Consider the following 56,662-nt stretch of genomic DNA (forward strand, 5'->3'; position numbering starts at 1 on the left):
GGAAACAACCCAGACCGTCAGCTAAGGTCCCAAAGTCATGGTTAAGTGGGAAACGATGTGGGAAGGCTTAGACAGCTAGGAGGTTGGCTTAGAAGCAGCCATCCTTTAAAGAAAGCGTAATAGCTCACTAGTCGAGTCGGCCTGCGCGGAAGATGTAACGGGGCTCAAACCATGCACCGAAGCTACGGGTGTCACGCAAGTGACGCGGTAGAGGAGCGTTCTGTAAGCCTGTGAAGGTGAGTTGAGAAGCTTGCTGGAGGTATCAGAAGTGCGAATGCTGACATGAGTAACGACAATGGGTGTGAAAAACACCCACGCCGAAAGACCAAGGTTTCCTGCGCAACGTTAATCGACGCAGGGTTAGTCGGTCCCTAAGGCGAGGCTGAAAAGCGTAGTCGATGGAAAACAGGTTAATATTCCTGTACTTCTGGTTATTGCGATGGAGGGACGGAGAAGGCTAGGCCAGCTTGGCGTTGGTTGTCCAAGTTTAAGGTGGTAGGCTGAGATCTTAGGTAAATCCGGGATCTTAAGGCCGAGAGCTGATGACGAGTGTCCTTTAGGACGCGAAGTGGTTGATGCCATGCTTCCAAGAAAAGCTTCTAAGCTTCAGATAACCAGGAACCGTACCCCAAACCGACACAGGTGGTTAGGTAGAGAATACCAAGGCGCTTGAGAGAACTCGGGTGAAGGAACTAGGCAAAATGGCACCGTAACTTCGGGAGAAGGTGCGCCGGTGAGGGTGAAGGACTTGCTCCGTAAGCCCATGCCGGTCGAAGATACCAGGCCGCTGCGACTGTTTATTAAAAACACAGCACTCTGCAAACACGAAAGTGGACGTATAGGGTGTGACGCCTGCCCGGTGCCGGAAGGTTAATTGATGGGGTTAGCGAAAGCGAAGCTCTTGATCGAAGCCCCGGTAAACGGCGGCCGTAACTATAACGGTCCTAAGGTAGCGAAATTCCTTGTCGGGTAAGTTCCGACCTGCACGAATGGCGTAACGATGGCGGCGCTGTCTCCACCCGAGACTCAGTGAAATTGAAATCGCTGTGAAGATGCAGTGTATCCGCGGCTAGACGGAAAGACCCCGTGAACCTTTACTATAGCTTTGCACTGGACTTTGAATTTGCTTGTGTAGGATAGGTGGGAGGCTTTGAAGCGTGAACGCCAGTTTGCGTGGAGCCATTCTTGAAATACCACCCTGGCAACTTTGAGGTTCTAACTCAGGTCCGTTATCCGGATCGAGGACAGTGTATGGTGGGTAGTTTGACTGGGGCGGTCTCCTCCTAAAGAGTAACGGAGGAGTACGAAGGTGCGCTCAGACCGGTCGGAAATCGGTCGCAGAGTATAAAGGCAAAAGCGCGCTTGACTGCGAGACAGACACGTCGAGCAGGTACGAAAGTAGGTCTTAGTGATCCGGTGGTTCTGTATGGAAGGGCCATCGCTCAACGGATAAAAGGTACTCCGGGGATAACAGGCTGATACCGCCCAAGAGTTCATATCGACGGCGGTGTTTGGCACCTCGATGTCGGCTCATCACATCCTGGGGCTGAAGCCGGTCCCAAGGGTATGGCTGTTCGCCATTTAAAGTGGTACGCGAGCTGGGTTTAGAACGTCGTGAGACAGTTCGGTCCCTATCTGCCGTGGACGTTTGAGATTTGAGAGGGGCTGCTCCTAGTACGAGAGGACCGGAGTGGACGAACCTCTGGTGTTCCGGTTGTCACGCCAGTGGCATTGCCGGGTAGCTATGTTCGGAAAAGATAACCGCTGAAAGCATCTAAGCGGGAAACTTGCCTCAAGATGAGATCTCACTGGAACCTTGAGTTCCCTGAAGGGCCGTCGAAGACTACGACGTTGATAGGTGGGGTGTGTAAGCGCTGTGAGGCGTTGAGCTAACCCATACTAATTGCCCGTGAGGCTTGACCATATAACACCCAAGCAATTTGCGTCGAATGAGCAGATTGCGGTGTATGAAGACGAAGTGAACCGAAAGTTTGCCACGCACAAAGCACCAAAGACTGTCACGTACCCGATTCGCTGGAGCGTTGCCCAGGCAACGAGCTGGCTACCGAATTTCTTGACGACCATAGAGCATTGGAACCACCTGATCCCATCCCGAACTCAGAAGTGAAACGATGCATCGCCGATGGTAGTGTGGGGTTTCCCCATGTGAGAGTAGGTCATCGTCAAGATTAAATTCCGAAACCCCTATCTGCGCAGGCAGGTAGGGGTTTTGTCTTTTCTGCGCCCTGAATCGCTTCGCCAGCCTGTCCCTATTTTCCTCTTTCTCTTGTTGTCGTATCTGTCCTGATGCCCATGTTTTCTATGCAATGAACCAGCTCATGGCTATCATGCGTGCCTCATTGTGAGGCGAGATCTGCATGCTGACCTTGTTAAAACTCCTGAAAGACGGCCGGTTTCATTCCGGGGAGGCACTTGGGGCCGCGTTGGGCGTCAGTCGCAGCGCCGTCTGGAAGCAGCTTCAGCAACTGGAGGCCGAGCTCGGGCTGTCGATCCACAAGGTTCGTGGCCGCGGCTACCAGTTGGCTTCTCCCCTGATCCTGCTTGATGAGCAGGTGATCGTCGCCGCCGGATCTTCTTCCCTCTGGCCTGTACGCCTCTACGATTCCATTGATTCGACCAATGCCGAGGCGCTACGGCTGGTCGAGCAGGGTGTTCCTGCGCCGTTCATCGTTGTCGCCGAGCGGCAGACCTCCGGTCGTGGTCGCCGCGGGCGCCAATGGGTCAGTCCATTCGCGGAGAACATCTATTACAGCCTGCTGCTCCGGATCGATGGCGGCATGCGCCAGCTGGAAGGCCTGAGTCTTGTGGTGGGGCTGGCAGTCCTGCACGCCCTGCGTGAGCACGGGCTTGCGGAAGTAGGGCTGAAGTGGCCAAACGACGTCCTGGTTGGGCGCAAGAAGATTGCCGGTATCCTGTTGGAGTTGGTCGGTGATCCGGCGGATGTCTGCCACGTGGTGCTGGGTATCGGTATCAACGTCAATATGCAGGTCGCCGAGTCGATCGATCAGCCATGGACGTCCGTGCGTGCTGAGATGGGGCGCACGTTGGATCGCAATCAACTGGTGTCTTCCCTGAGTAAAAAGCTCCAGGAATACCTGGAGCTGCATCGTGAGGCGGGTTTTGCCGCCATACAGGCGGAGTGGGAGCGCAATCACCTCTGGCAGGGGCGGGAGGTCTCCCTGGTCGCCGGCGTCAACAGCATCAATGGCATCGTGCTGGGGATTGACCAGCAGGGTGCGCTACGCCTGAGGGTTGACGGGGTCGAGAAGGTCTTCAGTGGTGGCGAGCTCAGCCTGAGGTTGCGTGATGATTCTTGAGCTCGATTGCGGTAACAGCTTCATCAAGTGGCGCATTATCCGGACGAGTTGCCGGGACGTAGTGGCCGGCGGTGTTGTCGACTCCGACCTGGCGTTGCTGCAGCGCCTGCGCGAAGAGCCCGGGTTGACCCTGGCCTGGTGTCGCCTGGTCAGCGTGCGTACCGAAGAGGAGACCTGGCGCCTGGTTGCGGCGCTTGCCGATGCCTTCGATGTCGAAGTGGCGTGTGCACGACCTGCCGAAGAGATGGCGGGGGTGCGCAATGGTTACAGAGAGCACGAGCGGCTGGGTCTCGATCGCTGGCTGGCGATGCTGGGTGCCTTCCGGCTGGCCGGCGGGCCGTGCCTGGTGCTGGATCTCGGTACTGCGGTCACGGCCGATTTCATTGCCGCGGATGGTTCGCATCTCGGAGGCTTCATTTGTCCCGGAATGCAGTTGATGCGCAACCAGCTGCGTACTCATACTCGACGGATTCGCTACGACGATGTGGCGGCCGAACGTGCGCTGACCAGTCTGGTTCCCGGGCGGGAGACCGTCGAGGCGGTCGAGCGTGGCTGTCTGCTGATGTTGCGCGGATTTATCCTGACTCAGTTGCAGCAGGCTCGGGAGTATTGGGGGGAGGAATTCAAGGTGTTCCTCACGGGCGGTGACGCGGCCCTGATTCGCGAGATGGTGCCTGGCGCCCGTTGGGTTCCGGACCTGGTATTTGTCGGCCTGGCGATAGCCTGCCCGTTGAGTTGAGGTCTCTATGCGTTGGTTGTTTCTGCTGTTGTTGGTGCTCAATGGTGTCTATTACGTCTGGCACCAGCAGGAGGCTCCCCTGAAGGCGAAAGAGGTAGCCCCTCTGTCGCTCTACCGCAGTGCTCACCAGGATATCCAGCTGCTGAGCGAGTCGGATAACGCGGGCGCTCGTAAAACAGCGGCAAGGGATCAGGAAAACGAGTCCGAATGTCTGTACCTGGGTGGCGTGCAGCGCCAGGAGGTCGCCCAGTCGATTCTGCAGCGTCTGCAAGGCATGGATATCAAGGCACGGGTGCAGCGCGTGAATGTTCCCGATTCCTCTGGATACTGGGTCCGTGTCGCGCCCGAGAGCCGGCGTTTGCTGGATGATGCGCAGCTGCAGAATCTTGCTAAGGAATTCAATGAGTTAAAACATAAAATAATGTTGTGCGAGGGTATTGCAGGTGTCGAATAGTTTGCATAGAATGGCGCCCGCTCCGCAGCGAAGACCTCTTGAGGAATTAGCCACGAAGCAGCGTCAATGCAACTAACCTCATAATTTTAAATGAGAAATTGCTTGACAGAGGTTCAGCATGATGTAGAATGCGCCTCACATTGGAGGGGTTCCCGAGCGGCCAAAGGGATCAGACTGTAAATCTGACGTCTCAGACTTCGAAGGTTCGAATCCTTCTCCCTCCACCATAATTTCAGCGGAAGCAGCAGGCTCCGCGGGTATAGTTTAGTGGTAGAACCTCAGCCTTCCAAGCTGATGATGCGGGTTCGATTCCCGCTACCCGCTCCAAGTTTTGCTGGTTGTGCAAAGTGTTTCGCTCTTGTAGCTCAGTTGGTAGAGCACACCCTTGGTAAGGGTGAGGTCAGCGGTTCAAATCCGCTCAAGAGCTCCATACAGACAAGGCGGATATGCAAATATCCGCCTTTGTTTTAAGTGGTTGTAGTTGTTGCAATGTCTCTGTCTGGTCGGCATAATGGTCGGCCTGATTCAAGTTTTAGGTCAGTAGCTCAATTGGCAGAGCGACGGTCTCCAAAACCGTAGGTTGGGGGTTCGATTCCCTCCTGACCTGCCAGATTCACTCGATGTGTCTGGCTTTCTTTTCACAGGATCCTGTAGATGACCTCCAACACTGAAGCCCAAGGCTCTCGCTTAGATCTTCTCAAGTGGCTCGTCGTAGTCGCTCTGGTGGTGGTTGGGGTTGTCGGCAATCAGTACTATGCTGGTTCGCCGGTCCTGTACCGTGTACTCGCTCTGCTTGTCATTGCTGCTGTTGCTGCCTATGTGGGCCTGCAGACCGCCAAGGGCAAGTCGTTCTTCGTACTGGTCAAGGAAGCCCGCACCGAGATCCGTAAAGTCGTATGGCCGACTCGCCAGGAAACCACTCAGACCACTCTGATTGTAGTGGCTGTTGTTCTGGTTATGGCGCTGTTGCTGTGGGGTCTCGACTCCCTGCTCGGCTGGATTGTTTCCTTGATTGTTGGCTAAGGGTGTCCCGTGGCTAAGCGTTGGTACGTTGTGCATGCTTACTCCGGTTACGAGAAGCATGTCATGCGCTCGTTGATCGAGCGAGTAAAGCTGGCAGGCATGGAAGATGGCTTCGGCGAAATTCTGGTCCCTACTGAAGAAGTAGTGGAAATGCGTAATGGCCAGAAGCGCAAGAGCGAGCGCAAGTTCTTCCCTGGCTACGTCCTGGTACAGATGGACATGAACGAGGGTACTTGGCACTTGGTCAAGGATACTCCTCGGGTAATGGGTTTCATCGGCGGTACTGCCGACAAGCCTGCGCCGATCACCGACAAAGAGGCCGAGGCCATTCTGCGTCGTGTCGCTGACGGCAGCGACAAGCCGAAACCGAAGACTCTGTTCGAGCCGGGCGAAGTGGTACGTGTTACCGACGGTCCGTTCGCAGATTTCAACGGTACGGTCGAAGAGGTCAACTACGAAAAGAGCCGGATCCAGGTCGCAGTGCTCATTTTCGGTCGCTCTACTCCGGTGGAGCTGGAGTTCAGCCAGGTCGAGAAGGTCTAGCTGGGCAAGCATCCCAACCCCACAGTCTTAGGCTGTGGGGTTTTGTCGTCACTGGGATAAAACGCAAGTCATCCGGGGAGCCAACTGGCGTTCGTACCCGATTTTGGAGTAGCTCATGGCTAAGAAGATTCAGGCTTACATCAAGCTGCAAGTTAAGGCCGGCCAGGCCAACCCAAGCCCACCCGTTGGTCCAGCACTGGGTCAACACGGTGTGAACATCATGGAATTCTGCAAGGCTTTCAACGCCCGTACCCAGGGTCAGGAAGCGGGTCTGCCGACTCCAGTGATCATCACTGTCTACAGTGACCGCAGCTTCACTTTCGAAACCAAGTCCACCCCGGCTTCGGTTCTGCTGAAAAAGGCCGCCGGCCTGACCAGCGGTTCCGCTCGTCCGAACACCGTTAAGGTTGGAACCGTTACCCGTGCTCAGCTGGAAGAGATCGCGAAAACCAAAAACGCTGATCTGACTGCAGCTGACCTGGATGCAGCCGTGCGTACCATCGCCGGTTCTGCTCGTAGCATGGGCCTTAACGTGGAGGGTGTGTAATGGCTAAGCTGACCAAGCGCCAAAAGGCTATTGCCGGCAAAATCGAAGCAGGCAAGGCCTACAGCTTTGTAGACGCCGCTGCTCTGCTGACCGAGCTGTCGACTGTCAAGTTCAGCGAGTCCTTTGACGTTGCTGTAAACCTGGGCGTTGACCCACGTAAATCCGACCAGGTCGTACGTAGCGCTACCGTGCTACCACACGGCACTGGCAAAACCGTTCGCGTTGCCGTGTTCACCCAGGGCCCAGCTGCTGAAGCTGCTCTGGCTGCCGGCGCCGACCGCGTTGGTATGGACGACCTGGCTGCCGAAATGAAAGGCGGCGACCTGAACTACGACGTAGTCATTGCTTCCCCGGATGCAATGCGCGTTGTAGGTCAACTGGGTCAGGTTCTGGGTCCACGTGGCCTGATGCCTAACCCGAAAGTCGGTACCGTAACTCCTGACGTCGCTTCCGCCGTCAAGAACGCCAAGGCCGGTCAGGTTCGCTACCGCACCGACAAGAACGGTATCATTCACACTTCCGTTGGCAAGATCGGCTTCGACGCCGTCAAGCTGAAGGAAAACGTTGAAGCCCTGATCGCTGACCTGAAGCGTATCAAGCCGGCTTCCGCGAAAGGTATCTACGTCAAGCGCGTTACCCTGAGCACCACCATGGGCCCAGGTCTGGTCATCGACCAGAGCTCGCTGGACGCGTAAGACACGCGTGGGTGCAAGCGATTGCACCCATTGAAAAATTGGGGTCCCTGCCTGGCGGGGGCTATCCAAGACCGTAGGCGGCGCAAGCCTTAAACCTCAAGCCTACGCAGATGGTGCTCCCGGTTCCTTACCGAATCAGACACCAAAACGACATCAGGCTCTGGCCTGGTGAAACGGTAACAAGCAGGAGTTAAACCCGTGGCAATTAATCTCGAAGACAAGAAGGCCATCGTCGCTGAAGTCAACGAGGCTGCCAAAGTCGCTCTGTCCGCTGTCGTGGCTGATGCCCGTGGCGTAACAGTAGGCGCAATGACCGGACTCCGTAAAGAGGCTCGTGAAGCTGGCGTATACGTACGTGTCGTACGTAACACCCTGCTCAAGCGCGCCGTTGCCGACACTCAATACAGTGTCCTCAACGACGTGTTCACCGGCCCGACCCTGATCGCGTTCTCCAACGAACATCCGGGCGCTGCTGCCCGTATCTTCAAAGAGTTCGCCAAGGGTCAGGACAAGTTCGAGATCAAGGCAGCTGCGTTCGAGGGCAAGTTCCTCGCAGCCAATCAGATCGACGTACTGGCAACTCTGCCGACCCGCGACGAAGCAATCGCACAGCTGATGAGCGTGATCCAAGGCGCTACCAGCAAGCTGGCTCGTACTCTGGCGGCAATTCGCGACCAGAAGGAAGCTGCTGCAGCCTGAGGCTGAGCGTTTCATCTCTCGCGTATTTTTGTTTATTTCGATGGCCTTGCAGGCTGTCCCCCAATTCAGGAATTGAGTCATGTCTCTGACTAACGAACAAATCATCGAAGCGATCGGCCAGAAATCCGTAGTGGAAATCGTTGAGCTGATCAAAGCGATGGAAGAAACCTTCGGCGTTACCGCTGCTGCCGCTGTTGCCGCTGGCCCAGCTGTTGCTGCCGCTGCTGCTGAAGAGCAAACCGAGTTCAACGTTGTCCTGGTTGAAGCTGGCGACAAGAAAGTCAACGTCATCAAGGCTGTTCGTGAACTGACCGGTCTGGGCCTGAAAGAAGCCAAAGAGAAAGTTGACGGCGCTCCTCAGGTCGTTGCTGAAGGCGTTTCGAAAGAAGCTGCTGAAGACGCCAAGAAGAAGCTGGAAGAAGCAGGCGCCAAAGTCGAGCTCAAGTAAGCTCAGACCTTGCGTCTCCGGCCCAAGCGTTAAGCGAAAGGCTGATGGCTGGTGGCTTTTGCCACCGGCCTTTTTCCGTTATTGGCGGCCGGCTCGGCCGGCGCCTCTAACGTGCTTCACCCACCCGAGGCGGTGGCGCAGACCAAGGGGTCTGCAAGATTTTCTGGCTGCTCCCGTCGGGAGAGGCCAAACAAGCAGGTGACCAAGCTGGGGAACGCTGATGGCTTACTCATATACTGAGAAAAAACGTATCCGCAAGGACTTTAGCAAGTTGCCGGACGTCATGGACGTACCGTACCTCCTGGCTATCCAGCTGGATTCGTATCGCGAATTCTTGCAGGCGGGCGCGACCAAGGACCAGTTCCGTGACGTCGGTCTGCATGCGGCCTTCAAATCCGTTTTCCCGATCATCAGCTACTCCGGCAACGCTGCTCTGGAGTACGTTGGCTATCGTTTGGGCGAACCGGCCTTTGACGTCAAGGAATGCGTATTGCGCGGTGTGACCTACGCGGTTCCGCTGCGGGTGAAAGTGCGCCTGATCATTTTCGACAAAGAATCGTCGAACAAAGCGATCAAGGACATCAAAGAGCAAGAAGTCTACATGGGTGAAATCCCCCTGATGACTGAGAACGGTACCTTCGTTATCAACGGTACCGAGCGCGTAATCGTTTCCCAGCTGCACCGTTCCCCGGGCGTGTTCTTCGACCACGACCGCGGCAAGACGCACAGCTCCGGCAAACTGCTGTACTCGGCTCGTATCATTCCTTACCGCGGTTCGTGGCTGGACTTCGAGTTCGACCCGAAAGACTGCGTGTTCGTCCGTATCGACCGTCGTCGCAAGCTGCCAGCTTCCGTGCTGCTGCGCGCGCTGGGCTACAGCACCGAAGAAGTCCTCGACGCCTTCTACACCACCAACGTATTCCACGTTAAGGGCGAGAGCCTGAGCCTGGAACTGGTGCCTCAGCGCCTGCGTGGTGAGATCGCTGTCCTCGACATCCAGGATGGCAACGGCAAGGTTATTGTCGAGCAGGGCCGTCGTATCACCGCTCGTCACATCAACCAGCTGGAAAAAGCCGGTGTCAAAGAGCTGGAAGTACCGCTGGACTACGTCATCGGCCGTACTACCGCCAAGGCTATCGTGCACCCGGCCACCGGTGAAATCCTGGCTGAATGCAACACCGAGCTGAGCACCGAGCTGCTGGCCAAGATGGCCAAGGCCCAGGTCGTTCGCATCGAAACGTTGTACACCAACGATATCGACTGCGGCCCGTTCATCTCCGATACCCTGAAGATCGACTCCACCAGCAACCAACTGGAAGCGCTGGTCGAGATCTATCGCATGATGCGTCCTGGCGAGCCGCCAACCAAGGATGCCGCCGAGACCCTGTTCAACAACCTGTTCTTCAGCGCCGAGCGTTACGACCTGTCCGCCGTCGGCCGCATGAAGTTCAACCGTCGTATCGGTCGTACCGAGATCGAAGGTTCGGGCGTGCTGTGCAAGGAAGATATCGTCGAGGTTCTCAAGACCCTGGTCGACATCCGTAACGGCAAGGGCATCGTCGACGACATCGACCACCTGGGTAACCGTCGCGTCCGCTGCGTCGGCGAGATGGCCGAGAACCAGTTCCGCGTTGGCCTGGTGCGTGTAGAGCGCGCGGTCAAGGAACGCCTGTCGATGGCCGAAAGCGAAGGCCTGATGCCGCAGGACCTGATCAACGCCAAGCCAGTGGCTGCGGCGGTGAAGGAGTTCTTCGGTTCCAGCCAGCTGTCGCAGTTCATGGACCAGAACAACCCGCTCTCCGAGATCACCCACAAGCGCCGTGTTTCCGCACTCGGCCCAGGTGGTCTGACCCGTGAGCGCGCGGGCTTCGAAGTTCGTGACGTACACCCGACCCACTACGGTCGCGTATGCCCGATCGAAACCCCTGAAGGTCCGAACATCGGTCTGATCAACTCCCTGGCGGCCTATGCCCGCACCAACCAGTACGGCTTCCTGGAGAGCCCGTACCGCGTGGTGAAAGAGGGTGTGGTCACCGACGACATCGTGTTCCTGTCCGCCATCGAGGAAGCCGATCACGTGATCGCGCAGGCTTCGGCGACCATGAACGAGCAGAAAGTGCTGGTCGATGAGCTGGTAGCCGTTCGTCACCTGAACGAATTCACCGTCAAGGCGCCGGAAGACGTCACCCTGATGGACGTTTCGCCGAAGCAGGTCGTTTCGGTCGCTGCGTCGCTGATTCCGTTCCTCGAGCACGACGACGCCAACCGTGCGTTGATGGGTTCGAACATGCAGCGTCAGGCCGTACCTACCCTGCGTGCCGACAAGCCGCTGGTCGGTACCGGCATGGAGCGCAACGTGGCCCGTGACTCCGGCGTGTGCGTCGTGGCTCGTCGTGGCGGCGTGATCGACTCCGTCGATGCCAGCCGTATCGTGGTTCGTGTTGCCGATGACGAAGTTGAACCAGGCGAAGCCGGTGTCGACATCTACAACCTGACCAAATACACCCGCTCGAACCAGAACACCTGCATCAACCAGCGTCCGCTGGTGAGCAAGGGTGATCGCGTTCAGCGCAGCGACATCATGGCCGACGGTCCGTCCACCGACATGGGTGAACTGGCCCTGGGCCAGAACATGCGCATCGCCTTCATGGCGTGGAACGGCTTCAACTTCGAAGACTCCATCTGCCTGTCGGAACGCGTTGTTCAGGAAGACCGCTTCACCACGATCCACATCCAGGAACTGACCTGTGTGGCCCGTGACACCAAGCTCGGCCCAGAAGAAATCACCGCGGACATCCCGAACGTGGGTGAGGCTGCGCTGAACAAGCTGGACGAAGCCGGTATCGTCTACGTCGGCGCCGAAGTCGGCCCGGGCGACATCCTGGTGGGCAAGGTCACTCCGAAAGGCGAGACCCAGCTGACTCCGGAAGAAAAACTGCTGCGCGCGATCTTCGGTGAGAAGGCCAGCGACGTTAAGGACACCTCCCTGCGCGTGCCGACCGGCACCAAGGGTACCGTCATCGACGTACAGGTCTTCACCCGTGATGGCGTCGAGCGTGACAGCCGTGCCCTGTCCATCGAGAAGAGCCAGCTCGACGAGATCCGCAAAGACCTCAACGAGGAGTTCCGTATCGTTGAAGGCGCGACCTTCGAACGTCTGCGTTCCGCTCTGGTCGGTCACACCGTCGAAGGCGGCGCTGGCCTGAAGAAAGGCCAGGAGATCACCAACGAGGTTCTCGACGGTCTCGAGCACGGCCAGTGGTTCAAGCTGCGCATGACCGAAGACGCTCTGAACGAGCAGCTCGAAAAGGCTCAGGCCTACATCGTCGATCGCCGCCGTCTGCTGGACGACAAGTTCGAAGACAAGAAGCGCAAGCTGCAGCAGGGCGATGACCTGGCTCCGGGTGTACTGAAGATCGTCAAGGTCTACCTGGCAATCCGTCGTCGCATCCAGCCGGGCGACAAGATGGCCGGTCGTCACGGTAACAAGGGTGTGGTCTCCGTGATCATGCCGGTCGAAGACATGCCGCACGACGCCAACGGTACTCCGGTCGACGTGGTTCTCAACCCGCTGGGCGTACCTTCGCGTATGAACGTCGGTCAGATCCTCGAAACCCACCTGGGCCTCGCGGCCAAGGGCCTGGGCGAGAAGATCAACCGCATGCTCGAGGAGCAGCGCAAGGTCGCTGACCTGCGCAAGTTCCTGCACGAGATCTACAACGAGATCGGCGGTCGCAACGAAGAGCTGGACAGCTTCTCCGACCAGGAAATCCTGGACCTGGCGAAGAACCTCAAGGGCGGCGTACCTATGGCCACCCCAGTGTTCGACGGTGCCAAGGAAGTTGAAATCAAGGCCATGCTGAAACTGGCTGACCTGCCAGAGAGCGGCCAGATGCAGCTGTTCGACGGCCGTACCGGCAACAAGTTCGAGCGTCCGGTCACCGTTGGCTACATGTACATGCTCAAACTGAACCACTTGGTAGACGACAAGATGCACGCTCGTTCTACCGGTTCGTACAGCCTGGTTACCCAGCAGCCGCTGGGTGGTAAGGCGCAGTTCGGTGGTCAGCGTTTCGGGGAGATGGAGGTCTGGGCACTGGAAGCATACGGTGCTGCCTACACTCTGCAGGAAATGCTCACAGTGAAGTCGGACGATGTGAACGGTCGGACCAAGATGTACAAGAACATCGTGGACGGCGATCACCGTATGGAGCCGGGCATGCCCGAGTCCTTCAACGTGTTGATCAAGGAAATTCGTTCCCTCGGCATCGATATCGATCTGGAAACCGAATAACACGTGACGCGATCGAGAGCGGGGCTGTATCAGCCCGCTCTCTGCTCCGCCAGGAGGAAAGGCCTTGAAAGACCTACTGAATTTGCTGAAAAACCAGGGTCAAGTCGAAGAGTTCGACGCCATCCGTATCGGATTGGCCTCGCCTGAGATGATCCGTTCGTGGTCGTTCGGTGAAGTTAAAAAGCCGGAAACCATCAACTACCGTACGTTCAAACCTGAGCGTGACGGCCTGTTCTGCGCCAAGATCTTTGGCCCGGTCAAGGATTACGAGTGCCTGTGCGGTAAGTACAAGCGCTTGAAACATCGTGGCGTGATCTGCGAGAAGTGCGGCGTGGAAGTCGCCCTGGCCAAGGTTCGTCGTGAGCGCATGGCGCACATCGAACTGGCTTCGCCGGTTGCCCACATCTGGTTCCTGAAGTCCCTGCCGTCCCGTATCGGCCTGCTGATGGATATGACCCTGCGTGATATCGAGCGCGTTCTCTACTTCGAGAGCTATGTCGTTATCGACCCGGGCATGACCACCCTGGAAAAAGGCCAACTGCTGAACGACGAGCAGTACTTCGAAGCCCTCGAAGAGTTCGGTGACGACTTCGACGCCCGCATGGGTGCCGAGGCTGTCCGCGAGCTGCTGCACGCGATCGACCTGGAGCACGAGATTGGCCGTCTGCGCGAAGAGATTCCGCAAACCAACTCGGAAACCAAGATCAAGAAGCTGTCCAAGCGTCTGAAGTTGATGGAGGCCTTCCAGGGCTCCGGCAACCTGCCAGAGTGGATGGTGTTGACCGTTCTGCCGGTTCTGCCGCCAGACCTGCGTCCACTGGTGCCACTGGATGGCGGTCGCTTCGCGACTTCCGACCTCAACGATCTGTATCGTCGGGTGATCAACCGTAACAACCGTCTCAAGCGCCTGCTGGATCTGTCCGCGCCTGACATCATCGTGCGCAACGAAAAGCGCATGCTGCAGGAAGCCGTTGACGCCCTGCTGGACAACGGTCGTCGCGGTCGCGCCATCACCGGTTCGAACAAGCGTCCTCTGAAATCCCTGGCCGACATGATCAAGGGTAAACAGGGTCGTTTCCGTCAGAACCTGCTCGGCAAGCGCGTTGACTACTCCGGCCGTTCGGTAATTACCGTAGGTCCGACCCTGCGTCTGCATCAGTGCGGTCTGCCGAAGAAGATGGCCCTCGAACTGTTCAAGCCGTTCATTTTCGGCAAGCTGGAAATGCGTGGTCTGGCGACCACCATCAAGGCTGCCAAGAAGATGGTCGAGCGCGAACTGCCAGAGGTCTGGGACGTTCTCGCCGAAGTGATTCGCGAACACCCCGTACTGCTCAACCGTGCACCGACCCTTCACCGTCTGGGTATCCAGGCCTTTGAACCGGTACTGATCGAAGGTAAGGCTATCCAGCTGCACCCTCTGGTCTGTGCTGCGTACAACGCCGACTTCGACGGTGACCAGATGGCCGTGCACGTGCCGCTGACGCTGGAAGCCCAGCTGGAAGCGCGCGCGCTGATGATGTCGACCAACAACATTCTGTCGCCAGCCAACGGTGAGCCGATCATCGTTCCGTCGCAGGACGTGGTACTGGGTCTGTACTACATGACCCGTGAAGCGATCAACGCCAAGGGCGAAGGTCGCGTGTTCGCCGACCTGCAGGAAGTCGACCGCGTATTCCGCGCCGGCGAAGCCGCGCTGCACGCCAAGATCAAGGTCCGTATCACCGAAACCGTGAACGACCGTGACGGCAACAGCGTCCAGAACACCCGTATCGTCGACACCACTGTCGGCCGTGCGCTGCTGTTCCAGGTGGTTCCGAAAGGCCTGTCGTTCGACGTCGTCAACCTGCCGATGAAGAAAAAGGCGATCTCCAAGCTGATCAACCAGTGCTATCGCGTGGTGGGTCTGAAAGAGACGGTGATCTTCGCTGACCAGCTGATGTACACCGGTTTTGCCTACTCGACCATCTCTGGTGTTTCCATCGGTGTTAACGACTTCGTTATCCCGGATGAGAAAGCCCGCATCATCGGTGCTGCCACCGACGAAGTGAAGGAGATCGAGAGCCAGTACGCCTCCGGCCTGGTAACCCAGGGCGAGAAGTACAACAAGGTCATCGACTTGTGGTCCAAGGCGAACGACGAAGTTTCCAAGGCGATGATGGCCAACCTCTCGAAAGAAAAGGTTGTCGACCGTCACGGTGAAACCGTTGACCAGGAATCCTTCAACTCGATGTACATGATGGCTGACTCGGGTGCGCGGGGTTCCGCAGCACAGATCCGTCAGCTGGCCGGTATGCGTGGCCTGATGGCCAAGCCGGACGGTTCCATCATCGAAACGCCGATCACGGCGAACTTCCGTGAAGGTCTGAGCGTACTCCAGTACTTCATCTCGACTCACGGTGCTCGTAAGGGTCTGGCGGATACCGCGTTGAAAACCGCGAACTCCGGTTACCTGACTCGTCGTCTGGTTGACGTGGCACAGGACCTGGTCGTGACCGAGGTTGACTGTGGCACCGAGCAGGGCCTGGTCATGACGCCGCACATTGAAGGCGGTGACGTGGTCGAGCCGTTGGGTGAACGCGTTCTGGGTCGAGTGATCGCCCGTGACGTATTCAAGCCGGGCACCGAGGACGTCATCGTCCCAGCTGGCACCCTGGTTGACGAGAAGTGGGTCGAGTTCATCGAGCTGAACAGCATCGACGAAGTGGTTGTGCGGTCGCCGATCAGCTGCGAAACCCGCTACGGCATCTGCGCCAAGTGCTACGGTCGCGACCTGGCTCGTGGGCACCTGGTGAACATCGGTGAAGCGGTCGGCGTTATCGCTGCCCAGTCCATCGGTGAGCCGGGTACCCAGCTGACCATGCGTACGTTCCACATCGGTGGTGCGGCGAGCCGGACCTCGGCTGCCGACAGCGTCCAGGTGAAGAACGGCGGTACCGTTCGTCTGCACAACCTGAAGCACGTGGAGCGTGTCGACGGTCACCTGGTGGCGGTATCCCGTTCCGGTGAGCTGGCGATTGCCGACGACTTCGGTCGTGAGCGCGAGCGCTACAAGCTGCCGTACGGTGCGGTGATTTCGGTGAAGGAAGGCGACAAGGTCGACGCTGGTGCCATCGTGGCCAAGTGGGACCCGCACACTCACCCGATCGTTACCGAAATGAAAGGTACCGTGACCTACGTGGGCATGGAAGAAGGCATCACGATCAAGCGTCAGACCGACGAATTGACCGGTATGACCAACATTGAAGTACTCGACGTCAAGGATCGTCCTGCAGCCGGTAAGGACATGCGTCCTGCGGTGAAGATGGTCGACGACAACGGCAAGGACCTGTTGCTGCCAGGCACTGACGTTATCGCTCAGTACTTCCTGCCAGCCAACGCCCTGGTCGGTGTGGCGGACGGTGCGCGGATCGCGATCGGTGACGTTATCGCTCGTATTCCGCAGGAAACTTCGAAGACCCGTGACATCACCGGTGGTCTGCCGCGTGTTGCCGACCTGTTCGAAGCCCGTCGTCCGAAAGAGGCGTCGATCCTGGCTGAAGTCAGCGGCACCATCGCGTTCGGTAAAGAGACCAAGGGCAAGCGTCGTCTGGTCATCACTCCGAACGACGGTAGCGATCCGTACGAAGAGCTGATTCCGAAGTGGCGTCACCTGAACGTCTTCGAAGGTGAACAGGTCAACCGCGGCGAAGTTATCTCCGACGGTCCGAGCGATCCGCACGACATCCTGCGTCTGCTGGGTGTGAGCGCGCTGGCCAAGTACATCGTCAACGAGATCCAGGACGTTTACCGCCTGCAAGGCGTGAAGATCAACGACAAACACATCGAGACGATTCTGCGTCAGATGCTGCGCAAGGTTGAGATCACCGAATCGGGCGACTCCAGCTTCATCAAGGGCGACCAGATGGAACTGACCCAGGTACTCGTGGAAAACGAGCGCCTGGCCACGGAAGACAAGTTCATTTCCAAGTTCACCCGTGTGTTGCTGGGTATCACCAAGGCGTCGTTGTCGACCGAGTCGTTCATCTCCGCGGCCTCCTTCCAGGAGACTACCCGCGTACTGACCGAAGCGGCCGTTACCGGCAAGCGCGACTACCTGCGCGGCCTGAAGGAAAACGTGGTCGTGGGTCGTCTGATCCCGGCCGGTACCGGTCTGGCCTACCACAGCGAGCGCAAGCGTCGCCGTGATCTGGACAAACCGCTGCGCGTAAGCGCCAGTGAAGTGGAAGCTGCACTGACCGAAGCGCTGAACTCGAGCGGTAACTGAGTTCTGCGGTAGTAACAGAGTGAGGCCCTGGTAGCCTCTTCCCGCCTGGCGTGACGTTTTTCGTCACGATGAGCGGGGAGGGGAGGCCGGGGCCTCGTCTTGACTGGGGACAAGATCCTCTTTAGACTCTTGTACCCCTAAATTTGGCGGGGATCCGTTCCTGTCATTTTGCTTTCTTGTCGACAATAGCGTCGCAAGACAACAGTGGAGCTAGTAGATGGCAACTATCAACCAGCTGGTACGTCAGCCGCGTAAGCGTATCGTCGAGAAATCCGACGTTCCTGCGCTGCAGAACTGCCCGCAACGTCGTGGCGTGTGCACCCGTGTGTACACCACTACGCCGAAAAAACCTAACTCGGCACTGCGTAAAGTATGCCGTGTGCGTCTGACCAACGGTTTCGAGGTTTCCTCGTACATCGGTGGTGAAGGCCACAACCTGCAAGAGCACAGCGTGGTTCTGATCCGTGGCGGTCGTGTAAAAGACTTGCCAGGTGTTCGTTACCACACCGTTCGCGGCTCTCTGGATACCTCCGGCGTTAAAGGCCGTAACCAGGGTCGTTCGAAGTACGGTACCAAGCGTCCGAAGTAATTGGTCGTTTGCAGTTTCTAATTTTATTGAGTCGATAAGAGTAAGGTCGGGCATGAGCACCTTTGGGTGTGTTGTCCCGAGCTAACCTGAAGACCGTTTGAGGGCTTATCATGCCAAGACGTCGCGTAGCAGCCAAACGTGAGATTCTCGACGATCCTAAGTACGGATCGCAGATTCTCGCCAAGTTCATGAACCACGTAATGGAAAGCGGCAAGAAGGCCGTTGCCGAGCGTATCGTTTACGGTGCTCTGGATACCGTGAAGGCACGCAAGGCCGGTACCGATCCCCTGGAACTCTTCGAAAAAGCACTCGACGCCATCGCTCCGCTGGTCGAAGTGAAGTCGCGCCGCGTTGGTGGTGCTACTTACCAGGTTCCGGTAGAAGTTCGTCCTTCGCGCCGTAATGCTCTGGCAATGCGTTGGTTGGTAGACTTCGCCCGCAAGCGCGGCGAGAAGTCCATGGCTCTGCGTTTGGCTGGCGAACTGCTGGATGCTGCCGAAGGTAAAGGTGCTGCAGTTAAGAAGCGTGAAGACGTGCACCGTATGGCTGAAGCCAACAAGGCTTTCTCGCACTACCGCTTCTAATTTTAGCGTCACTAATTTTGCGAGGGCTTTATGGCTCGTACTACTGCAATCAACCGCTACCGTAACATTGGTATCTGTGCCCACGTTGACGCGGGCAAGACCACCACTACCGAGCGGATCCTGTTCTACACAGGCCTCAGCCACAAGATGGGTGAGGTTCATGACGGCGCTGCGACCACCGACTGGATGGTGCAGGAGCAGGAGCGGGGTATTACCATTACCTCCGCTGCCGTAACCACTTTCTGGAAAGGCTCGCGCGGTCAGTACGATAACTATCGTGTGAACGTGATCGACACCCCCGGCCACGTAGACTTCACCATCGAAGTAGAGCGTTCGCTGCGCGTACTCGACGGCGCTGTCGTTGTGTTCTGCGGTACTTCCGGTGTTGAGCCTCAGTCCGAAACCGTATGGCGTCAGGCCAACAAGTACGGTGTTCCACGTGTTGTCTACGTGAACAAGATGGACCGTGCCGGTGCCAACTTCCTGCGCGTTGTCGGCCAGATCAAGAACCGCCTGGGTCACACCCCGGTTCCTGTTCAGCTGGCGATCGGTTCTGAAGAGAACTTCCAGGGTCAGGTCGACCTGATCAAGATGAAAGCCATCTACTGGAACGACGATGACAAGGGCACCACCTATCGCGAGGAAGAGATTCCTGCCGATATGGTCGAGCTGGCCAACGAGTGGCGCAACAACATGGTCGAGGCAGCTGCCGAGGCCAACGAAGAGCTGATGAACAAGTACCTTGAAGAAGGTGACTTGACCGTCGAAGAGATCAAGGCTGGTCTGCGCGCCCGTACCCTGGCGAGCGAGATCGTTCCTGCGGTCTGCGGTTCCTCGTTCAAGAACAAGGGCGTTCCGCTGGTTCTCGACGCCGTTATCGACTACCTGCCGGCTCCGACCGAGATCCCTGCGATCAAGGGCGTTCATCCGGACAGCACTGACGACAACGAAATCGTCGACGAGCGTCATGCGGACGACAACGAGCCGTTCTCGGCTCTGGCGTTCAAGATCGCTACCGACCCATTCGTGGGTACTCTGACCTTCGTTCGCGTCTACTCCGGCTTCCTGAGCTCCGGTGACTCCGTCATCAACTCGGTAAAAGGCAAGAAAGAACGCGTTGGTCGTATGGTGCAGATGCACGCCAACCAGCGTGACGAAATCAAGGAAGTACGTGCGGGCGACATCGCTGCTCTGATCGGTATGAAGGACGTCACCACCGGTGACACCCTGTGCGATATCGACAAGCCGATCATCCTCGAGCGTATGGACTTCCCTGAGCCGGTAATTTCGGTTGCTGTAGAGCCGAAAACCAAGGCTGACCAGGAGAAGATGGGTATCGCACTGGGCAAGCTGGCCCAGGAAGACCCGTCGTTCCGCGTCAAGACCGACGAAGAAACCGGCCAGACCATTATCTCCGGTATGGGTGAGCTGCACCTGGACATCCTCGTTGACCGCATGAAGCGCGAGTTCAACGTCGAGGCCAACATCGGCAAGCCGCAGGTTTCGTACCGCGAGAAGATCACCGTTGGCTGCGAGATCGAAGGCAAGTTCGTTCGTCAGTCCGGTGGCCGTGGCCAGTTCGGCCATTGCTGGATTCGCTTCGCTCCGGCTGAAGTGGATGAAAAAGGCAATATCACTGAAGGTCTGGTGTTTGCCAACGAGGTCGTCGGTGGTGTGGTTCCTAAGGAATACATCCCGGCTATCCAGAAGGGTATCGAAGAGCAGATGAAGAACGGCGTTGTTGCCGGCTATCCGCTGATCGGCCTGAAGGCTACCGTGTTCGATGGTTCCTACCATGACGTCGACTCTAACGAGATGGCGTTCAAGGTGGCTGCCTCCATGGCGACCAAGCAGCTGCGTGAGAAGGGCAAGGGCGTCGTGCTTGAGCCGATCATGAAGGTTGAAGTAGTAACCCCTGAGGACTACATGGGTGACGTGATGGGTGACCTGAACCGTCGTCGTGGTCTGATCCAGGGTATGGAAGACTCGGTCTCCGGCAAGGTCATCCGCGCTGAAGTGCCGCTGGGTGAAATGTTCGGTTATGCGACCGATGTTCGCTCCATGTCCCAGGGTCGCGCGAGCTACTCCATGGAGTTTTCCAAGTACGCCGAAGCTCCGTCGAACATCGTCGAAGCTCTCGTTAAAAAACAAGGCTAATCCAGCCCTTTAGGCAAGGAGTTAATTGTCGTGGCTAAAGAAAAATTTGATCGTTCCCTACCTCACGTCAACGTTGGCACCATCGGTCACGTTGACCACGGTAAAACCACTCTGACCGCTGCTCTGACTCGCGTTTGCTCCGAAGTTTTCGGTTCCGCAGTCGTTGAATTCGACAAGATCGACAGCGCTCCAGAAGAGAAAGCTCGCGGTATCACCATCAACACCGCGCACGTTGAGTACAACTCGAACATTCGTCACTACGCTCACGTTGACTGCCCAGGTCACGCTGACTACGTGAAGAACATGATCACCGGTGCTGCCCAAATGGACGGCGCGATCCTGGTTTGCTCGGCTGCCGATGGTCCGATGCCGCAAACTCGTGAGCACATCCTGCTGTCCCGTCAGGTAGGCGTTCCGTACATCGTGGTCTTCCTGAACAAGGCTGACCTGGTTGACGACGCTGAGCTGCTGGAACTGGTCGAGATGGAAGTTCGCGACCTGCTGAGCACCTACGACTTCCCAGGTGATGACACTCCGATCATCATCGGTTCGGCTCGTATGGCGCTGGAAGGCAAAGACGACAACGAAATGGGTACTACCGCTGTCAAGAAGCTGGTAGAAACTCTGGATGCCTACATCCCTGAGCCAGTTCGTGCTATCGACCAGCCATTCCTGATGCCAATCGAAGACGTGTTCTCGATCTCCGGTCGCGGTACCGTAGTTACCGGTCGTATCGAGCGTGGTATCGTCAAGGTCCAGGACCCACTGGAAATCGTTGGTCTGCGTGACACCACCACCACCACCTGCACCGGTGTTGAAATGTTCCGCAAACTGCTCGACGAAGGTCGTGCTGGCGAGAACTGCGGCGTTCTGCTGCGTGGTACCAAGCGTGACGACGTTGAGCGTGGCCAGGTTCTGGTCAAGCCAGGTTCGGTCAAGCCGCACACCAAGTTCACCGCAGAAGTTTACGTTCTGAGCAAGGAAGAAGGCGGTCGTCACACTCCGTTCTTCAAAGGCTACCGTCCACAGTTCTACTTCCGTACTACTGACGTGACCGGTAACTGCGAACTGCCAGAAGGCGTTGAAATGGTAATGCCAGGTGACAACATCCAGATGACTGTCACTCTGATCAAAACCATCGCAATGGAAGACGGTCTGCGTTTCGCAATCCGCGAAGGCGGCCGTACCGTTGGTGCTGGCGTTGTAGCCAAAATCATCGAGTAAGCTTCTCTTTTGAGATAGCTTCGATGCTTTGAAAAAGCCCCCGCTCAGCGGGGGCTTTTTTATTGGGTTGACACCTTATGGGGGCGTCTATAGAATTGCGCCTCCTTTTAACGGGCGTATTGCGCCCGGTGGGAATAGCAGCCGGAGTCTGAAATCCAATGCAAAATCAGCAAATCCGTATCAGGTTGAAGGCTTTTGACCATCGCCTGATCGACCAATCCACCCAGGAAATCGTGGAAACCGCGAAACGTACTGGTGCTCAAGTGCGTGGTCCAATTCCACTGCCTACTCGTAAAGAGCGGTTCACCGTTCTGGTCTCCCCGCACGTCAACAAAGACGCGCGTGACCAGTACGAGATCCGTACTCACAAGCGCGTCCTGGACATCGTCCAGCCAACGGATAAAACCGTTGACGCTCTTATGAAGCTCGATCTTGCGGCAGGCGTGGAAGTGCAGATCAGCCTCGGCTAAGACTCAGGTCTTGGTCGTGTAACGCTCTGAAATGGGCGGCCATAGCGGGTGAAAGCCCCGTACACTCATGAGGTTTACAACATGACTATTGGTGTAGTCGGTCGTAAATGCGGTATGACCCGTATTTTCACCGAAGAAGGTGTCTCCATTCCGGTCACGGTCATCGAGATCGAGCCGAATCGCGTCACCCAGTTCAAAACTGAAGAAACCGATGGCTACCGTGCAGTGCAAGTCACTGTCGGCGAGCGTCGCGCTTCGCGTGTTACAGCAGCTCAAGCGGGTCACTTCGCCAAGGCGAACGTTGCCGCTGGTCGCACCGTCCTGGAATTCCGTCTTGAAGAAGGCGAATACAAGGCTGGCGATCTGATCAATGCTGAAATCTTCGCCGCTGGCCAACTGGTTGATGTAACCGGTCAGTCCAAGGGTAAAGGCTTCGCCGGTACGATCAAGCGTTGGAATTTCCGCGGGCAAGATAACACCCACGGTAACTCCGTATCCCACCGCGTTCCAGGCTCTATCGGCCAGTGCCAGACTCCTGGTCGTGTATTCAAGGGCAAGAAAATGTCCGGTCACATGGGCGCTGAGCGCGTGACCGTGCAGTCCCTGGAAGTAGTGCGCGTGGACGCTGAACGCAATCTGTTGTTGGTCAAGGGCGCTGTTCCTGGCGCTACTGGCGGCAACGTGGTTGTACGTCCAGCAGCCAAGGCTCGCGGTTAAGGGGAAGCTGACATGCAATTAAATGTAAATGGCGCTCAAGCGATCGAAGTTTCCGAACTGACATTTGGCGGCGAATTCAACGAGACGCTGGTTCACCAAGCAGTCGTGGCCTACATGGCTGGCGGCCGTCAAGGTAGCAAGCAGCAGAAGACCCGTTCCGACGTTTCCGGTGGCGGCAAGCGCCCATGGCGTCAGAAAGGTACTGGCCGTGCTCGTGCCGGTACTATCCGTAGCCCAATCTGGCGTGGCGGTGGTACCACTTTCGCAGCTCGTCCTCAGGATCACTCCCAGAAGCTGAACAAGAAGATGTACCGCGCAGCCCTGCGCTCCATCCTTGCTGAGCTGGTGCGTACTGATCGTCTGGTCGTTGTTCAGGATTTCGCTGTTGAAACCCCGAAAACCAAAGACCTGTTGAGCAAACTGACTGGCCTGAGCCTGACCGACGTTCTGATCGTGTCTGACGCTGTTGACCAGAACCTGTACCTGGCTGCTCGCAACCTGCCACACGTCGACGTTCGTGACGTGCAGGGTTCCGATCCGGTCAGTCTGATCGCATACGACAAGGTGTTGATCACCGTGTCGGCCGTGAAGAAATTCGAGGAGCTGCTGGGATGAACCAGGAACGCGTATTTAAAGTTCTGCTTGGCCCGCACGTTTCCGAGAAGGCTACGGTTCTGGCAGACAAAAAAGGCCAGTTCGTTTTCAAGGTTGCGACCGACGCAACCAAGCTGGAAATCAAGAAGGCCGTCGAAAGCCTGTTCAGCGTGAAAGTAGAGCGCGTGACTACCCTGAACGTTCTGGGTAAGAGCAAGCGTACCGCTCGCGGTCTGGGCAAGCGTAATGACTGGAAGAAGGCAGTTATCTCCCTTCAGCCAGGCCAAGATCTCGATTTCAGCAGCAGTGCTGAGTAAGGAAGGGGTGCATCATGGCAATCGTTAAATGCAAACCGACTTCCCCTGGCCGCCGTTTTGTGGTCAAGGTGGTCAACCAGGAGCTGCACAAAGGCGCTCCTCACGCACCGCTGCTCGAGAAAAAATCGAAGTCTGGTGGTCGTAACAACAATGGCCGCATCACTACTCGTCACGTAGGTGGTGGTCATAAGCAGCATTACCGTCTGGTCGACTTCCGTCGCAACGACAAAGATGGCATCGCTGCCACTGTCGAGCGTATCGAATACGATCCAAACCGTACTGCTCACATCGCTCTGCTGCTGTACGCAGACGGCGAGCGTCGCTACATCATCGCCCCTAAAGGCGTGAGTGCTGGCGACCAGCTGATCGCAGGCGCTCTGGCTCCAATCAAGCCAGGCAACACCCTGCAGCTGCGCAACATCCCAGTGGGTTCGACCGTACACGGTATCGAACTGAAACCAGGCAAGGGTGCACAGATCGCTCGTTCCGCTGGTGCTTCGGCTCAGCTGATCGCTCGTGAAGGCGTGTACGTTACCCTGCGTCTGCGTTCCGGCGAAATGCGTAAAGTGCTGTCGGAATGCCGTGCAACGCTGGGCGAAGTCTCGAACTCCGAGCACAGCCTGCGTTCCCTGGGTAAAGCCGGTGCCAAACGCTGGCGTGGCGTTCGCCCAACCGTTCGTGGTGTTGCCATGAACCCGGTTGACCACCCACATGGTGGTGGTGAAGGTCGTACCTCCGGTGGTCGTCATCCGGTATCGCCATGGGGCTTCCCGACTAAGGGCGCGAAGACTCGTGGTAATAAGCGTACCGACAACATGATCGTCCGTCGTCGCAAGTAAATAGAGGGATACGACAGTGCCACGTTCTCTGAAAAAAGGTCCTTTTATCGATCTTCACCTACTGAAGAAGATCGAAGTGGCGGCGGAGAAGAACGATCGCAAACCAGTTAAGACCTGGTCGCGCCGTTCCATGATCCTGCCACAAATGGTCGGTCTGACCATCGCTGTGCATAACGGTCGTCAGCATGTCCCAGTTCTGGTGAACGAAGACATGGTCGGTCACAAACTGGGCGAATTTGCCGGCACCCGTACCTATCGTGGTCACGTGGCCGACAAGAAAGCCAAGCGTTAAGGGGTTAGGAAATGGAAGTAGCCGCTAAGTTGTCGGGCGCTCGAATCTCCGCCCAGAAAGCCCGCTTGGTCGCCGACCAGATCCGCGGGAAGAAGGTGGGCGATGCGCTCAACCTGCTGGCTTTCAGCAGTAAGAAAGCCGCCGAGATCATGAAAAAAGTGCTGGAGTCGGCCGTAGCCAACGCCGAGCATAACGAAGGCGCTGACGTTGATGACCTGAAGGTCAGCACCGTTTTCGTCAACGAAGGGCGTTCGCTGAAGCGCATCATGCCACGTGCCAAGGGCCGTGCTGATCGCATCGTCAAGCGGTCTTGCCATATCACTGTCAAGGTTGCTGACAAGTAACGGAGTCGAAGAGATGGGTCAGAAAGTACATCCCATTGGCATTCGCCTGGGAATCGTCAAGGAGCACACCTCCGTCTGGTACGCAGACGGTCGCACTTACGCGGACTATCTGCTTGCAGATCTGAACGTGCGTGAGTACCTCCAGGACAAACTAAAAAGCGCGTCCGTAAGCCGTATCGATATCCATCGTCCGGCCCAAACCGCACGCATCACCATCCACACCGCTCGTCCAGGTATCGTTATCGGGAAGAAAGGTGAAGATGTTGAAAAACTGCGTCAGGACCTGACCAAGCAAATGGGTGTGCCTGTGCACATCAATATCGAAGAGATCCGCAAGCCGGAGCTCGACGGTATGCTGGTTGCGCAGAGCGTAGCTCAGCAGCTGGAGCGTCGCGTCATGTTCCGTCGCGCCATGAAGCGCGCCGTACAGAACGCCATGCGCATTGGTGCCAAGGGCATCAAGATCCAGGTGAGCGGTCGTCTCGGCGGTGCTGAGATCGCACGTACTGAATGGTATCGCGAAGGTCGTGTGCCACTGCACACCCTGCGTGCCGATATCGACTATGCCACCTACGAAGCTCACACCACCTACGGTGTGATCGGTGTCAAGGTTTGGATCTTCAAGGGCGAAGTAATTGGTGGTCGCCAGGAAGAGCTGAAGCCGCAAGCACCAGCGCCTCGTAAAAAAGCTGCCAAGTAAGGGGTACGCCAAATGTTGCAACCAAAGCGTACGAAGTTCCGCAAGCAGATGACCGGCCACAACCGTGGTCTGGCACTGCGCGGTAGCAAAGTCAGCTTCGGCGAGTTCGCGCTGAAGTCTGTTGCTCGCGGTCGTCTCACCGCCCGTCAGATCGAGTCGGCACGTCGTGCCCTGACCCGTCACGTAAAACGTGGCGGCAAGATCTGGATCCGTGTATTCCCGGACAAGCCTATCTCCAAGAAGCCCCTCGAAGTTCGTATGGGTAAAGGTAAGGGTAACGTCGAGTACTGGGTTGCCCAGATTCAGCCAGGCAAGGTCCTGTATGAAATCGAGGGTGTTTCTGAAGAGCTGGCGCGTGAGGCTTTCGCCCTGGCTGCTGCAAAGCTGCCTCTCGCCACCTCCTTTGTTAAACGGACGGTGATGTGATGAAAGCGAATGAACTTCGTGAAAAATCCGCACAGCAGCTGAACGAGCAACTGCTCGGCCTGCTGCGCGACCAGTTCAATCTGCGCATGCAGAAAGCAACTGGCCAGTTGGGGCAGTCTCACCTGCTCTCGCAAGTTAAGCGCGATATCGCTCGTGTGAAAACTGTGCTCAACCAGCAGGCAGGTAAGTGATCATGGCTGAAGCCGAAAAGACCGTCCGTACGCTGACTGGCCGTGTTGTCAGCGACAAAATGGACAAGACCATCACCGTTCTGATCGAGCGTCGCGTCAAGCACCCGATCTACGGTAAATACGTTAAGCGTTCGACTAAGCTGCACGCGCACGACGAAACCAACCAGTGCCACATCGGCGACAAGGTCTCCATCCGTGAGACCCGTCCGCTGGCCAAGACCAAGTCTTGGGCGCTGGTCGAGGTTATCGAACGCGCTGTGGAAGTCTAAGGGCTAGGGGTCGGAGAAATTATATGATTCAGACTCAATCCATGCTCGATGTGGCCGATAACAGCGGCGCTCGTCGCGTTATGTGCATCAAGGTGCTTGGTGGCTCCCATCGTCGTTACGCAGCTATCGGTGACATCATCAAAGTTACCGTGAAGGAAGCAATTCCTCGCGGTAAGGTGAAAAAAGGCCAGGTGATGACTGCTGTTGTAGTCCGCACCCGTCACGGCGTTCGCCGTGCTGACGGCTCGATTATCCGCTTTGATGGCAACGCTGCTGTTCTGCTGAACAACAAGCAAGAGCCGATCGGCACCCGTATCTTTGGGCCAGTGACCCGTGAACTTCGCTCTGAGAAGTTCATGAAGATCGTCTCGCTCGCCCCAGAAGTGCTGTAAGGAGATCCGACATGCAAAAGATTCGTCGTGACGACGAGATCATCGTGATCGCCGGCAAAGACAAAGGCAAGCGCGGTAAGGTGCTTAAGGTTCTGGCTGACGACCGTCTGGTCGTCGGTGGCCTGAACCTGGTCAAGCGTCATACCAAGCCTAACCCGATGTCGGGCGTACAGGGCGGTATCGTCGAGAAAGAAGCGCCACTGCACGCTTCCAACGTCGCCATTTTCAACAGCGAAACCAACAAGGCTGACCGCGTTGGTTTCAAAGTAGAAGACGGCAAAAAAATTCGTGTCTTCAAGTCGACCCAAAAAGCGGTTGATGCTTGAACACTGCTAGGTAGAAGACCATGGCACGACTGAAAGAGATTTACCGGAACGAAATCGCTCCCAAGCTTAAGGAAGAACTTAAGCTGGTGAACGTGATGGAAGTCCCGCGCATTACCAAAATCACCCTGAACATGGGTCTGGGCGAAGCGATCGGCGACAAGAAAGTCATCGAGCACGCTGTTGCTGACCTGGAAAAGATCACCGGCCAGAAGGTCGTTGTGACTCACGCTCGCAAATCCATCGCAGGCTTCAAAGTCCGCGAAGGTTGGCCGATCGGTGTCAAGGTGACCCTGCGTCGCGATCGTATGTATGAGTTCCTGGATCGTCTGCTGTCGATCTCCCTGCCTCGGGTTCGCGACTTCCGCGGCCTGAATGCCAAGTCCTTCGACGGTCGTGGCAACTACAGCATGGGCGTGAAAGAGCAGATCATCTTCCCGGAAATCGACTACGACAAGATCGATGCTCTCCGCGGTCTGGACATTACCCTGACCACCACTGCCAAGACGGATGAAGAAGGTCGCGCCCTGCTGCGTGCTTTCAAATTCCCGTTCCGCAACTGATTGGAGTAGGAAAATGGCCAAGAAGAGCATGAAAAACCGTGAGCTGAAGCGTCAGCTCACCGTTGCCAAGTACGCCACCAAGCGTGCAGCGCTCAAAGCTATCATCGTCGACCTGAACGCAAGTCCAGAAGCACGTTGGGAAGCTTCGATCGCCCTGCAGAAGCAGCCACGTGACGCCAGCGCCTCGCGCCTGCGTAACCGCTGCCGCCTGACTGGTCGTCCGCACGGCGTTTACCGCAAGTTCGGCCTGGGCCGTAACAAGCTGCGTGAAGCCGCCATGCGTGGTGACGTACCAGGTCTGGTCAAAGCCAGCTGGTAAGCCGCACTTCCTCAGTCGCCCTGGTCGGGCTCGCAAGATCCTGACCGGTGGTGACCTGGAGTCTGAATCAAGCCCCTTTTGGGGCTTGATTCATTTCTGGCGTATGTCTAGAATGACCGGCTCGCCTGAGCCTGCACTTTTTACGTGTGGAACAGCTCGGCGACAGTTGCAGCCGCAAGGCTCATTTTTTTTGTATCAGGAGCATCTAGCCCATGAGTATGCAGGACCCGTTAGCGGACATGCTAACTCGAATCCGTAATGCCCAGATGGCTGAAAAGTCCGTCGTAAGCATGCCGTCTTCCACGCTGAAGGTGGCTGTAGCAAAAGTCCTGAAGGACGAAGGTTACATTGCGGGTTTTCAGGTAACCACCGACGCCAAGCCGTCGCTGTCCATCGAGCTGAAGTACTTCGAAGGCCGTCCGGTCATCGAGGAAGTGAAGCGCGTTAGCCGTCCAGGCCTGCGTCAGTACAAGTCCGTCGAAGAACTGCCGAAAGTACGTGGCGGTCTGGGCGTGTCTATCGTCTCCACCAACAAGGGTGTGATGACTGATCGTGCTGCGCGCGCTGCCGGTGTCGGCGGCGAAGTTCTTTGCACAGTGTTCTAAGGGGGATAAGCATGTCTCGCGTCGCTAAGAACCCCGTTAAGCTGCCAGCTGGTGTCGAAGTCAAATTCGCCGGCCAACAGCTTTCGGTGAAGGGTGCCAAGGGCACTCTCGAACTGAATGTCCATTCGTCCGTCGAGATCGTCCAGGAAGCTGGTGAGCTGCGTTTCGCCGCTCGCAACGGCGACCAGCAGACTCGCGCAATGGCTGGTACCACGCGTGCGTTGGTCAACAACATGGTCCAGGGCGTTAGCCAAGGCTTCGAGCGCAAGCTCCAGCTGGTCGGTGTTGGTTACAAGGCACAAGCAAAAGGTTCGGTCCTGAACCTGGCCCTTGGCTTCTCGCACCCAGTGGATTACGAACTGCCGGAAGGCATCACCGCTGAAACGCCTAGCCAGACCGACATCCTGATCAAGGGTATCGACAAGCAGCTGGTAGGTCAGGTGGCCGCCGAGATCCGCGACTTCCGTCCACCAGAGCCTTACAAAGGTAAAGGTGTGCGCTACGCGGACGAAGTCGTCCGTCGTAAAGAAGCCAAGAAGAAGTAGGGCATAGCAAATGACCGACAAAAAAGTTACTCGACTGCGTCGCGCTCGCAAAGCACGCCTGAAAATGCACGAACTCGAAGTCGTGCGTCTCTGCGTGTTCCGCTCTTCGCAGCACATCTACGCCCAGGTCATTTCGGCCGACGGCAACAAGGTCCTGGCCAGCGCCTCGACTTTGGATAAAGAACTGCGTGATGGTGCCACCGGCAACATCGACGCGGCCACTAAGGTTGGCCAGCTGGTCGCTTCGCGTGCTAAAGCCGCAGGCGTCTCGCAGGTGGCTTTCGACCGCTCTGGCTTCAAGTACCACGGCCGCGTCAAGGCGCTGGCTGAGGCTGCTCGTGAAGCTGGGCTGGAGTTCTAAGTTATGTCCAATAACGACCAAAAGCGCGACGAAGGCTACATCGAGAAGCTGGTTCAAGTTAACCGCGTAGCCAAAACCGTAAAAGGTGGCCGTATCTTCACTTTCACCGCGTTGACCGTGGTAGGTGATGGTAAGGGCCGTGTAGGCTTCGGCCGTGGCAAGTCCCGTGAAGTGCCTGCTGCGATCCAGAAGGCCATGGAAGCGGCTCGCCGCAACATGATCCAGGTGGACCTGAACGGTACCACTCTGCAGTACGCCACGAAGTCCGCCCACGGCGCTTCGAAGGTCTACATGCAGCCTGCATCTGAAGGTACCGGTATCATCGCTGGCGGCGCTATGCGTGCTGTCCTCGAAGTTGCTGGCGTTCAGAACGTTCTGGCCAAGTGCTACGGCTCGACCAACCCGGTAAACGTGGTTCACGCCACTTTCAAAGGTCTGAAAGCCATGCAGTCCCCTGAGTCCATTGCTGCCAAGCGCGGCAAAACTGCAGCGGAGATCCTGTGATCATGGCAACCGTAAAAGTAACGCTGATCAAAAGCACCAACGGCCGCATCCCTAGCCACAAACTGTGCGTGAAGGGTCTGGGTCTGCGTCGCATCGGTCACACTGTAGAAGTCCAGGATACTCCCGAGAACCGCGGGATGATCAACAAGGCTTACTACATGCTGCGTGTCGAGGGTTAATCGATGAAACTCAATGATCTGAGTCCAGCGCCGGGTTCCCGTCGCGAAAAGCATCGTCCGGGCCGTGGTATCGGTAGCGGTTTGGGTAAGACTGGTGGCCGTGGTCACAAAGGTCAGACCTCCCGTTCCGGTGGCACCATCGCTCCAGGCTTTGAAGGCGGTCAACAGCCGCTGCATCGTCGCCTGCCGAAGTTCGGTTTCGTTTCCCTGAAAGCCATGGACCGCGCAGAAGTGCGTCTGTCCGAGCTGGCCAAGGTGGAAGGCGACGTCGTAACCGTGCAGTCCCTGAAAGATGCCAACGTGATCAACCAGAACGTTCAGCGTGTGAAAATCATGCTGTCGGGCGAAGTGACTCGCGCTGTAACTATCAAGGGCATCGCCGCCACCAAGGGTGCGCGTGCGGCTATCGAAGCAGCTGGCGGCAAGTTCGAGGAATAAATGGCTAAGCAAGGTGCTCTCTCAGCGCTCAGCAAAGGCGGGTTATCCGAGCTCTGGGCTCGTCTGCGTTTCCTGTTCCTGGCGATTATCGTCTACCGGATAGGTGCGCACATCCCAGTTCCAGGTATCAACCCGGACCGGCTGGCGGACCTGTTTCGACAGAATGAGGGGACCATTCTTAGCTTGTTCAACATGTTTTCCGGCGGCGCGCTGGAGCGGATGAGTATCTTTGCACTGGGGATCATGCCGTACATTTCGGCCTCGATCATCATGCAACTGATGACCGCTATCAGCCCGCAGCTGGAGCAGTTGAAGAAGGAAGGTGAGGCTGGTCGTCGCAAGATCAGCCAGTACACCCGCTATGGCACCGTCGTCCTGGCCCTTGTTCAAGCCATTGGCATGTCCATTGGCCTGGCTGGTCAGGGCGTAGCTTTTTCTGCTGATTTCGGCTTCCATTTCGTCGCGGTGTCCACGTTCGTGGCCGGCGCGATGTTCATGATGTGGCTGGGTGAGCAGATTACGGAGCGCGGTGTTGGCAACGGTATCTCGATGCTGATTTTTTCGGGTATCGTCGCCGGTCTTCCGAGAGCGATCGGGCAGTCTTTCGAGTCTGCGCGTCAGGGTGATATCAACATTTTCGCCCTGGTTGCCATCGGTTTGCTGGCAGTAGCGATTATCGGTTTCGTGGTGTTCATTGAGCGTGGCCAGCGTCGTATTGCTGTTCACTACGCCAAGCGTCAGCAGGGCCGCAAGGTCTTCGCTGCGCAGACCAGCCACTTGCCGCTGAAAGTGAATATGGCCGGTGTGATTCCAGCTATCTTCGCGAGCAGCATCTTGCTGTTTCCGGCTTCGTTGGGTGCCTGGTTCGGTCAGTCTGAAGGTATGGGCTGGTTGCAGGACATCTCGCAGTCGATCGCTCCTGGTCAGCCGTTGAATATTCTGCTGTTTAGTGCAGGGATTATTTTCTTCTGCTTCTTCTATACGGCGTTGATGTTCAATCCGAAAGACGTAGCGGAAAACCTGAAGAAGTCCGGTGCCTTTATTCCGGGTATCCGTCCAGGCGAGCAGTCGGCACGCTACATTGATGGCGTTCTGACCCGTTTGACCATGTTCGGTGCTCTATATATGACGGCCGTGTGCCTGTTGCCCCAGTTCCTGGTGGTTGCAGCAAACGTTCCGTTCTACCTTGGCGGGACCTCGTTGCTGATCGTGGTCGTGGTTGTGATGGACTTCATGTCCCAAGTGCAATCTCACCTCGTTTCGCACCAGTACGAATCCCTGATGAAGAAAGCCAACCTGAAGGGCTACGGCAGCGGCATGCTGCGCTGAAGCACCCATAAGGTTCGAGGAGTTGGTGATGAAAGTTCGTGCATCGGTGAAAAAGCTGTGCCGTAACTGCAAGATTATTCGCCGCGAAGGTGTGGTTCGAGTAATTTGCAGCGCGGAACCGCGTCACAAACAGCGCCAAGGCTGAGTGTGATCTGCTTGAAGCCCAGCAGCTAGTGCGCTGCTGGGTTGATTATTTGTTATTACAGCGATATTATCTCGCGCCCTATTTCTTGGCTTCCGGGGCGTAGGTAGCTGTCAATTGGAGTCCCACTGAATGGCCCGTATTGCAGGCGTTAACATTCCAGATAACAAGCACACTGTTATCTCGCTGACCTACATCTATGGTGTTGGTCGCACTACTGCACAGCAGATCTGTGCAGTGACTGGGGTCAACCCAGCCGCGAAGATCAAGGATCTGAGCGACGAGCAGATTGAACAGCTGCGTGGCGAAGTGGCGAAGTTCACCACTGAAGGTGACCTGCGTCGCGAAATCAACATGAAAATCAAGCGCTTGATGGACCTGGGCTGCTACCGCGGTCTGCGTCATCGTAAAGGTCTGCCAGTGCGCGGTCAGCGTACCAAGACCAACGCGCGTACTCGCAAAGGTCCGCGTAAGCCGATCCGCAAGTAATCGCACCAGCGAATCGACAGGAATTTAGTCATGGCAAAACCTGCTGCTCGTCCTCGTAAGAAAATTAAAAAGACAGTGGTTGATGGCATCGCCCACATCCACGCGTCTTTCAACAACACCATCGTGACCATCACCGATCGTCAAGGTAACGCTCTGTCCTGGGCTACCTCCGGCGGTTCGGGTTTCCGCGGTTCCCGTAAGTCCACCCCGTTCGCTGCCCAGGTTGCCGCTGAACGTGCTGGCCAAGCTGCGCTGGAATATGGCCTGAAGAACCTCGACGTCAACGTCAAGGGCCCAGGTCCAGGTCGTGAGTCCGCTGTCCGTGCTCTGAACGGCTGTGGCTATAAGATCGCCAGCATCACCGACGTGACGCCAATCCCGCACAACGGGTGCCGTCCGCCGAAGAAGCGCCGCGTGTAATCCAGGAGATTGTAAAGAATGGCTCGTTACATTGGTCCAAAATGCAAATTGGCTCGTCGCGAAGGCACCGACCTCTTCCTGAAGAGCGGCGTGCGCGCTATCGAATCCAAGTGCAACATCGAAGCAGCTCCTGGTATCCACGGCCAGCGTCGCGGTCGTCAGTCCGACTACGGCACCCAGCTGCGTGAGAAGCAAAAAGTTCGTCGTATCTACGGCGTCCTCGAGCGTCAGTTCAGCGGCTACTATAAGCAAGCTGCTGGCAAGAAAGGTGCAACCGGTGAAAACCTGCTGCAACTGCTCGAGTGCCGTCTGGACAACGTCGTATACCGCATGGGCTTCGGCTCGACTCGTGCCGAATCGCGTCAGCTGGTATCGCACAAGTCCATCAGCGTTAACGGCAAGACCGTAAACGTTCCGTCCTACCAGGTTCGTGCTGGTGACGTGGTTGCTGTTCGCGAAAAGGCGAAGAACCAGCTGCGTATCGTCCAGGCCCTGGAACTGTGTGCTCAGCGTGGCCGCGTAGAATGGGTAGATGTGGACACTGACAAGAAGTCGGGCGTTTTCAAAAGCGTTCCTGCTCGCAGTGACCTCTCCGCCGACATCAACGAAAGCCTGATTGTCGAGCTCTACTCCAAGTAAGGGCTAGAAAATAGGTGCATCCATGCAGATTTCGGTAAATGAGTTCCTGACACCCCGTCACATCGACGTGCAGGTTGTCAGTCCAACCCGCGCTAAGATCACTCTCGAGCCTCTCGAGCGTGGTTTTGGCCACACCCTGGGCAACGCGCTGCGCCGCATCCTGTTGTCCTCAATGCCAGGCTGTGCAGTAGTCGAGGCCGAGATTGACGGTGTGCTCCACGAGTACAGCGCCATCGAAGGTGTACAGGAAGATGTCATTGAAATCCTGTTGAACCTTAAAGGTCTGGCTATCAAGCTGCACGGCCGTGACGAAGTTACGCTGACCTTGTCGAAGAAGGGTTCGGGGGTGGTTACCGCTGCCGATATTCAGCTGGATCATGATGTCGAGATCGTTAACCCCGATCACGTAATCGCCAACCTGGCGTCCAATGGCGCCTTGAACATGAAGCTCACCGTAGCTCGTGGCCGTGGCTATGAACCAGCAGACTCGCGTCAGAGCGATGAAGACGAAAGCCGCAGCATCGGTCGCTTGCAGCTCGACTCTTCGTTCAGCCCGGTTCGCCGTATCGCCTACGTGGTGGAAAACGCCCGTGTCGAACAGCGTACCAACCTGGATAAACTGGTTATTGATCTGGAAACCAACGGTACCCTGGATCCTGAAGAGGCTATCCGTCGTGCTGCAACCATCCTGCAACAGCAGTTGGCTGCGTTCGTCGACCTCAAGGGTGACAGTGAGCCAGTGGTTGTCGAGCAGGAAGACGAGATCGATCCGATCCTGCTTCGCCCGGTTGACGATCTGGAACTGACTGTACGTTCGGCTAACTGCCTTAAGGCGGAAAACATCTACTACATCGGCGACCTGATTCAGCGTACCGAAGTAGAGCTGTTGAAGACTCCGAACCTGGGCAAGAAATCCTTGACCGAAATCAAGGATGTTCTGGCCTCCCGCGGTCTGTCCCTCGGCATGCGCCTCGATAACTGGCCGCCTGCAAGTCTTAAGAAGGACGACAAGGCGACTGCCTGATCGTCGTAATCACCGAACGTAGTGTTTGGTAAGGAATGAACCATGCGTCATCGTAAAAGTGGACGTCACCTGAGCCGCACCAGCTCGCACCGCAAAGCCATGTTCCAAAACATGGCTGTGTCGCTGTTCGAGCACGAGCTGATCAAAACCACTCTGCCAAAAGCCAAGGAACTGCGCCGCGTTGCCGAGCCGCTGATCACCCTGGCTAAAGTAGACAGCGTTGCTAACCGCCGTCTGGCTTTCGACCGTACTCGTTCGAAAGCTATCGTTGGTAAGCTCTTCAACGACCTGGGCAAGCGTTACGCTACCCGTCAGGGTGGCTACCTGCGCATCCTGAAGTGCGGTTTCCGCGCTGGCGACAACGCTCCTATGGCGTACGTCGAGTTGGTTGATCGTGCTACTGCTGGCGATGCTGTATCTGCCGAGTAAGACGTCAGTCTGAAACAGAAAACCGGGCCCAATGCCCGGTTTTTTGTGCCTGCTATAAAGGCACAGGTTGTTAATAGTTGTTAACTATTGCCTTTGATGGATTAATGCATTTGTTCCTGTAACCTTCATGGTCAATACTTCCCCTCAGCCGATTAGCCGGCAGCACCAAGACCCAGAGAGGAAGGATGAGTATGAGCCAGAACAAAACGCTGACGACCGCCAGCGGCGCTCCCGTCGCAGATAACCAGAATTCCCGTTCCGCCGGCCCGCGTGGCCCGCTGCTGCTCGACGACTTTCACCTGATCGAGAAGCTTGCCCACTTCAACCGTGAGAACATCCCTGAGCGTCGCGTACACGCCAAGGGTTCGGGTGCCTACGGTACCTTCACCGTTACCAGGGACATCACCCAGTACACCAGCGCCAAGCTGTTCGAGGCGATCGGCAAGAAGACCGAGACCTTCCTGCGTTTCTCCACCGTCGGTGGTGAGCGTGGCTCGGCCGATACCGAGCGCGATCCACGGGGTTTCGCCCTGAAGTTCTACACCGAGGAAGGCAACTGGGACATCGTCGGCAACAACACGCCGGTGTTCTTCATTCGCGACCCGCTGAAGTTTCCAGATTTCATCCACACCCAGAAACGCCTGCCGCAAAGCAACCTGAAAAGCGCGCAGATGATGTGGGACTTCTGGTCGCACTCGCCTGAGGCATTGCACCAGATCACCATCCTGTTCTCCGATCGCGGGATTCCGGATGGCTACCGCCACATGCACGGTTTTGGCAGCCACACCTACAGCCTGATCAACGCCAAGGGCGAGCGTCACTGGGTGAAATGGCACTACAAGACCAAGCAGGGCATCAAGAACCTGGCGCCGGCCGAGGCGGCACGCCTGGCAGGTACCGATCCGGATTATGCCCAGCGTGACCTGTTCAATGCCATCGAGCGTGGCGATTTCCCGAAATGGCGCGTGTGCATCCAGGTCATGACCGAGGCCCAGGCGGCGGCACACTACGAGAACCCGTTCGACGTGACCAAGACCTGGTCGCAGCAGGAGTTCCCGTTGATCGAAGTCGGTGAGCTGGAACTGAACCGCAACCCGCAGAACTACTTCGCTGAAGTCGAGCAGGCAGCCTTCGGTCCAAGCAATATGGTCCCAGGTGTCGGCCTGTCGCCAGACCGCATGCTGCAAGGTCGCGTATTCGCCTACGCCGATGCCCACCGCTATCGCGTCGGCACCAACCACCAGCAACTGCCGGTGAACGCGCCACGTAGCCAGGTCAACAGCTACCAGCGCGACGGTGCCATGGCCTTTGGCAGCAACGGCGGTGCCGCGCCGAACTACGAGCCCAACAGCTACGCCGATGCGCCGAAACAGGCTCCTCGCTACGCTGAGCCGGCACTGGCCCTGAGTGGTGCCGCAGATCGCTACGATCATCGCGAAGATACCGACTACTTCAGCCATGCCGGTGCGCTGTTCCGGTTGATGAACGACGAACAGAAGGCGCTGTTGATCAGCAACATCGCCGGTGCGATGGCCGGTGTGTCCGATGACGTGGTGCAGCGCCAACTGCAGTATTTCTTCAAGGCCGACCCGGCTTATGGTGAAGGTGTCGCGAAAGCGTTGGGAGTAGTGCTGAAGTAAGTCTAAACGAGAAGCAGAACCGCCCTCAATTGGGCGGTTTTTCGCTTCAAATCGATGGTTTTTCTCTGCTATTTCTCACTTTTCTGCTGTTTTTGCCGTGACCTTCCGGTCAGCTTGGTTCAAAATACAGACTTTCAGGCAGGGAGATGTAGGGCGATGCAAGGTCACCCGGACGTAATCGATTACCTCAACACGTTGCTGACCGGCGAACTGGCAGCCCGTGACCAATATCTGATCCATTCGCGGATGTATGAGGACTGGGGCTTCAGCAAGCTCTACGAGCGCATGAATCACGAAAGTGAGGAAGAGGCTCAGCACGCCGATGCACTGATCCGCCGGATCCTGATGCTCGAAGGCACACCGCGCATGCGGCCGGATGATCTCGACATTGGTACCACTGTGCCCGAGATGTTCGAGGCCGACCTGCGCCTGGAGTACAAGGTGCGTGCCGCGCTGTGCAAGGGCATCGAGCTCTGCGAGCAGCACAAGGACTACGTCTCCCGCGATATCCTGCGTCAGCAACTGGCCGATACCGAGGAAGATCACACCTACTGGCTGGAGAAACAGCTGGGGTTGATCAAGTCCATTGGCCTGGAGAATTACCTGCAGTCGCAGTGCTGAGGTGAATGGCCGGTGCCATGCACCGGTTCGCCGGCCAGCCAGGCTCCTACAGGATTGTGTCGTACCCCGACACCGGACACACCGCCCCCCCTGTAGGAGCCAGGCTTGCCGGCGAAAGCGTCCTCAACGCTCACCAAAAAGCCCCTGCCATCACACGATGACAGGGGCTTTTCATTCCCGTTGATTACGCCCGGTCGCGAATCAGCAACGGCTTCAGGTAATGCCCGGTATGCGACTGCGGCATCTCGGCTACCTGCTCCGGCGTACCCACCGCGATGATCTGGCCGCCCTTGGAGCCGCCCTCGGGTCCCAGGTCCACCAGCCAGTCGGCGGTCTTGATCACATCCAGGTTGTGCTCGATCACCACCACGGTGTTGCCGTGGTCGCGCAGGCGGTGCAGCACGTCCAGCAACTGCTGGATATCCGCGAAGTGCAGACCGGTGGTTGGCTCGTCGAGGATATACAGGGTCTTGCCGGTATCGCGCTTGGACAGCTCGCGGGACAACTTGACCCGTTGCGCCTCGCCACCGGACAGGGTGGTCGCCGACTGCCCCAGCTTGATATAGGAAAGCCCCACGTCCATCAGTGTCTGCAGCTTGCGCGCCAGTGCCGGTACGGCATCGAAGAACTCCCGCGCTTCCTCGATGGTCATCTCCAGCACTTCGTGGATGCTCTTGCCCTTGTACTTGATCTCCAGGGTTTCGCGGTTGTAGCGCTTGCTCTTGCACACGTCGCACGGTACGTAGATGTCCGGCAGGAAGTGCATCTCCACCTTGATCAGGCCATCGCCCTGGCAGGCTTCGCAACGGCCGCCCTTGACGTTGAACGAGAAGCGCCCCGGACCATAGCCCCGGGAACGGGCCTCCGGCACACCGGAGAACAGTTCACGGATCGGCGTGAACAGGCCGGTATAGGTCGCCGGGTTCGAACGCGGGGTACGGCCGATCGGGCTCTGGTCGATATCCACCACCTTGTCCAGGTGCTGCAGGCCGTTGATGCTGTCGTGGGCCGCCGCTTCCAGGGTCGTGGCGCCGTTGAGCGCGGTCGCACTGAGGGGGAACAGGGTGTTGTTGATCAGGGTCGACTTGCCCGAGCCGGACACACCGGTCACGCAGGTCAGCAGGCCGATCGGGATTTCCAGGTCGACATTGCGCAGGTTGTTGCCGCGGGCGCCCTTGAGGGTCAGCGACAGCTTCTTGTTGCGCGGGGTGCGCTTGGCCGGCACCTCGATCTTCACCCGGCCCGACAGGTACTTGCCGGTCAGTGAATCCGGGTGCGCCATGACTTCGGCCGCGGTGCCCTGGGCGACGATGCTGCCGCCATGCACGCCGGCGCCGGGGCCGATATCCACCACATAGTCGGCCAGGCGGATCGCGTCCTCGTCGTGCTCGACCACGATCACCGTGTTACCGATGTCCCGCAGGTGTTTCAGGGTGCCGAGCAGGCGGTCGTTGTCGCGCTGGTGCAGGCCGATGGACGGTTCGTCGAGGATGTACATCACGCCCACCAGGCCGGCGCCGATCTGGCTGGCCAGGCGAATGCGCTGGGCTTCACCGCCGGACAGGGTGTCGGCGCTGCGGTCCAGGGTCAGGTAGTCGAGGCCGACGTTGACCAGGAACTGCAGGCGCTCGCAGATCTCCTTGAGTATCTTGTCGGCGATCTCGCCGCGGCGCCCGGTCAGCTTCAGCCCCGAGAAGTAACCGGCGGCATCGCCGATCGGCAGGTTGGTGACCGCCGGCAGGGTTTTCTCGCCGACCCACACATGCCGGGCCTCGCGACGCAGGCGTGTTCCGCGGCAATCCGGGCAGGGCTGGGTACTGAGGAACTTGGCCAGCTCCTCGCGCACGGTGGCCGACTCGGTCTCGCGGTAGCGCCGCTCCAGGTTGGGCACGATGCCTTCGAACGGGTGCGAGCGCTTGACGATATCGCCGCGGTCGTTGAGGTACCTGAAGTCGACGTTCTGGTTGCCGCTGCCGTTGAGGATGACCTTCTGCTGGTCCGCCGGCAGGCTGTTGAACGGCACTTCCAGGCTGAAACCATAGTGCGCGGCCAGCGAGCCGAGCATCTGGAAGTAGTAGACGTTGCGCCGGTCCCAGCCGCGTATCGCACCCTCGGCCAAGGTCAGTTCGCCATTGACCAGGCGCTTGACGTCGAAGAACTGCTTCACCCCCAGGCCGTCACAGGTCGGGCAGGCACCGGCCGGGTTGTTGAAGGAGAACAGCTTGGGTTCCAGTTCGCTGATGGCGTGGCCGCAGACCGGGCAGGCGAAACGCGCGGAGAAGATCATTTCCTCGCCCGGCTCGTCGTCCATCGGTGCGACCAGGGCAATGCCGTCGGCCAGCTTCAAGGCGGTCTCGAAGGATTCGGCCAGGCGCTGCTGCAGGTCGGCGCGGACCTTGAAGCGGTCGACCACCACATCGATCGTGTGTTTCTTCTGCTTGTCGAGTTTGGGCACTTCGTCCAGCTCGTACAGCTTGCCGTCGACCCGCGCGCGGACGAAGCCTTGAGCCCGCAGTTCCTCGAACACCGACAGGTGCTCGCCCTTGCGCTCGCGGATCACCGGCGCCAGCAGCATCAGCTTGGCGCCTTCGGGCTGGGCCAGCACCAGGTCGACCATCTGGCTGACGGTCTGCGCTTCCAGCGGGATGTCGTGGTCCGGGCAGCGCGGCGTCCCCACGCGGGCATACAGCAGGCGCAGGTAGTCGTAGATCTCGGTAATGGTGCCGACCGTCGAGCGCGGGTTGTGCGAGGTCGATTTCTGTTCGATGGAGATCGCCGGCGACAGGCCTTCGATGGTGTCGACATCGGGCTTTTCCATCATCGACAGGAACTGCCGGGCGTAGGCCGACAGCGACTCGACATAGCGGCGCTGGCCTTCGGCATACAGCGTGTCGAACGCCAGGGACGACTTGCCGGACCCGGACAGGCCGGTGATGACGATCAGCTTGTCCCGGGGCAGGGTCAGGTCGATGTTCTTCAGGTTGTGGGTTCGAGCCCCACGAATCAGGATCTTGTCCAAAGTGGCCTCGCACGGCGGGCGGTAAAGGCAGGAGTATAAGGCTAAATACTGGATGGATGCACACTATCGCGACACAGCATTGCAGCCTTGCATGACAGGATGCTGAACGAGTGAGCGACAAAGCGTCACCCTATACCCGCTCAAACGATGGGACTGATAGAATCGCCGCCGGTTCACACGAGGTTTTTCCATGCACGATCCCCACAGCGAACGCATGAGTGGCGGCGAGACCCGCGCGGCAAGCGGCCTGGCCCTGGTGTTCGCGTTCCGTATGCTTGGTATGTTCATGGTGTTGCCGGTCCTGGCGACCTACGGGATGGATCTGGCGGGCGCGACACCGGCGCTGATCGGCCTGGCCATCGGTGCCTACGGCCTGACCCAGGCTCTGTTCCAGATCCCCTTCGGGATCATTTCCGACCGTATCGGCCGCCGCCCGGTGATCTACCTGGGCCTGGTGGTCTTCGCCCTCGGCAGCCTGCTGGCGGCCAACGCCGACTCGATCTGGGGCGTGATCGCCGGGCGCATCCTGCAGGGCGCCGGGGCGATTTCCGCGGCGGTCATGGCGCTGCTCTCGGACCTGACCCGCGAACAGCACCGTACCAAGGCCATGGCCATGATCGGCATGACCATCGGCCTGTCGTTCGCCGTGGCGATGGTGGTCGGGCCGCTGCTGACCCGGGCCTTCGGCCTGTCCGGGCTGTTCCTGGCGACGGGCGGCATGGCGCTGGTCGGCATCCTGATCATCGCCCTGATGGTGCCCAGGGCCACCAGCCCGCTGCAGCACCGCGAGTCCGGCGTGGCGCGCCAGGCCCTGTTGCCGACGCTCAGGCACCCGGACCTGCTGCGCCTGGACCTGGGCATCTTCGTGTTGCACGCGATGCTGATGTCGAGCTTCGTCGCCCTGCCGCTGGCCTTCGTGGAAAAGGCCCACCTGCCCAAGGAGCAGCACTGGTGGGTGTACCTGACCGCCTTGCTGATCTCCTTCTTCGCCATGATCCCGTTCATCATCTACGGCGAGAAGAAACGCAAAATGAAACGAGTTTTGCTCGGCGCGGTGACGACGTTGATGCTCACTGAGCTATTCTTCTGGGAGTTCGGTGATGGTTTGCGGGCCCTGGTGATCGGTACGGTGGTGTTCTTCACCGCCTTCAACCTGCTGGAGGCCTCGCTGCCGTCGCTGATCAGCAAGGTTTCACCGGCCGGAGGCAAGGGCACGGCGATGGGGGTGTATTCCACCAGTCAGTTCCTCGGCTCGGCTCTCGGCGGTATTCTGGGCGGCTGGATGTTTCAGCATGGCGGTCTGTCGGCAGTCTTCCTCGGATGCGCCGCACTGGCTGCCCTCTGGCTGGCCTTTGCTGTTACCATGCGTGAACCTCCCTATGTGACGAGCCTGCGCTTGCCGTTATCGCCCGAGGCGATCCGCGAAGCGGGTCTGGTCGAGCGCCTGAAAGCCGTCGTAGGGGTAACCGATGCAGTCGTCGTCGCCGAAGAGGCCGCCATCTACATCAAACTGGACACCGAATTGTTGGATCGCACCACCCTTGAGCGCCTGGTCAATGAACCGGCCTCGCAAGCGTGCGAAGCCTAGGAGAACGTTATGGCCCGTGGGGTTAACAAAGTCATATTGGTCGGTACTTGCGGCCAGGATCCCGAAGTTCGCTACCTGCCCAACGGCAACGCCGTGACCAACCTGAGTCTGGCGACCAGCGAGCAGTGGACCGACAAGCAGACCGGCCAGAAGGTCGAGAAGACCGAGTGGCACCGTGTGGCGATGTTCGGCAAGGTCGCCGAGATCGCCGGCGAATACCTGCGCAAGGGTTCGCAGGTCTACATCGAGGGCAAGCTGCAGACCCGCGAGTGGGAAAAGGACGGGATCAAGCGCTACACCACCGAGATCATCGTCGACATGCAGGGCACCATGCAGTTGCTGGGCGGCCGTCCACAACAGGGCGACCAGGGCGGCTACGATCAGTCCGCGCCACGCCAGCAGGCCCCTCGCCAGCAGGCACCGCGTCCACAGCAGGCACCCCAGCGTCCAGCCCCTCAGCAGGCCGCTCCGCAGCCGGCTCCGGACTTCGACAGCTTTGATGACGATATTCCGTTCTAAGCCGCTGCTTATCCAGCACTGAGAACCTGAAAAGCGAAGCCAGCAACCTGGCTTCGCTTTTTTATTGCCGGCTGCAAAGCCATTGATCGGCCCACATGCCCGTCCTGAACTTTCCCACAGGCCCAGGCCCGGGCTTGCAGGACGTCTACAGCAGCGATTCGTGGCGCGTCGGCGTCTTCTCTTCGTGGTAGTGCGGGCGGCCCGTATCGGAATCCATCAGTGCCGGGGTGGCGAGGATGGTTTCGGTCGGCAGGCAATCCTCGTTGCCCTGGAACCAGCAGGCCAAGGCCGAGTTGCGGTTGCCGTGCATGTCGACGACGCTCAGGTACGTGTTCGTCCCGGGCGGCGGTGGGGCAGGAAACGTCTTGGGCGGCAGCACCAGCGCGTCGCCCGGCTTGACCCACAGGTCGGCCAGTTCGATCTGGTTCACGTAGGGCCGCCAGCGCGCCACGCTGATGACCAGCGGCAGCCGGGTATAGCGGGCCAGGAACACGTGGGCGAAGTTGTGGTACTCGAGGTCGGTCGGGTTGTAGTTGAGCAACTCGCGCTGGCGCTCCGGCCCGAGATAGGGCGATTGATGACCTGCCCACTTGCCGTAGGTGTACTGCGCGATCATCAGTTGCTCGTATTCGAAACGGATGCATTCGCCACTGCGCAGTAGGGTCATGCCAAAGGCCTGGGCCGTTTCCTCCGTGGCCCACAGCGGTTTGTAGCAGACCTCCCTGGCATGGAAGTCGAACTCGGTGATTTCATAGGAACCGCAGGCCGTAGGCACCCGGCGTGGCTTGCTGCCGATGCCTGTGTATTTATGGCCAAGCTCCAGCTCGGGTCTGGTCGGCGCCAGCTCGATCAGGTGACCACGAGGTTCGCTGCAGGGAACTGCCAGGCCCTGATCGTTGTACAGGAACGGGAACTTGTTGGTATCGAGCGGCTGCTGGGCGCCGTCCTCGATGAAGGAAATGCTGTTGAAGAACTGCATCATGACAGGGACCATCCAGGTCGGGGGCTGGGAACAGGCCGGTTGATCGAGGGACCGATCCGGCGGTCGTGCCGGATCGGTGAGCTTACCTCTTTAACGTTGCGGCTGTTGCTGCACGCGGAACCAGTCCATGCCATGGGGTTCGCGCCAGCGGCGAACGGCTGCGCGTTTTTCAACCTGGGTCAGGCACAGGCCGGCCCCATGGTGGTAGACCATCAGCAGGTGGAAGATGTCGTCGCCACGCCGGTCCCAGATCACGTCGTCCTCCTGGCGCCCCGGTTTTATCGGGTGCAGGCGGCAATCGCTCTGGTCCTGCATGCCTTGCAGGAGGCTGCCGGTCTCGTAGTTGATCAGCAGGATCGGATGGTTGATCTCCGGGTAGGGCTTCTCCAGTTCCCTCATGTACCAGAGCTGCCCTGGATTGCTGGCATCCGTTTTCTGCATGGCGATCCGGCTCTTGTTCTGCGGGTCGGCGACCAGTACCGGATGGTCACCGGTGTTGTTGTGCAACCGGTAGAGGACGGTTTGCGTGTCTTCGAGCACCTTGGCGGTCTGTACCAGTTTCACCCGGCCGAAGGAATCGTGGGACAGCCGTGCGCTGATCTTCACTCGTGGCCTGAGGTCTTTTCCCGCGTCGCCGAAGCCGGCAATCACGCCGTCCACACCGGCATCTTCCAGGTTGTTGCCGGCCAGCGCGTAGGTCAGGCCAGCCAGGAAGTTGGGCTGCATGCTCCTGACCAGGATCTCCCAGCGCGTCAGGGTGGCTTGCGTGGCGCCGTGGACCAGCAGTGCTTCACGCATGGCGGCGTTCGGGTAGTAGCGGCTGTCGCGCGGCCAGCGTTCGGTGGTCAGCAGCAATTTGTGCTCGGATTTCCCGCTCAGCAGCAGTGCCATGGCGTCCCAGAACTTCTCGAAGGCTTGTGGCGCGGCATCGGCCGCCGGTGGGTAGTGCACGGCTTCGCTGGTCTGCTTGCTCTTGTTGTCGATGAACACCGCACGCAATGCCGGGCCGTTGGCAGCCGCATTGGGCGAACTGCGACGACTGTCGCGGCCGATGACAATCACCGACTCGGACCAGGTCGCATCGATCTCGGCCTTGTAGCTGGTATACCACTGGTAGGCATCTTCCAGGGCCGTGCGGCGTGGGCCATCCTTGACGAAGAGATAGATCGGGGAGAGCTTGAGCTCCACCACCCGTGGACTATCGATCAGGGAATGGCGCCACTTGATGAATTCCGGCTGATAGTTCTGGGGGTTGATCGAACTGAAGTCGATGGAGTGTGTGCCCCCACAGGTGGTCAGCCGGCTTTGACGGTTGGCGATGCGGCTTTTGACCTCCTCGGTGGTTGCGGTCGAGGCTGTGGCGCTGACAAACGCCCCGTATTCGGCTTCGAGCATCGCCTTGAGGCTGGTCTTGTTGCTCAGGTATTTCTTGGAGGCGGTCATGGCGTAGTTCAGCGACCCGCCGACCACGACTTCCTTGACGATGTCGACGCCGAAGTCGACGAAGAAATTGAAGAATTTCCGGGCGTCAGCCGGATCGAAGACCTCGGGCAGTTCCGTGACCCGGCTCTTGAACACCTCGGTGGCATTGTCGGGGTTGACCGCCAGGCTCAGCCTCCACAAACGTACCGTGTGGCTGTAGAGCGCAGCCTCGTGTTCCTGGAGTTGTGAAATATCGCTGCCGAAGGTGGCCTTGAAGCCGGCCGAGAAGGCGCCATAGCTGCCCTTGGCCTCGACGCTCGATTGACTGTGCCGCTCATATTCCTCATGGGAGGAAAAGCTCTCGGTGAAATAGTCTTCCTGGGTCACCAGGTCGAGGGTGACGTGCTTGCCGATGCTGTAGGTGCGCTCCAGGCATTTGATCGGGTGCTTGCCGAACTCGGTATCGCCAACCTTCTGGCATTCCTTGCTGTCGCCGGCCCAGTCCAGTTTGTTCAGGCCCAGTCCCAACAACTGCGAACCACTGATGTCTGTCAACTCGCTGCTCATTGCAGGCTCCTTTCGTCCAGGTTGTATCAATTGGGGCCAATTGATGGGGCCCAGTATCGGGAGAGGGGCCAATGCCAGACAGTCCAGAGCGGTCTCAGTGCAGTATCAGTTTGGTATCAGCGAGCTGGCCAAACTGCCGCACCAGTGGGTTAACGTGGTCGCGGTGCTGGAGTACACTCCCGCGACAGCCGGCTGATAGCAACTTGGTATTGCCCTACACCGATATCCCCGGCGCTTTCATTGGCGAGCCCGCCCAGGGTGAGGGGGCGCTCGGGGCTATCGACATGGACTCCAGAGATCTTCCGCTTTCCGTCTTGCCGCGGGTCGAGCCGATGCTTTCCGATGGTCGGGTCCTGCTCGACAGCGGCCTGCTCAAGGCCCTGCGCAAGCAGCATGGCCTGAGCCAGGAAACCCTCGCCGAAGCCTGCCTCAATCGTCATCTGTGCGTGTCCATCGCCTCCATCAAGCGGGCCGAAACCGGCAAGCCGGTGCTGTATCGAACGGCCCGCCACCTGGCGACAGCCTTCGATGTCGACGTCAGCACCCTGCTGGGGCAATCGGCCACCGAGGCCTTGGCCGAAGTCGAAAGCACCATGGCCGAACTGCACGAGCGTCTGTTCCAGGCACCGGAATACGCGATGACGCGCTACGTCCTGGAGTTGTGCTTTGTCACCGATGAAGGCGCGCGTTCGGCGCCGTTGACCGAAGGCATCGAGCGGTTGATCCAGCAGTTTGGTGGCGTCTGCATCGGCAATGCCCAGGGCCTGGTCATTGCCCGGTTCGGTTCGCCCCAGGCCTACCGCAGTGACAGCGAACGGGGCCTGCTGTGTGCCCTGGCGTTGAGCCGCGAGCAGTTTGTCCGGGTCGGGCACGGGATCGTGCTGCGGCTGGTGCGCGAGCACGAGGCGATGCCGCTCGAGGTCCTGGCCCAGGTCCACCATGTGTTTCCCTCCCTGTATGGCAACGCGCCGGTGCATGTCGCGCAGGACCTGATCGAACAACTGGCCCTGCGCTTCGAATTCGCCGCGGCCGACCCGGTGTTGCCCAGCTATCGCAAATGCCTGCGCCTGCGAAGCCTCGACGACAATGCGCCGCGGCCGTTGGTGGGCCGGGCGATCGAGCTGTTGCAGTTCAAGGGCGTGATCGAGGCCGCCGAGGAATGCCAGGACGGTCATGTGGTTTACCTGCGTGGCATGGCCGGTATCGGCAAGACCCGGCTGGTCAGCGAGTTCTGCGAAATGGCCCGGCAGGGCGGGTTCGTCTGTCATCGTGGCGATGTGCTGGATTTCGGCATGGACCATGGCCTCTGGCCCCTCGGCCAACTGGTCCTCAGCCTGCTGGGCCTGGGGACTGCGGAGCCGGTTCAGGCACAGGCCCTGGAGGTGGCGGTGAGCCGGTTGAAACTGGCCGAGCCGTCGCTGATGTTTCTGCAGATGCTCACGGGTGTGCAGGGCGTCGATCGCGCGTTCAAGGCACAGCAGGCGCTGTACGCGGCGATGGGCGGCGAGGCGCGCTCGCAGGGATTGTTCAACGCGCTGTTGCAACTGCTGTTGCGTGTCGCCGTGCAGCAGCCTTTGCTGATCATCGTCGAAGACCTGCATTGGGGCGACAGCGGCCTGTTGGCGATGCTCGGTCGGCTGCTCGATGCCAGCCGCGAAGCGCCGATCGTCTGGCTGCTCACCTCGCGCCCCGAAGGCGACCCGCTGGAAAGCGAACTGCGCCCGCGTTGCGCCAGCCCCATGAGCCTGCTGGAACTCGCGCCGATCCGCCCGCGTGAGGCGACGGTACTGGCCGAGCAGTTCGTCGACGTCGACCCGGCCTATCGCGCCGACTGCGTGGTGCGGGCCCAGGGCAACCCGCTGTACCTGACGCAGTTGTTGTCGAGCCAGGAGCGGATTGTTCCCGACAGCCTGCGGCACCTGATCCAGACGCGGGTGGAACGTTTCACGCCGTCGCAGCGCCGGGCCCTGCATTACGCCGCGGTGTTCGGCAACCGTTTCGAGCTGGCGCTGTGGCGCGAGGCACTGGCCCAGCCCGACTACGTGCCCGAGGTGCAATGGCGCCAGAGCCTGCTGCGGGAGGTCGAGCCGGGCAGCTACAGGTTCGTCCACGATCTGGTCATGCACTGCCTCTACGATGCGATGCCGCAGGTATTGCGCGACCAATTGCACCGCGAGGTGGCCTCGCTCTACCGCCAGCGCGACCAGGCGCTGTGTGCCCAGCATCTGCTGCGGGCCAACGCACCGGAGGCGTTCGACGCGCTGCTGCTGGCCATGGCGGAAAAACTGCAGAACTGCCAGTACGAGTCGGTCCTCGCCCTCGGCCAGCAGGCGGTGGGCCTGGGCAAGCGCGGCGAGGCCAGCTTCGACCTGGCGCACCGTTGCGCCCAGGCGTGTTCGGGGCTGGGGCGGACGTTGCAGGCCCGCACGCACTTTCAACAGGCGCTGATGCTGGCGGCCCGGGGGAGGAGCGCATCGAGGCGGCACTGGGGCTGGCCTCGGTATTGAATACCCTCGACTGCCTGGAGGAAGAAGAGCGCCTGATCGAACAGATCCTGCCGGTGGCGCACAGCCTGCGGGCGCACACGGCGCTCGCCCGGCTGTATCACCTGCGCGGCAATATCTATTTCCCCCGTGGCGACTATGCCGAGTGTCGGCGCCTGCACGAAGAGTCGCTGTCCTTTGCGCGGATCGGCAAGCACCTGGAAACCCAGGCCAAGGCCCTCAGCGGCATTGGCGATTCCTACTATGCCCAGGGCAGCATGCAGACGGCCTGCGAAGTGTTCGACCAATGCGTGCGCCTGTGCGAGCGCCATGAGCTGGTGCAGGTGGAAGCGGCCAATCGCAGTGCCCGTGGTTCGGCGCGTTTTTATCTAGGACAGCCGGAGCTGGCCCTGCAGGACGCCATGCAGGCTGTCGCCGGCAGCCGCCGGATCGGCAACCACCGCGCCGAAGTGTTCTCCCGGCTGACGGCGGCCTGGGTCCTGCTGGCGTCGGGTGAGGAGGTGAGGGCGCAGCAGGAACTGTCCGAAGCCCTGGAGTTGGCGCGCAACCTGGGCGCCAGCCGTTTCGAGGTGCTTGTGCTGGAGGGGCTGGCGCGGGTGGCGCTGTGCCAGGGTGAGCGCGAACAGGCCCAGGCACTGATCCTGGCAGCGGTGGAGCGGGTCGAGCGCTTCGACCTGCAGCGCTACATCGGCCCCTGGGTCTATGGCAGCCAGGCCCTGATGCTGGATGATGCAGCCCTCAAGCGCCAGGCCCTGCAGCGGGGAGAGGCGTTACTGGACCAGGCGTGCCTGGCCCATAACACCCTGCGCTTTCGGGTGAGCGCGGCCGAGGTCTGCCTGCTCGCGGGCGATTTCGAGCAGGCCGTCGGGCACGGGCAGCAGATGGCGCTGCTGCCCGAGTCCGCGTCCTGTGCCTGGGTGCGTCACCATGTGCGGCTGATCGGTGCGGCGGCACAGTGGCTGCAACACACCGATCAGGTCAGTGCCCAGGCGTTGCGGGCAATCCACCGCGACGCCGCAGCATTCGGTTTCGTGGCGACCATGCCGGAGTTGATGCAGGTTTTGCAATAACCGCTTCGTACCGGCCAGGTGGGGCTCATCCGCTCCAGCCGGCGCGCTGCTCCAGCAGAAAGTCGACGAACGCCCTGAGCCGCAGCGGCACGTGCCGGCCATGGGGATAGAGCAGGGTGAAAGGGCGCGAGCGGCCGGCGAAAGGCTGCAGCACCTCCACCAGCGAACCCTCGGCCAGTTCCTTCTCGACGATGAAGCGGTAGGTCTGGAACAGGCCGGCACCATGTCGGGCCAGCGTCACACCGCCCAGCACGTCTTCCGAACAGCAGTAGCCGCTGTCGGCCAGTACCTCGCGGTCCTTGCCATCTTCCCTGAACAGCCAGGTGATGCGCCGCCCGTTGCTGGGCAGTTCGAACTGGATGCACTCATGGTCCTGCAAGTCCTCCAGCTGTCGCGGCGTCCCGGCCCGGCGCAGATAGTCGGGGCTGGCGACCACCACCAGCGCCGCGTCCTCCAGATGCCGGGCGATCAGCCCGGAGTCGGGCAGCACCCGCACCCGGATCGCCAGGTCGTAGCCTTCCTCGACGAAATCGATGTTGCGGTTGCTGATATGCGTCTCGACCTGTACTGCCGGGTAGCGCGCGCGAAAGGCCGGCAGCAGGGGCAGCAGGCGATGGTGGGCGTAGGTGGTGGGAATGCTGATGCGCAGGGTGCCGGCCGGCTCCTGCTGTTTGCCCATGACCTCGCGCTGGGCCTCGGACAGTTGCGTCAGCGCCTGTCGACACTGCTCGAAGTAGGCCCGACCGCCTTCGGTCAGGCGAATGCTGCGGGTGGTGCGGGTAAACAGGCGCACGCCCAGGCGCTGCTCCATGCGCGAGATCGACCGGCTCACGGCCGCCGGCGTGACGCCGGCCACCGCGGCCGCACCGGTGAAACTGCCGGCTTCGGCGGCCAGGCAGAACAGCTCGATACTGCCGAGCAGGATGTCGTCGAATTGTCTTCGCATGCTGGATGGCGCCCGGGACCCAAGGGGGAATGGCTAGTGAAATACCGCGACTGGCCCGCTAGCGCAATCTTTCGTCTCCCACAGGGGCCGCGCCGAATGTAAAACGAGGGTATACCCCTACCTGTAGGCGCGTGGCTTGCCCGCGAACACGCCCTCAAGCCTTGCGCAAAACCATGGAGTCCGCGCAGGTGGAACGCTCGGGTGAACCCCAAGCGAACTTTGCCGGCCTTGCGGGACTCAGTTCCTTACAGTGACCGCCGAAGAGGAATTGCGCCGTGCCCGGATTCAAGCTGGCCATCGTCTTGTCGACCTTCCTGCTAGCCGTCAGTTGCGGGGTTGGCGCCGCTCCCGCCGCCACGCCCCAGGCTCCGCCCGAGCCGCTGGTGCAGGGTGGCCTGCTGGGCGCCCTCAGTTCCAGTATCGAGGAGGTCCAGGACAAGCTCGACCTCAACGACAACCTGCTGGACGCCTGGCGCCTGCGAGCCGACCGGGCGGCTGATGAAATGGATCGGCTGGTCAGCCAGACCGTCGAGCGTTCGCCCTGGAGCGTGGCCGCCGACTTCCTGCTGCTGTCGCTGGTGTGGATCGGCAGTTTCGCCGGGCTGAGTCTGCCCGGCCGGTTCGCCGCCCGCCGGCTCAACCGCCAGCCACTGTTGCTCAATCGCGAACGCGGCCGCTCGCTGGTGGGCTACCTCCTGCCCTACATGTTGCCAGCCCTGGCCAGCCTGCCGCTGACCCTCTATGCCAGTCATCTGCTGCCGGTCTCGGTGGGCCGCGCCCTGGCGCTGTGCCTGGCCTATGCCACCAGCAGCGGGGTGTTCTCCACCGGGCTGCTGCTGTGCCTGAGCGTGCTGTTCGATCTTGGCCACAAGCGCCAGGCGGTGCGGGTCATCCGCAGCTACAGCCCGCGCCCGCTGTTCCTGATCGGTTTCCTGGCGGCCCTCAGCGATGCGCTCACCAGCCCGCAGATCGCCCGGCAACTGGGCGGCAATATCACCAGCAGCGTCGCCGTGTTCACCGGGCTGTTCGCCTCGCTGTGTTTCGGTGTGCTGGTGTTCCGCCTGCGTCGCCCGGTGGCCCACCTGATCCGCAATCGGCCCCTGGCCCAGCGCCTGCGCCAGCCGGCACTGCAGGAGTCGCTGCGGATCTTCTCCGGCCTGTGGTACTGGCCGATCCTGCTGATGGTGCTGGTCTCGGTGGTGAACCTGATCGGTGCCGGCGAAGACAGCCAGAAGGCCTTGCGCTGTGCCTTGCTGACCACCGTACTGCTGATCGGCACGGTGTTTCTCAGCACCATCATCCAGCACCTGTTCAAGGGCCGCAGCGCCGAGGCGATCCAGCGCAGCAGCGTGTACAAGGAGCGTCTGCTGAGCCTGTTGCATGCGCTGCTGCGGATTGCCCTGGCGGTGACCTTCATCGAATTGCTCGGGCGGATCTGGGGGCTGTCGCTCTACGAGTTCGCCGCCCAGAACTCCGTGGGGCGGGCGATCAGCGATGCTCTGAGTCGCATCGGCCTGATCCTGCTGGCCACCTGGTTGCTGTGGGTGGTGCTCGACACGGCGATCCAGGAAGCGCTGAAGCCGCCGATCAACCCGCGCTCCTCGCGCCAGCCGAGCATGCGGGTGAAAACCATCCTGCCGTTGCTGCGCAATGCGGTGAAGATCATCCTCGTGGTGATCTGCACCATCACCACCATGGCCAACCTGGGGATCAACGTTGCGCCACTGCTGGCGGGGGCCGGGGTGGTCGGGCTGGCGATCGGCTTCGGTTCCCAGCAACTGGTGCAGGATGTGATCACCGGCCTGTTCATCATCATCGAGGACACCCTGTCGATCGGCGACTGGGTGGTGCTCGACTCCGGCCACGCCGGCACGGTGGAGGGGTTGACCATCCGCACCCTGCGCCTGCGTGACGGCAAGGGTTTCGTCCATTCGGTGCCGTTCGGCCAGATCAAGGCGGTCACCAACCAGTCGCGGCAATTCGCCTTTGCCTTCTTCTCGGTGCAGTTCACCTACGACACCGATGTCGACAAGGCCACCGCGCTGATTCGCGAGGCCGGGCGGATGATCAGCGAGGACAGCTTCCTCAAGTTCAACCTGCAGGGGCCGCTGGAGGTATTCGGGGTGGACCGGATGGATTTGAATGGCGTGGTGCTGACGGCACAGTTCCGCACGGTGTCCGGTGGGCAGTACGCGGTGAGCCGGGCATTCAACGAGCGCTTGAAGAAGCTGGTGGATCAGAGCCCCTGGGTGCACTTCGCGCAGACTTATCCCCAGACGTTGATGTTGCCGAACCGCACACCGCCGCAGGAAGAGGTGGCGCCGAAACCGGAAGGCGGGGCGGTGCTGCTGCCTGGGGAACGGGTGCAGACTCAGTGATTCGGGGTGTCTGTCCTGGCCCTTTGGCAGATGAATCCGGCCCCATAAGTGCTCGCTCGTGCATGAATCCTGCGAACCACGCTGACACTGTGGGAGCCGGATTCATCCGCGCAGAGGTCCTCGGCAACACCACAACTCTCCAGTCTTTCCTAATGCCGGATCAGCTTTTGTTTGACCTCATCCGCTGCCGGCTGCTCGAGTTCCAGCCAGAACAACTGTTTGCCGGCGATTTCGGCGGCTGCGGGTATCCCATCGCGATACACCAGCCGATTACCTGCCAACGCCGGCACCTTGCTGCCCGGCAACAAGGTGCCGGCCAGGTTCAGCGGGTCGGCGCCACATACCGCGACCAGGCTGCCATCCAGGGGGCGACGACGAACCTCGCGCAACAAGGGGATGGCCTCGGGCAAGGCGAACTGTTCCCCGGCCAGGCCACTGACGAAGCGCCCGCCCCGAATCTCGCCACGGGCCTCCAGGCGATGGAGGGTGCGCAGCAGCTCGCGCCAGCTCGGCAGCCATTCCGCTTCCCGTTCCAGCAGCCGCCAGAACACCACGCCATAGCGGCGCAGCAGGGTCCTGGCGATATGCTCGAGGGTTTCTTCCGGCAAGCGATCAGTTGCCTCGGCCGGGGAGCGGCGCAACAAGGCCCAGCGTCCGGCGTCCTCCATCCCGCCGACCAGCGGACCACGCCCGCGCCGCGCGCCCCGAGCCTGGCGTTTGCTGGCCGGTGTGATCAGCGCCCGCAGCCCGGCGAAGCTGTCGGCGTTCACCAGCCCGGCGCCGACCAGTTCCTGCAGCGCGGCCTCCAGTTCGGTCGGCAGCAGATGGGCCTCGTGCAGCAGTTCGTCGAAGAACAACGCGCCGTGCTGGCTCAGTGCGGCATGAACCTTGAGGGTGCGCGGTGACAGCTCCTCGATCGCGGTCTGTTGCGCCAGGCTGCTCCACCGCGCCACCTGGGGCCGCGGCAGCAACACGACCGGGGTGCTGCGCAGCGTCATCGCCGCACCCTTGCCGCGGGCGTTGAGCCGCATCCACACCAGCTTGCCCGAGCGGCACAACTCATCCAGCCAGCTCGACGAATAATCCTTCAGGCGGGCATTGAGCAGTTCGCTGTCCCAGGCGCCGGCGGCTGCGGCATAACCTTCGAGCTGGCTGACGATCGCTGGCAGGGCGGCATTGCCGCGGGCCTGGCTGGCGCTGGAGAGGTGCTGCCAGTCGAACAGGAAACGCATGAAGTCCTGCAGGCTGACCGGTTCGATTTCCCGCCGCAGGCGCTTGACCGTATAGCGATGAATGCGCGCCAGCAGATGCCGTTCGCACCACTGTTCGGTGCTGGCGCCAGGGCTGAAACGGCCGCGCAACACATAACCCTCGCCCTCCAGTCTCGCCAGGGCCTGGGCCACCGTGGTGTTGTCCAGGGCCAGCGGCCGGGCGATCTGCGCCAGCGACAACGGGCCAAAGCCACTGAGGCGGGCGCGGACCACCTCGACGGCGGCCTCGTCGCGGTCGCGGTTGCGCTCGAATTCCGCCAGCGGTTGCAACGCCGGTTGCAGTGCGGCCTGTGGATAAAGGGCCCGCAGGCAGCCCAGGCGCTCCAGGGCCACCCAGCCGCCCTGGCCGTCGAGTAGTTGCAGGCGGGTGGCGCGCCCACTGTCAGCCAGGGCCTGGAGCCAGTCCGCCCAGTGCGTGTTGTCCGCCACCTCGGCATCGCTGACCAGCGCCAGGCTCATCAGCGCTTCGTGCATTTCGTCGACACTGGCCGGTTGCGGCCAGGCTTCTGCCCGCACCGCGTTGATCGCGTCGCCGTCCAGTGCGCCGAGATCGTCGGTACTCTGCGGGTCACTCCAGCGGCGGTTGAGCACGGCCTGGGTCCGGCGCTCCTCCAGTGGCGCGTCGTCGAGAAAGGTGTAGGGCTTGGCGTTGAGGATCTCCGCCGCCAGGGGCGAGGGCGCCGGCAGGTCGCGGGCGATCAGGCGGATGTCACCGGCCTCCATGCGCCGTAGCAGGGCCAGCCAACCCTCGCTGTCCATGGCTTCGTGCAGGCAGTCGTCGAGGGTTTGCCGCACCAGCGGGTGATCGGGAATCTCCCGTTCGCCGGCGAGGTTTTCCAGGCAGGCGATCTGGTCGGGGAAGACGCAGGCGGTCAGGTCCTCGCCTTTCATCCGCTGGATCTGCGGCGGCACCTTGCGCCCGCCGACGAAGCGCGGCAAGGCCAGCGCGACCCCGGCATTCCAGCGCCAGCGCACGCCGAACAGCGGTGCGTCGAGCAGCGCCTGGACGAGGATCTGCTCGGCGCTCTGGCTACGCAGGTAACGCCAGACTTCCTCCAGGGCGAAGCTGTGGCTGGTGGACAGCGACAGCACGATGGCGTCCTCGCTGGCCGCCGCCTGCAATTCGAAGTTGAACGTGCGGCAGAAACGCTTGCGCAGGGCCAGGCCCCAGGCGCGGTTGACCCGGCTGCCGAAGGGGCTGTGGATAACCAGTTGGGTACCGCCGGATTCGTCGAAGAACCGCTCCATCAGCAGGGTATCCTGCGACGGCAGCGCGCCGAGGGCTTGGCGGGCGCGGGCCAGGTATTCGACGATCTGCTCGGCGCTGGCCAGGTCCAGGCCGATCTCATGGCACAACCAGTCCAGGCTCGGTCGCAGATTACCCGGCGTGGCCCCCAGCAACTCGTCCAGCTGGCTGCGCAGGCGCGCCACGGCAAACGACAGTTCGTTGCTGCGTCCGGGCGCTTCGCCGAGCCAGAACGGAATGCTCGGCGGCTGGCCTTGGGCATCCTCGACCCGTACCCGGCCGGTCTCCACCCGTAAAATCCGATAGGAATGGTTGCCCAACTGGAAGACATCGCCGGCGATGCTCTCCACGGCGAAATCCTCATTGACGGTGCCGATGTTCAGCCCCTGGGGTTCGAGCAGCACGGCGTAGTCGGCGTTGTCCGGAATGGTCCCGCCGCTGGTCAGCGCCGTCAGCTGGGCGCCGCGCCTTCCGCGCAGGGTGCGGGCCACGCTATCGCGGTACAGGTAGGCGCTGCGCAGACCCTGGCGACTGTTGAAGCCCTCGGCGAGCATCTGCAGCAGTGCCTGGTAGGTCTGTTCGTCGAGTTCGGCGTAGGGGCTGGCGCGGCGGATCATCGCCAGCAGCGCCGCTTCCTGCCATTGCTGGCAACTGACTTCGGCGACGATCTGCTGTGCCAGCACATCCAGCGGCGCGCGGGGAATCAGCAGGACATCGAGCTCGCCGCGGCGTACGCAGTCGAGCAGGGCGGCACATTCGAGCAGGTCGTCGCGGCTGGTCGGGAACAGCCGGCCCTTGGGCGTGCCGCCGACCTGATGGCCGGAGCGGCCGACCCGTTGCACAAACGCCGAGATCGAGCCCGGCGAGCCGATCTGGCAGACCAGCTCGACTTCGCCGATGTCGATGCCCAGTTCCAGCGAAGCGGTGGCGACCAGCACTTGCAACTCGCCGCGCTTGAGACGCTGCTCGGCCTCCAGCCGGTGCTCCTTGGCCAGGCTGCCGTGGTGGGCGGCGACGGCCTGCTGGCCCAGGCGCTCGCTCAGGTGGCGGGTCAGGCGTTCGGCCAGGCGCCGGGTATTGACGAACACCAGGGTGGTGCGATGTTCGCGGGCCAGTTCGGCGAGCCGGTCGTAGACCTGTTCCCAGACGTCGTTGGCCATCACCGCGCTCAACGGCACCCTGGTTACTTCGAGGGCCAGGTCGCGCGGGCGGGCGTGGCCGATATCGATGATTTCGCAGGGACGCCGGTTGCCGACCAGGAAGCGTGACACCGCGTCGATCGGCTTCTGCGTGGCGGACAGGCCGATCCGCAGCAGCGGTTCGCCGCACAATGCCTGCAGGCGCTCCAGGCTCAGGGCCAGGTGGCTGCCGCGCTTGCTGGCGGCGATGGCATGGATTTCGTCGACGATCACCGTGCGGGTGCTGGCGAGC

The 56,662-nt window shown here is 59.8% G+C and carries 55 protein-coding genes, 4 tRNA genes and 2 rRNA genes (2 of these 61 running past the window's edge); 56 read left to right on the top strand and 5 right to left on the bottom strand.

Annotated elements, in window-relative coordinates:
- The 51 genes from ACM62G_RS15245 to bfr all read left to right on the top strand — a co-directional run.
- Positions 1-1,924: ribosomal RNA gene (locus ACM62G_RS15245) — 23S ribosomal RNA — on the top strand; it begins 967 nt to the left of the window's first position.
- Positions 1,925-2,073: 149 nt separating this feature from the next.
- Positions 2,074-2,189 (top strand): 5S ribosomal RNA (gene rrf, locus ACM62G_RS15250).
- A 189-nt stretch (positions 2,190-2,378) separates the two neighbouring features.
- Positions 2,379-3,338 (top strand): bifunctional biotin--[acetyl-CoA-carboxylase] ligase/biotin operon repressor BirA, encoded by a 960-nt coding sequence (gene birA, locus ACM62G_RS15255; RefSeq protein ID WP_419737436.1) that lies wholly within the window; start codon positions 2,379-2,381, stop codon positions 3,336-3,338.
- Entirely contained in the window at positions 3,328-4,077 is a 750-nt protein-coding gene (locus tag ACM62G_RS15260) for a pantothenate kinase (protein WP_419737437.1), read from the top strand. The genes birA and ACM62G_RS15260 overlap by 11 nt, the downstream gene beginning before the upstream one ends.
- Before the next feature lie 7 nt (positions 4,078-4,084).
- On the top strand, positions 4,085-4,531 hold the full coding sequence (locus tag ACM62G_RS15265) for an SPOR domain-containing protein (RefSeq protein WP_054059488.1): 447 nt from the start codon (positions 4,085-4,087) through the stop codon (positions 4,529-4,531).
- A 142-nt stretch (positions 4,532-4,673) separates the two neighbouring features.
- Positions 4,674-4,758: transfer RNA gene (locus tag ACM62G_RS15270), tRNA-Tyr, on the top strand.
- A gap of 26 nt (positions 4,759-4,784) precedes the next feature.
- A tRNA-Gly gene (locus ACM62G_RS15275) sits at positions 4,785-4,858 on the top strand.
- A 27-nt stretch (positions 4,859-4,885) separates the two neighbouring features.
- Positions 4,886-4,961 (top strand) — tRNA-Thr (locus ACM62G_RS15280).
- Positions 4,962-5,065: 104 nt separating this feature from the next.
- Positions 5,066-5,141: transfer RNA gene (locus ACM62G_RS15285), tRNA-Trp, on the top strand.
- Between the two features lie 44 nt (positions 5,142-5,185).
- Entirely contained in the window at positions 5,186-5,554 is a 369-nt protein-coding gene (secE, locus tag ACM62G_RS15290; protein ID WP_054059487.1) for a preprotein translocase subunit SecE, read from the top strand.
- Positions 5,555-5,563: 9 nt separating this feature from the next.
- The gene (gene nusG, locus ACM62G_RS15295) at positions 5,564-6,097 is read left to right on the top strand and encodes a transcription termination/antitermination protein NusG (protein WP_010443972.1); all 534 of its coding nucleotides are present in this window, start codon (positions 5,564-5,566) and stop codon (positions 6,095-6,097) included.
- A 115-nt stretch (positions 6,098-6,212) separates the two neighbouring features.
- Positions 6,213-6,644: a 50S ribosomal protein L11 gene (gene rplK / locus ACM62G_RS15300; protein WP_017901523.1), complete on the top strand. Its 432-nt coding sequence runs from the start codon at positions 6,213-6,215 to the stop codon at positions 6,642-6,644.
- Positions 6,644-7,339, top strand: a complete 696-nt coding sequence (gene rplA, locus ACM62G_RS15305) for a 50S ribosomal protein L1 (RefSeq protein WP_017901524.1) — start codon at positions 6,644-6,646, stop codon at positions 7,337-7,339. The genes rplK and rplA overlap by 1 nt, the downstream gene beginning before the upstream one ends.
- Positions 7,340-7,537: 198 nt before the next feature.
- Entirely contained in the window at positions 7,538-8,038 is a 501-nt protein-coding gene (gene rplJ / locus ACM62G_RS15310; protein ID WP_017901525.1) for a 50S ribosomal protein L10, read from the top strand.
- A 79-nt stretch (positions 8,039-8,117) separates the two neighbouring features.
- On the top strand, positions 8,118-8,486 hold the full coding sequence (gene rplL, locus ACM62G_RS15315; RefSeq protein ID WP_017901526.1) for a 50S ribosomal protein L7/L12: 369 nt from the start codon (positions 8,118-8,120) through the stop codon (positions 8,484-8,486).
- A gap of 220 nt (positions 8,487-8,706) precedes the next feature.
- Positions 8,707-12,780 (top strand): DNA-directed RNA polymerase subunit beta, encoded by a 4,074-nt coding sequence (gene rpoB / locus ACM62G_RS15320; protein ID WP_026144791.1) that lies wholly within the window; start codon positions 8,707-8,709, stop codon positions 12,778-12,780.
- Positions 12,781-12,844: 64 nt separating this feature from the next.
- The gene (gene rpoC, locus ACM62G_RS15325) at positions 12,845-17,044 is read left to right on the top strand and encodes a DNA-directed RNA polymerase subunit beta' (protein WP_054059486.1); all 4,200 of its coding nucleotides are present in this window, start codon (positions 12,845-12,847) and stop codon (positions 17,042-17,044) included.
- A gap of 217 nt (positions 17,045-17,261) precedes the next feature.
- Positions 17,262-17,633, top strand: coding sequence for a 30S ribosomal protein S12 (gene rpsL, locus ACM62G_RS15330; protein ID WP_003186084.1), 372 nt, complete (start codon positions 17,262-17,264; stop codon positions 17,631-17,633).
- 110 nt (positions 17,634-17,743) lie between these two features.
- The gene (gene rpsG / locus ACM62G_RS15335; RefSeq protein WP_007970418.1) at positions 17,744-18,217 is read left to right on the top strand and encodes a 30S ribosomal protein S7; all 474 of its coding nucleotides are present in this window, start codon (positions 17,744-17,746) and stop codon (positions 18,215-18,217) included.
- Positions 18,218-18,247: 30 nt separating this feature from the next.
- On the top strand, positions 18,248-20,374 hold the full coding sequence (gene fusA, locus ACM62G_RS15340) for an elongation factor G (protein WP_054062548.1): 2,127 nt from the start codon (positions 18,248-18,250) through the stop codon (positions 20,372-20,374).
- Positions 20,375-20,404: 30 nt separating this feature from the next.
- Entirely contained in the window at positions 20,405-21,598 is a 1,194-nt protein-coding gene (gene tuf / locus ACM62G_RS15345) for an elongation factor Tu (RefSeq protein ID WP_026144793.1), read from the top strand.
- Positions 21,599-21,756: 158 nt separating this feature from the next.
- Positions 21,757-22,068 (top strand): 30S ribosomal protein S10, encoded by a 312-nt coding sequence (gene rpsJ, locus ACM62G_RS15350; protein ID WP_003186070.1) that lies wholly within the window; start codon positions 21,757-21,759, stop codon positions 22,066-22,068.
- 81 nt (positions 22,069-22,149) lie between these two features.
- Complete coding sequence (gene rplC / locus ACM62G_RS15355; RefSeq protein ID WP_010443950.1) at positions 22,150-22,785, top strand: 50S ribosomal protein L3; 636 nt, start codon at positions 22,150-22,152, stop codon at positions 22,783-22,785.
- A 12-nt stretch (positions 22,786-22,797) separates the two neighbouring features.
- The gene (gene rplD, locus ACM62G_RS15360; RefSeq protein WP_017901531.1) at positions 22,798-23,400 is read left to right on the top strand and encodes a 50S ribosomal protein L4; all 603 of its coding nucleotides are present in this window, start codon (positions 22,798-22,800) and stop codon (positions 23,398-23,400) included.
- The gene (gene rplW / locus ACM62G_RS15365; protein WP_002555488.1) at positions 23,397-23,696 is read left to right on the top strand and encodes a 50S ribosomal protein L23; all 300 of its coding nucleotides are present in this window, start codon (positions 23,397-23,399) and stop codon (positions 23,694-23,696) included. Before rplD ends, rplW begins: the two co-directional genes overlap by 4 nt.
- A 14-nt stretch (positions 23,697-23,710) precedes the next feature.
- Positions 23,711-24,535, top strand: coding sequence for a 50S ribosomal protein L2 (gene rplB / locus ACM62G_RS15370; RefSeq protein ID WP_017901532.1), 825 nt, complete (start codon positions 23,711-23,713; stop codon positions 24,533-24,535).
- A 16-nt stretch (positions 24,536-24,551) separates the two neighbouring features.
- Positions 24,552-24,827, top strand: a complete 276-nt coding sequence (gene rpsS, locus ACM62G_RS15375; RefSeq protein WP_002555486.1) for a 30S ribosomal protein S19 — start codon at positions 24,552-24,554, stop codon at positions 24,825-24,827.
- Between the two features lie 11 nt (positions 24,828-24,838).
- A complete protein-coding gene (rplV, locus tag ACM62G_RS15380) occupies positions 24,839-25,171 on the top strand; it encodes a 50S ribosomal protein L22 (RefSeq protein WP_003304070.1) in 333 nt (110 codons plus the stop codon).
- Positions 25,172-25,184: 13 nt separating this feature from the next.
- Positions 25,185-25,871 carry a 30S ribosomal protein S3 gene (gene rpsC, locus ACM62G_RS15385; RefSeq protein WP_007924192.1) on the top strand — a complete coding sequence of 229 codons (687 nt, stop codon included), beginning with the start codon at positions 25,185-25,187 and terminating at the stop codon, positions 25,869-25,871.
- Between the two features lie 12 nt (positions 25,872-25,883).
- The gene (rplP, locus tag ACM62G_RS15390) at positions 25,884-26,297 is read left to right on the top strand and encodes a 50S ribosomal protein L16 (RefSeq protein WP_003228729.1); all 414 of its coding nucleotides are present in this window, start codon (positions 25,884-25,886) and stop codon (positions 26,295-26,297) included.
- On the top strand, positions 26,297-26,488 hold the full coding sequence (gene rpmC / locus ACM62G_RS15395) for a 50S ribosomal protein L29 (RefSeq protein ID WP_002555481.1): 192 nt from the start codon (positions 26,297-26,299) through the stop codon (positions 26,486-26,488). The genes rplP and rpmC overlap by 1 nt, the downstream gene beginning before the upstream one ends.
- Before the next feature lie 2 nt (positions 26,489-26,490).
- Complete coding sequence (rpsQ, locus tag ACM62G_RS15400; protein ID WP_026144794.1) at positions 26,491-26,757, top strand: 30S ribosomal protein S17; 267 nt, start codon at positions 26,491-26,493, stop codon at positions 26,755-26,757.
- 23 nt (positions 26,758-26,780) lie between these two features.
- Positions 26,781-27,149, top strand: coding sequence for a 50S ribosomal protein L14 (gene rplN / locus ACM62G_RS15405; RefSeq protein WP_009397502.1), 369 nt, complete (start codon positions 26,781-26,783; stop codon positions 27,147-27,149).
- 11 nt (positions 27,150-27,160) lie between these two features.
- Positions 27,161-27,475: a 50S ribosomal protein L24 gene (gene rplX / locus ACM62G_RS15410; RefSeq protein WP_010443924.1), complete on the top strand. Its 315-nt coding sequence runs from the start codon at positions 27,161-27,163 to the stop codon at positions 27,473-27,475.
- 20 nt (positions 27,476-27,495) lie between these two features.
- The gene (gene rplE, locus ACM62G_RS15415) at positions 27,496-28,035 is read left to right on the top strand and encodes a 50S ribosomal protein L5 (RefSeq protein WP_054059483.1); all 540 of its coding nucleotides are present in this window, start codon (positions 27,496-27,498) and stop codon (positions 28,033-28,035) included.
- A 13-nt stretch (positions 28,036-28,048) separates the two neighbouring features.
- Entirely contained in the window at positions 28,049-28,354 is a 306-nt protein-coding gene (rpsN, locus tag ACM62G_RS15420; RefSeq protein WP_017901535.1) for a 30S ribosomal protein S14, read from the top strand.
- Positions 28,355-28,566: 212 nt separating this feature from the next.
- Positions 28,567-28,959, top strand: coding sequence for a 30S ribosomal protein S8 (gene rpsH, locus ACM62G_RS15425; protein WP_017901536.1), 393 nt, complete (start codon positions 28,567-28,569; stop codon positions 28,957-28,959).
- 11 nt (positions 28,960-28,970) lie between these two features.
- The gene (rplF, locus tag ACM62G_RS15430; protein ID WP_017901537.1) at positions 28,971-29,504 is read left to right on the top strand and encodes a 50S ribosomal protein L6; all 534 of its coding nucleotides are present in this window, start codon (positions 28,971-28,973) and stop codon (positions 29,502-29,504) included.
- 10 nt (positions 29,505-29,514) lie between these two features.
- Entirely contained in the window at positions 29,515-29,865 is a 351-nt protein-coding gene (gene rplR / locus ACM62G_RS15435; RefSeq protein WP_017901538.1) for a 50S ribosomal protein L18, read from the top strand.
- A 3-nt stretch (positions 29,866-29,868) separates the two neighbouring features.
- On the top strand, positions 29,869-30,369 hold the full coding sequence (gene rpsE, locus ACM62G_RS15440; RefSeq protein WP_017901539.1) for a 30S ribosomal protein S5: 501 nt from the start codon (positions 29,869-29,871) through the stop codon (positions 30,367-30,369).
- A 2-nt stretch (positions 30,370-30,371) separates the two neighbouring features.
- Positions 30,372-30,548, top strand: a complete 177-nt coding sequence (gene rpmD, locus ACM62G_RS15445; protein ID WP_054059482.1) for a 50S ribosomal protein L30 — start codon at positions 30,372-30,374, stop codon at positions 30,546-30,548.
- 3 nt (positions 30,549-30,551) lie between these two features.
- Positions 30,552-30,986 carry a 50S ribosomal protein L15 gene (gene rplO, locus ACM62G_RS15450; protein ID WP_010220318.1) on the top strand — a complete coding sequence of 145 codons (435 nt, stop codon included), beginning with the start codon at positions 30,552-30,554 and terminating at the stop codon, positions 30,984-30,986.
- The gene (secY, locus tag ACM62G_RS15455; RefSeq protein ID WP_010443917.1) at positions 30,987-32,315 is read left to right on the top strand and encodes a preprotein translocase subunit SecY; all 1,329 of its coding nucleotides are present in this window, start codon (positions 30,987-30,989) and stop codon (positions 32,313-32,315) included.
- 28 nt (positions 32,316-32,343) lie between these two features.
- On the top strand, positions 32,344-32,460 hold the full coding sequence (gene rpmJ, locus ACM62G_RS15460; protein WP_002555468.1) for a 50S ribosomal protein L36: 117 nt from the start codon (positions 32,344-32,346) through the stop codon (positions 32,458-32,460).
- 129 nt (positions 32,461-32,589) lie between these two features.
- Positions 32,590-32,946, top strand: a complete 357-nt coding sequence (rpsM, locus tag ACM62G_RS15465) for a 30S ribosomal protein S13 (RefSeq protein WP_017901542.1) — start codon at positions 32,590-32,592, stop codon at positions 32,944-32,946.
- A gap of 30 nt (positions 32,947-32,976) precedes the next feature.
- Positions 32,977-33,366 carry a 30S ribosomal protein S11 gene (gene rpsK, locus ACM62G_RS15470; protein ID WP_007924177.1) on the top strand — a complete coding sequence of 130 codons (390 nt, stop codon included), beginning with the start codon at positions 32,977-32,979 and terminating at the stop codon, positions 33,364-33,366.
- An 18-nt stretch (positions 33,367-33,384) separates the two neighbouring features.
- Positions 33,385-34,005: a 30S ribosomal protein S4 gene (rpsD, locus tag ACM62G_RS15475; protein WP_017901543.1), complete on the top strand. Its 621-nt coding sequence runs from the start codon at positions 33,385-33,387 to the stop codon at positions 34,003-34,005.
- 22 nt (positions 34,006-34,027) lie between these two features.
- Positions 34,028-35,029, top strand: coding sequence for a DNA-directed RNA polymerase subunit alpha (locus tag ACM62G_RS15480; RefSeq protein ID WP_003186012.1), 1,002 nt, complete (start codon positions 34,028-34,030; stop codon positions 35,027-35,029).
- A gap of 42 nt (positions 35,030-35,071) precedes the next feature.
- Positions 35,072-35,458 carry a 50S ribosomal protein L17 gene (gene rplQ, locus ACM62G_RS15485; RefSeq protein WP_017901545.1) on the top strand — a complete coding sequence of 129 codons (387 nt, stop codon included), beginning with the start codon at positions 35,072-35,074 and terminating at the stop codon, positions 35,456-35,458.
- A 191-nt stretch (positions 35,459-35,649) separates the two neighbouring features.
- Positions 35,650-37,098: a catalase gene (locus tag ACM62G_RS15490; protein WP_419737438.1), complete on the top strand. Its 1,449-nt coding sequence runs from the start codon at positions 35,650-35,652 to the stop codon at positions 37,096-37,098.
- A 156-nt stretch (positions 37,099-37,254) separates the two neighbouring features.
- On the top strand, positions 37,255-37,719 hold the full coding sequence (gene bfr / locus ACM62G_RS15495; RefSeq protein ID WP_054062546.1) for a bacterioferritin: 465 nt from the start codon (positions 37,255-37,257) through the stop codon (positions 37,717-37,719).
- A 184-nt stretch (positions 37,720-37,903) separates the two neighbouring features.
- Here bfr and uvrA read toward each other — a convergent pair whose 3' ends face one another.
- A complete protein-coding gene (gene uvrA, locus ACM62G_RS15500; protein ID WP_054059479.1) occupies positions 37,904-40,738 on the bottom strand; it encodes an excinuclease ABC subunit UvrA in 2,835 nt (944 codons plus the stop codon).
- A 190-nt stretch (positions 40,739-40,928) separates the two neighbouring features.
- Between uvrA and ACM62G_RS15505 the strand changes: the two genes are divergently transcribed.
- The gene (locus ACM62G_RS15505) at positions 40,929-42,326 is read left to right on the top strand and encodes an MFS transporter (protein ID WP_054059478.1); all 1,398 of its coding nucleotides are present in this window, start codon (positions 40,929-40,931) and stop codon (positions 42,324-42,326) included.
- Between the two features lie 9 nt (positions 42,327-42,335).
- Positions 42,336-42,845 carry a single-stranded DNA-binding protein gene (locus ACM62G_RS15510; protein WP_054059477.1) on the top strand — a complete coding sequence of 170 codons (510 nt, stop codon included), beginning with the start codon at positions 42,336-42,338 and terminating at the stop codon, positions 42,843-42,845.
- A 145-nt stretch (positions 42,846-42,990) separates the two neighbouring features.
- Here ACM62G_RS15510 and ACM62G_RS15515 read toward each other — a convergent pair whose 3' ends face one another.
- Complete coding sequence (locus ACM62G_RS15515) at positions 42,991-43,827, bottom strand: hypothetical protein (protein ID WP_081006021.1); 837 nt, start codon at positions 43,825-43,827, stop codon at positions 42,991-42,993.
- Between the two features lie 90 nt (positions 43,828-43,917).
- Positions 43,918-45,816, bottom strand: a complete 1,899-nt coding sequence (locus ACM62G_RS15520; RefSeq protein WP_419737439.1) for an MAC/perforin domain-containing protein — start codon at positions 45,814-45,816, stop codon at positions 43,918-43,920.
- A gap of 203 nt (positions 45,817-46,019) precedes the next feature.
- On the opposite strand from ACM62G_RS15520, the gene ACM62G_RS15525 reads away from it, so the two are divergent.
- On the top strand, positions 46,020-48,323 hold the full coding sequence (locus ACM62G_RS15525; protein WP_419737440.1) for an ATP-binding protein: 2,304 nt from the start codon (positions 46,020-46,022) through the stop codon (positions 48,321-48,323).
- Positions 48,320-49,390: a tetratricopeptide repeat protein gene (locus tag ACM62G_RS15530; protein ID WP_419737441.1), complete on the top strand. Its 1,071-nt coding sequence runs from the start codon at positions 48,320-48,322 to the stop codon at positions 49,388-49,390. Before ACM62G_RS15525 ends, ACM62G_RS15530 begins: the two co-directional genes overlap by 4 nt.
- 25 nt (positions 49,391-49,415) lie before the next feature.
- Here the strand turns inward: ACM62G_RS15530 and ACM62G_RS15535 are convergent, their stop codons facing one another.
- The gene (locus ACM62G_RS15535; protein ID WP_054059474.1) at positions 49,416-50,336 is read right to left on the bottom strand and encodes a LysR family transcriptional regulator; all 921 of its coding nucleotides are present in this window, start codon (positions 50,334-50,336) and stop codon (positions 49,416-49,418) included.
- A gap of 302 nt (positions 50,337-50,638) precedes the next feature.
- Here ACM62G_RS15535 and ACM62G_RS15540 point away from each other — a divergent pair, with 302 nt between their 5' ends.
- Complete coding sequence (locus ACM62G_RS15540; protein ID WP_419737529.1) at positions 50,639-52,714, top strand: mechanosensitive ion channel family protein; 2,076 nt, start codon at positions 50,639-50,641, stop codon at positions 52,712-52,714.
- 149 nt (positions 52,715-52,863) lie between these two features.
- Here the strand turns inward: ACM62G_RS15540 and ACM62G_RS15545 are convergent, their stop codons facing one another.
- A protein-coding gene (locus tag ACM62G_RS15545; protein WP_419737442.1) for an Lhr family helicase crosses the window boundary here: on the bottom strand, positions 52,864-56,662 show its 3' portion. The gene runs 500 nt beyond the window's last position; only the last 3,799 of its 4,299 coding nucleotides appear in the window; its start codon lies off the right edge, out of view; the stop codon is at positions 52,864-52,866.

Origin of the sequence: Pseudomonas sp. COR18, from assembly GCF_048568395.1 — a bacterium.
GTDB lineage: Bacteria > Pseudomonadota > Gammaproteobacteria > Pseudomonadales > Pseudomonadaceae > Aquipseudomonas > Aquipseudomonas fuscovaginae_B.

What these genes read in the sequence shown, in the direction of transcription:
- birA (WP_419737436.1), top strand. Translation starts at nt 2,379, where the DNA reads ATGCTGACCTTGTTAAAACTCCTGAAAGACGGCCGGTTTCATTCCGGG.
- ACM62G_RS15260 (WP_419737437.1), top strand. Translation starts at nt 3,328, where the DNA reads ATGATTCTTGAGCTCGATTGCGGTAACAGCTTCATCAAGTGGCGCATT.
- ACM62G_RS15265 (WP_054059488.1), top strand. Translation starts at nt 4,085, where the DNA reads ATGCGTTGGTTGTTTCTGCTGTTGTTGGTGCTCAATGGTGTCTATTAC.
- secE (WP_054059487.1), top strand. Translation starts at nt 5,186, where the DNA reads ATGACCTCCAACACTGAAGCCCAAGGCTCTCGCTTAGATCTTCTCAAG.
- rplK (WP_017901523.1), top strand. Translation starts at nt 6,213, where the DNA reads ATGGCTAAGAAGATTCAGGCTTACATCAAGCTGCAAGTTAAGGCCGGC.
- rplA (WP_017901524.1), top strand. Translation starts at nt 6,644, where the DNA reads ATGGCTAAGCTGACCAAGCGCCAAAAGGCTATTGCCGGCAAAATCGAA.
- rplL (WP_017901526.1), top strand. Translation starts at nt 8,118, where the DNA reads ATGTCTCTGACTAACGAACAAATCATCGAAGCGATCGGCCAGAAATCC.
- rpoB (WP_026144791.1), top strand. Translation starts at nt 8,707, where the DNA reads ATGGCTTACTCATATACTGAGAAAAAACGTATCCGCAAGGACTTTAGC.
- rpsL (WP_003186084.1), top strand. Translation starts at nt 17,262, where the DNA reads ATGGCAACTATCAACCAGCTGGTACGTCAGCCGCGTAAGCGTATCGTC.
- rpsG (WP_007970418.1), top strand. Translation starts at nt 17,744, where the DNA reads ATGCCAAGACGTCGCGTAGCAGCCAAACGTGAGATTCTCGACGATCCT.
- fusA (WP_054062548.1), top strand. Translation starts at nt 18,248, where the DNA reads ATGGCTCGTACTACTGCAATCAACCGCTACCGTAACATTGGTATCTGT.
- rpsJ (WP_003186070.1), top strand. Translation starts at nt 21,757, where the DNA reads ATGCAAAATCAGCAAATCCGTATCAGGTTGAAGGCTTTTGACCATCGC.
- rplC (WP_010443950.1), top strand. Translation starts at nt 22,150, where the DNA reads ATGACTATTGGTGTAGTCGGTCGTAAATGCGGTATGACCCGTATTTTC.
- rplD (WP_017901531.1), top strand. Translation starts at nt 22,798, where the DNA reads ATGCAATTAAATGTAAATGGCGCTCAAGCGATCGAAGTTTCCGAACTG.
- rplW (WP_002555488.1), top strand. Translation starts at nt 23,397, where the DNA reads ATGAACCAGGAACGCGTATTTAAAGTTCTGCTTGGCCCGCACGTTTCC.
- rplB (WP_017901532.1), top strand. Translation starts at nt 23,711, where the DNA reads ATGGCAATCGTTAAATGCAAACCGACTTCCCCTGGCCGCCGTTTTGTG.
- rplV (WP_003304070.1), top strand. Translation starts at nt 24,839, where the DNA reads ATGGAAGTAGCCGCTAAGTTGTCGGGCGCTCGAATCTCCGCCCAGAAA.
- rpsC (WP_007924192.1), top strand. Translation starts at nt 25,185, where the DNA reads ATGGGTCAGAAAGTACATCCCATTGGCATTCGCCTGGGAATCGTCAAG.
- rplP (WP_003228729.1), top strand. Translation starts at nt 25,884, where the DNA reads ATGTTGCAACCAAAGCGTACGAAGTTCCGCAAGCAGATGACCGGCCAC.
- rpmC (WP_002555481.1), top strand. Translation starts at nt 26,297, where the DNA reads ATGAAAGCGAATGAACTTCGTGAAAAATCCGCACAGCAGCTGAACGAG.
- rpsQ (WP_026144794.1), top strand. Translation starts at nt 26,491, where the DNA reads ATGGCTGAAGCCGAAAAGACCGTCCGTACGCTGACTGGCCGTGTTGTC.
- rplN (WP_009397502.1), top strand. Translation starts at nt 26,781, where the DNA reads ATGATTCAGACTCAATCCATGCTCGATGTGGCCGATAACAGCGGCGCT.
- rplX (WP_010443924.1), top strand. Translation starts at nt 27,161, where the DNA reads ATGCAAAAGATTCGTCGTGACGACGAGATCATCGTGATCGCCGGCAAA.
- rplE (WP_054059483.1), top strand. Translation starts at nt 27,496, where the DNA reads ATGGCACGACTGAAAGAGATTTACCGGAACGAAATCGCTCCCAAGCTT.
- rpsN (WP_017901535.1), top strand. Translation starts at nt 28,049, where the DNA reads ATGGCCAAGAAGAGCATGAAAAACCGTGAGCTGAAGCGTCAGCTCACC.
- rpsH (WP_017901536.1), top strand. Translation starts at nt 28,567, where the DNA reads ATGAGTATGCAGGACCCGTTAGCGGACATGCTAACTCGAATCCGTAAT.
- rplF (WP_017901537.1), top strand. Translation starts at nt 28,971, where the DNA reads ATGTCTCGCGTCGCTAAGAACCCCGTTAAGCTGCCAGCTGGTGTCGAA.
- rplR (WP_017901538.1), top strand. Translation starts at nt 29,515, where the DNA reads ATGACCGACAAAAAAGTTACTCGACTGCGTCGCGCTCGCAAAGCACGC.
- rpsE (WP_017901539.1), top strand. Translation starts at nt 29,869, where the DNA reads ATGTCCAATAACGACCAAAAGCGCGACGAAGGCTACATCGAGAAGCTG.
- rpmD (WP_054059482.1), top strand. Translation starts at nt 30,372, where the DNA reads ATGGCAACCGTAAAAGTAACGCTGATCAAAAGCACCAACGGCCGCATC.
- rplO (WP_010220318.1), top strand. Translation starts at nt 30,552, where the DNA reads ATGAAACTCAATGATCTGAGTCCAGCGCCGGGTTCCCGTCGCGAAAAG.
- secY (WP_010443917.1), top strand. Translation starts at nt 30,987, where the DNA reads ATGGCTAAGCAAGGTGCTCTCTCAGCGCTCAGCAAAGGCGGGTTATCC.
- rpmJ (WP_002555468.1), top strand. Translation starts at nt 32,344, where the DNA reads ATGAAAGTTCGTGCATCGGTGAAAAAGCTGTGCCGTAACTGCAAGATT.
- rpsM (WP_017901542.1), top strand. Translation starts at nt 32,590, where the DNA reads ATGGCCCGTATTGCAGGCGTTAACATTCCAGATAACAAGCACACTGTT.
- rpsK (WP_007924177.1), top strand. Translation starts at nt 32,977, where the DNA reads ATGGCAAAACCTGCTGCTCGTCCTCGTAAGAAAATTAAAAAGACAGTG.
- rpsD (WP_017901543.1), top strand. Translation starts at nt 33,385, where the DNA reads ATGGCTCGTTACATTGGTCCAAAATGCAAATTGGCTCGTCGCGAAGGC.
- ACM62G_RS15480 (WP_003186012.1), top strand. Translation starts at nt 34,028, where the DNA reads ATGCAGATTTCGGTAAATGAGTTCCTGACACCCCGTCACATCGACGTG.
- rplQ (WP_017901545.1), top strand. Translation starts at nt 35,072, where the DNA reads ATGCGTCATCGTAAAAGTGGACGTCACCTGAGCCGCACCAGCTCGCAC.
- ACM62G_RS15490 (WP_419737438.1), top strand. Translation starts at nt 35,650, where the DNA reads ATGAGCCAGAACAAAACGCTGACGACCGCCAGCGGCGCTCCCGTCGCA.
- bfr (WP_054062546.1), top strand. Translation starts at nt 37,255, where the DNA reads ATGCAAGGTCACCCGGACGTAATCGATTACCTCAACACGTTGCTGACC.
- ACM62G_RS15505 (WP_054059478.1), top strand. Translation starts at nt 40,929, where the DNA reads ATGCACGATCCCCACAGCGAACGCATGAGTGGCGGCGAGACCCGCGCG.
- ACM62G_RS15510 (WP_054059477.1), top strand. Translation starts at nt 42,336, where the DNA reads ATGGCCCGTGGGGTTAACAAAGTCATATTGGTCGGTACTTGCGGCCAG.
- ACM62G_RS15515 (WP_081006021.1), bottom strand. Translation starts at nt 43,827, where the DNA reads ATGATGCAGTTCTTCAACAGCATTTCCTTCATCGAGGACGGCGCCCAG.
- ACM62G_RS15520 (WP_419737439.1), bottom strand. Translation starts at nt 45,816, where the DNA reads ATGAGCAGCGAGTTGACAGACATCAGTGGTTCGCAGTTGTTGGGACTG.
- ACM62G_RS15535 (WP_054059474.1), bottom strand. Translation starts at nt 50,336, where the DNA reads ATGCGAAGACAATTCGACGACATCCTGCTCGGCAGTATCGAGCTGTTC.